Source organism: Rhodococcus sp. A14, from assembly GCF_011603105.1.
Taxonomy (GTDB): Bacteria; Actinomycetota; Actinomycetes; order Mycobacteriales; family Mycobacteriaceae; genus Rhodococcus_F; species Rhodococcus_F opacus.
This window is the reverse complement of record NZ_JAAOQS010000083.1, coordinates 1-41,094: the sequence shown is the minus strand read 5'-3', so window position 1 is coordinate 41,094 and position 41,094 is coordinate 1. Positions and strand designations below refer to the sequence as shown.

44 protein-coding genes and 2 pseudogenes are annotated in these 41,094 nt (G+C 67.5%); 17 read left to right on the top strand and 29 right to left on the bottom strand.

The features are described from left to right. Positions 1-13: 13 nt before the first annotated feature. The 15 genes from G9373_RS32400 to G9373_RS32325 all read right to left on the bottom strand — a co-directional run bounded on the left by G9373_RS32400 (position 14) and on the right by G9373_RS32325 (position 13,528). Entirely contained in the window at positions 14-949 is a 936-nt protein-coding gene (locus G9373_RS32400) for a multicopper oxidase domain-containing protein (protein ID WP_240960869.1), read from the bottom strand. Continuing rightward, positions 949-1,236 carry a hypothetical protein gene (locus G9373_RS32395; RefSeq protein WP_167118867.1) on the bottom strand — a complete coding sequence of 96 codons (288 nt, stop codon included), beginning with the start codon at positions 1,234-1,236 and terminating at the stop codon, positions 949-951. Before G9373_RS32395 ends, G9373_RS32400 begins: the two co-directional genes overlap by 1 nt. Positions 1,237-1,537: 301 nt before the next feature. Next, entirely contained in the window at positions 1,538-2,890 is a 1,353-nt protein-coding gene (locus G9373_RS32390) for an MBL fold metallo-hydrolase (protein WP_120659583.1), read from the bottom strand. Between the two features lie 86 nt (positions 2,891-2,976). After that, positions 2,977-3,750, bottom strand: a complete 774-nt coding sequence (locus tag G9373_RS32385; protein ID WP_120659582.1) for a sulfite exporter TauE/SafE family protein — start codon at positions 3,748-3,750, stop codon at positions 2,977-2,979. Positions 3,751-3,790: 40 nt separating this feature from the next. Further along, positions 3,791-4,204, bottom strand: coding sequence for a DUF302 domain-containing protein (locus tag G9373_RS32380; protein ID WP_005571935.1), 414 nt, complete (start codon positions 4,202-4,204; stop codon positions 3,791-3,793). 281 nt (positions 4,205-4,485) lie between these two features. Next, positions 4,486-4,755: a metal-sensitive transcriptional regulator gene (locus tag G9373_RS32375; protein ID WP_005571934.1), complete on the bottom strand. Its 270-nt coding sequence runs from the start codon at positions 4,753-4,755 to the stop codon at positions 4,486-4,488. A 107-nt stretch (positions 4,756-4,862) separates the two neighbouring features. Next, entirely contained in the window at positions 4,863-7,019 is a 2,157-nt protein-coding gene (locus G9373_RS32370; protein WP_120659580.1) for an MMPL family transporter, read from the bottom strand. A 57-nt stretch (positions 7,020-7,076) separates the two neighbouring features. Further along, positions 7,077-7,406 carry a rhodanese-like domain-containing protein gene (locus G9373_RS32365; protein ID WP_054247917.1) on the bottom strand — a complete coding sequence of 110 codons (330 nt, stop codon included), beginning with the start codon at positions 7,404-7,406 and terminating at the stop codon, positions 7,077-7,079. An 840-nt stretch (positions 7,407-8,246) separates the two neighbouring features. Beyond that, positions 8,247-8,624, bottom strand: coding sequence for a carboxymuconolactone decarboxylase family protein (locus G9373_RS32355; protein WP_120659578.1), 378 nt, complete (start codon positions 8,622-8,624; stop codon positions 8,247-8,249). Positions 8,625-9,036: 412 nt separating this feature from the next. Beyond that, positions 9,037-9,414, bottom strand: coding sequence for a thioredoxin (trxA, locus tag G9373_RS32350; protein ID WP_005571929.1), 378 nt, complete (start codon positions 9,412-9,414; stop codon positions 9,037-9,039). Between the two features lie 38 nt (positions 9,415-9,452). Further along, positions 9,453-10,832, bottom strand: coding sequence for an MBL fold metallo-hydrolase (locus tag G9373_RS32345; protein ID WP_167118864.1), 1,380 nt, complete (start codon positions 10,830-10,832; stop codon positions 9,453-9,455). Positions 10,833-11,232: 400 nt separating this feature from the next. Next, positions 11,233-11,568 (bottom strand): metalloregulator ArsR/SmtB family transcription factor, encoded by a 336-nt coding sequence (locus G9373_RS32340; protein ID WP_005257448.1) that lies wholly within the window; start codon positions 11,566-11,568, stop codon positions 11,233-11,235. A 59-nt stretch (positions 11,569-11,627) separates the two neighbouring features. Further along, positions 11,628-11,984 carry a DUF202 domain-containing protein gene (locus G9373_RS32335; RefSeq protein WP_005571925.1) on the bottom strand — a complete coding sequence of 119 codons (357 nt, stop codon included), beginning with the start codon at positions 11,982-11,984 and terminating at the stop codon, positions 11,628-11,630. A gap of 12 nt (positions 11,985-11,996) precedes the next feature. Beyond that, complete coding sequence (locus G9373_RS32330; protein ID WP_005257444.1) at positions 11,997-12,419, bottom strand: DUF202 domain-containing protein; 423 nt, start codon at positions 12,417-12,419, stop codon at positions 11,997-11,999. Continuing rightward, positions 12,383-13,528, bottom strand: a complete 1,146-nt coding sequence (locus G9373_RS32325) for an MBL fold metallo-hydrolase (RefSeq protein WP_120659576.1) — start codon at positions 13,526-13,528, stop codon at positions 12,383-12,385. The genes G9373_RS32330 and G9373_RS32325 overlap by 37 nt, the downstream gene beginning before the upstream one ends. 176 nt (positions 13,529-13,704) lie before the next feature. On the opposite strand from G9373_RS32325, the gene G9373_RS32320 reads away from it, so the two are divergent. From G9373_RS32320 to G9373_RS32280, 9 genes and pseudogenes are all read left to right on the top strand, one after another. Then, the gene (locus G9373_RS32320; RefSeq protein ID WP_005257442.1) at positions 13,705-14,214 is read left to right on the top strand and encodes a DsrE/DsrF/DrsH-like family protein; all 510 of its coding nucleotides are present in this window, start codon (positions 13,705-13,707) and stop codon (positions 14,212-14,214) included. Between the two features lie 24 nt (positions 14,215-14,238). After that, positions 14,239-14,472 carry a sulfurtransferase TusA family protein gene (locus G9373_RS32315; protein WP_005571921.1) on the top strand — a complete coding sequence of 78 codons (234 nt, stop codon included), beginning with the start codon at positions 14,239-14,241 and terminating at the stop codon, positions 14,470-14,472. Between the two features lie 5 nt (positions 14,473-14,477). Next, a complete protein-coding gene (locus tag G9373_RS32310) occupies positions 14,478-15,998 on the top strand; it encodes a 4Fe-4S dicluster domain-containing protein (protein WP_043792821.1) in 1,521 nt (506 codons plus the stop codon). Between the two features lie 28 nt (positions 15,999-16,026). Beyond that, the gene (locus G9373_RS32305; protein WP_167118861.1) at positions 16,027-18,894 is read left to right on the top strand and encodes a molybdopterin-dependent oxidoreductase; all 2,868 of its coding nucleotides are present in this window, start codon (positions 16,027-16,029) and stop codon (positions 18,892-18,894) included. Next, positions 18,891-20,045: an Mrp/NBP35 family ATP-binding protein gene (locus tag G9373_RS32300; RefSeq protein ID WP_005571918.1), complete on the top strand. Its 1,155-nt coding sequence runs from the start codon at positions 18,891-18,893 to the stop codon at positions 20,043-20,045. The genes G9373_RS32305 and G9373_RS32300 overlap by 4 nt, the downstream gene beginning before the upstream one ends. A gap of 254 nt (positions 20,046-20,299) precedes the next feature. Next, entirely contained in the window at positions 20,300-20,647 is a 348-nt protein-coding gene (locus tag G9373_RS32295) for a hypothetical protein (RefSeq protein WP_005571916.1), read from the top strand. A 190-nt stretch (positions 20,648-20,837) separates the two neighbouring features. Next, positions 20,838-21,166, top strand: a pseudogene (locus G9373_RS32290) (CrcB family protein). A gap of 13 nt (positions 21,167-21,179) precedes the next feature. After that, positions 21,180-21,716, top strand: coding sequence for a universal stress protein (locus G9373_RS32285; protein ID WP_005257435.1), 537 nt, complete (start codon positions 21,180-21,182; stop codon positions 21,714-21,716). Next, complete coding sequence (locus G9373_RS32280) at positions 21,713-22,024, top strand: hypothetical protein (protein WP_005257434.1); 312 nt, start codon at positions 21,713-21,715, stop codon at positions 22,022-22,024. Before G9373_RS32285 ends, G9373_RS32280 begins: the two co-directional genes overlap by 4 nt. On the opposite strand, the gene G9373_RS32275 is transcribed toward G9373_RS32280, so the two are convergent. The 3 genes from G9373_RS32275 to G9373_RS32265 form a co-directional block, all read right to left on the bottom strand. Further along, a complete protein-coding gene (locus G9373_RS32275) occupies positions 21,913-22,335 on the bottom strand; it encodes an FHA domain-containing protein (RefSeq protein WP_240960870.1) in 423 nt (140 codons plus the stop codon). The genes G9373_RS32280 and G9373_RS32275 overlap by 112 nt on opposite strands. A 401-nt stretch (positions 22,336-22,736) precedes the next feature. Continuing rightward, positions 22,737-24,053, bottom strand: a complete 1,317-nt coding sequence (locus G9373_RS32270) for an MFS transporter (protein ID WP_167118858.1) — start codon at positions 24,051-24,053, stop codon at positions 22,737-22,739. Beyond that, complete coding sequence (locus G9373_RS32265) at positions 24,050-25,411, bottom strand: MBL fold metallo-hydrolase (RefSeq protein ID WP_065491391.1); 1,362 nt, start codon at positions 25,409-25,411, stop codon at positions 24,050-24,052. Before G9373_RS32265 ends, G9373_RS32270 begins: the two co-directional genes overlap by 4 nt. 89 nt (positions 25,412-25,500) lie before the next feature. Between G9373_RS32265 and G9373_RS32260 the strand changes: the two genes are divergently transcribed. From G9373_RS32260 to G9373_RS32240, 5 genes are all read left to right on the top strand, one after another. After that, the gene (locus G9373_RS32260; protein ID WP_167118855.1) at positions 25,501-26,163 is read left to right on the top strand and encodes a metalloregulator ArsR/SmtB family transcription factor; all 663 of its coding nucleotides are present in this window, start codon (positions 25,501-25,503) and stop codon (positions 26,161-26,163) included. A gap of 624 nt (positions 26,164-26,787) precedes the next feature. After that, positions 26,788-27,834, top strand: a complete 1,047-nt coding sequence (locus G9373_RS32255; RefSeq protein ID WP_037203949.1) for an ABC transporter permease — start codon at positions 26,788-26,790, stop codon at positions 27,832-27,834. A 61-nt stretch (positions 27,835-27,895) separates the two neighbouring features. Next, complete coding sequence (locus G9373_RS32250; protein WP_005561000.1) at positions 27,896-28,666, top strand: ABC transporter ATP-binding protein; 771 nt, start codon at positions 27,896-27,898, stop codon at positions 28,664-28,666. A 4-nt stretch (positions 28,667-28,670) separates the two neighbouring features. Continuing rightward, on the top strand, positions 28,671-29,534 hold the full coding sequence (locus tag G9373_RS32245; RefSeq protein ID WP_005257413.1) for an ABC transporter ATP-binding protein: 864 nt from the start codon (positions 28,671-28,673) through the stop codon (positions 29,532-29,534). After that, positions 29,534-30,136: a TetR family transcriptional regulator gene (locus G9373_RS32240; protein WP_167118852.1), complete on the top strand. Its 603-nt coding sequence runs from the start codon at positions 29,534-29,536 to the stop codon at positions 30,134-30,136. Before G9373_RS32245 ends, G9373_RS32240 begins: the two co-directional genes overlap by 1 nt. Before the next feature lie 398 nt (positions 30,137-30,534). Here the strand turns inward: G9373_RS32240 and G9373_RS32235 are convergent, their stop codons facing one another. From G9373_RS32235 to G9373_RS32210, 6 genes are all read right to left on the bottom strand, one after another. Beyond that, positions 30,535-30,819, bottom strand: a complete 285-nt coding sequence (locus G9373_RS32235) for a YciI family protein (protein WP_005561003.1) — start codon at positions 30,817-30,819, stop codon at positions 30,535-30,537. Positions 30,820-30,938: 119 nt separating this feature from the next. Then, a complete protein-coding gene (locus G9373_RS32230; protein WP_005257408.1) occupies positions 30,939-31,205 on the bottom strand; it encodes a WhiB family transcriptional regulator in 267 nt (88 codons plus the stop codon). Positions 31,206-31,276: 71 nt separating this feature from the next. Beyond that, complete coding sequence (locus G9373_RS32225) at positions 31,277-32,122, bottom strand: CoA ester lyase (protein ID WP_065489735.1); 846 nt, start codon at positions 32,120-32,122, stop codon at positions 31,277-31,279. A 2-nt stretch (positions 32,123-32,124) separates the two neighbouring features. Continuing rightward, entirely contained in the window at positions 32,125-33,075 is a 951-nt protein-coding gene (locus G9373_RS32220) for a phosphoglycerate dehydrogenase (protein WP_167118849.1), read from the bottom strand. Between the two features lie 104 nt (positions 33,076-33,179). Further along, entirely contained in the window at positions 33,180-34,499 is a 1,320-nt protein-coding gene (locus G9373_RS32215) for a cation:dicarboxylase symporter family transporter (protein WP_240960866.1), read from the bottom strand. Between the two features lie 70 nt (positions 34,500-34,569). Next, positions 34,570-35,736, bottom strand: coding sequence for a mandelate racemase/muconate lactonizing enzyme family protein (locus G9373_RS32210; protein ID WP_167118846.1), 1,167 nt, complete (start codon positions 35,734-35,736; stop codon positions 34,570-34,572). A 138-nt stretch (positions 35,737-35,874) separates the two neighbouring features. Here G9373_RS32210 and G9373_RS32205 point away from each other — a divergent pair, with 138 nt between their 5' ends. The 3 genes from G9373_RS32205 to G9373_RS46915 all read left to right on the top strand — a co-directional run bounded on the left by G9373_RS32205 (position 35,875) and on the right by G9373_RS46915 (position 38,045). Continuing rightward, positions 35,875-36,576 carry a GntR family transcriptional regulator gene (locus tag G9373_RS32205; protein WP_167118843.1) on the top strand — a complete coding sequence of 234 codons (702 nt, stop codon included), beginning with the start codon at positions 35,875-35,877 and terminating at the stop codon, positions 36,574-36,576. 109 nt (positions 36,577-36,685) lie between these two features. Continuing rightward, positions 36,686-37,783 (top strand): tartrate dehydrogenase, encoded by a 1,098-nt coding sequence (locus tag G9373_RS32200; protein ID WP_167118840.1) that lies wholly within the window; start codon positions 36,686-36,688, stop codon positions 37,781-37,783. 109 nt (positions 37,784-37,892) lie between these two features. Next, a complete protein-coding gene (locus G9373_RS46915) occupies positions 37,893-38,045 on the top strand; it encodes a hypothetical protein (protein ID WP_240960872.1) in 153 nt (50 codons plus the stop codon). Between the two features lie 154 nt (positions 38,046-38,199). Here the strand turns inward: G9373_RS46915 and G9373_RS48335 are convergent, their stop codons facing one another. From G9373_RS48335 to G9373_RS32185, 5 genes and pseudogenes are all read right to left on the bottom strand, one after another. Next, positions 38,200-38,322, bottom strand: a complete 123-nt coding sequence (locus G9373_RS48335; protein ID WP_005257386.1) for a hypothetical protein — start codon at positions 38,320-38,322, stop codon at positions 38,200-38,202. A 98-nt stretch (positions 38,323-38,420) separates the two neighbouring features. After that, positions 38,421-38,480 (bottom strand): annotated as a pseudogene (locus G9373_RS48330) (hypothetical protein); the annotation flags it as partial. Positions 38,481-38,592: 112 nt separating this feature from the next. Next, a complete protein-coding gene (locus tag G9373_RS48325) occupies positions 38,593-38,847 on the bottom strand; it encodes a hypothetical protein (RefSeq protein WP_332113146.1) in 255 nt (84 codons plus the stop codon). A 29-nt stretch (positions 38,848-38,876) separates the two neighbouring features. Beyond that, positions 38,877-39,665 carry an SDR family oxidoreductase gene (locus tag G9373_RS32190; protein WP_206032847.1) on the bottom strand — a complete coding sequence of 263 codons (789 nt, stop codon included), beginning with the start codon at positions 39,663-39,665 and terminating at the stop codon, positions 38,877-38,879. A gap of 74 nt (positions 39,666-39,739) precedes the next feature. Then, a partial coding sequence (locus tag G9373_RS32185; protein WP_240960865.1) for an MFS transporter occupies positions 39,740-41,094 on the bottom strand: 1,355 nt, incomplete at its 5' end.

The window sequence follows — 41,094 nt, the reverse complement described above, 5'->3', positions numbered from 1 at the left end:
AGATCTCCACCGTCTAATTCGTCGGCAGCGTCAAAAGTGTATAAGAGACAGGCCCCGATCCCGCCATGGTGGACACCAACAGGTCGGCGCGGTTTCCACCGGCCAGCACGAACTCCTGGACCGGGCGCGGCTCGGTGAAGCGGCCCGAGTCCAGGCCGAGCAGTCGCAGCTGTTGCCCGTCCAACCGAAGGCGTAGGTACCGGCTGACGCAGGCGTTGACGATGCGCCACCGTTCGAGCGTGCCCGGGGCGGCGGTCATCGTCGGACGGAGCTGGCCGTTGACCAACACAAGATTGCCCTCCCGGCCGACCATCCGGTCCATTATCGAGGCGGGCGCGATCCGTCCGGCATTGTCGAGGGTCAGATCGGAGATCACCAGCACCCGCTCCCGGGTGACGGGCACCGGATCGATGTCGTCGATGATGATGGCTCCATACAGGCCACCGAAGATCTGGTCGGCGACCAGGTGGTGGTGGTGCGGGTGGTACCAGTACACCCCGGACGGATGAGTGTCGGGCAGCCGGTATTCGTAGTCGAAGTCCTGGCCCGGCTCGATCCGCAGGAACGGGTTGTCGCCGTTGCCCGCAGGGGAGACGTGCAGCCCGTGCAGGTGCAGGTTGGTCGGCTCGGACAAGCGGTTGCGCAGCGTCACCCGGATCCGGTCGCCGGGCCGCACGCGCAAGGTGGGGCCGGGCAGGCCGCCGTTGAACCCGAGGACCCGCGCCCGGCCCCCGGCGACCGGAAGGTCCCCCTCGGCCGCCGTCAGCGCGAGCGCGAGTTCCCCGCCGCTGCTCGCGAGCACGCTCGGTTCGGACAGTTCCGCACCGACCGCCGCGTCGAATCGGGCGCCTCGGCTGCCCTGCCAAGCCAATCCGAGCCCGCCCGCGAGCACGCCGGCCAGGCCCAGGCCGCCGAGTTGCAGTGCGCGGCGGCGGCTGATCGGTTCCATCAATCGCCGCCGTCGAGCATGCGCCGCCGGTCACCGAACTCCTCGGCGTCGATGTCGCCCCGGGCGAAACGTTCGTCGAGGATCTCGCGGGCCCGGGCCCGGGCCTGCCCGGCCGGCGGCGCGGGGTGTCGGCCGGTGCGGCCAGTGAGGTGGCTGTCCGGTCGAGATGTTGCGCGATACGTCAGCAGTCCTCCCGCCACCATGAGCAGCAGAAGCCCGACCACCAGCAGTGCACCGAACACCCACACCCAGCCGGCTATGCCCCCACCGCAGTCGCCGTAACGCATCTGCCGCCTCACCTCCGTCCGGGGGAGACCCGATGCTGTCGCCCCGCCACTTCCCATAATACGCCGGGGGGTATAAGTGTGTGCCTTCTCGGACCACCGTCACCAGCGCGGCAGCGTCGCCGCACCCGGCAGGCCCCCGCGTGCACACGGGACGGTGGTCACCGGTGTATGCCTGGCCGTCGTGCACGAGGTCGCGGTCGCCAGAGTTGCTTCCAGCGTTGGCCGAACCGATTCCACGGGTAGGTATGGCAGTGGACGCCGGTCTTCCAGAATCGGTCAGCGCCCCGTGATATTCGAATGCCTATGTCGTGCTGGTGATGTCGGTGTCCTTTGCGTTGTCGTAGTCGTCGTTGATCAGCACGGTGGTGCGGTCGGGTCGGTCGATCATCGAGGCGGCGACGGAGGCGCGGTAGCCGGAGGCGCAGTGCACCCAGATTTCCCCGTCGGGGAGGGTCCCCTGGCGGTCGGAGAGTTCGTGGAGCGGGATGTTGATCGCTCCGTCGATGTGGCTGCTGTCGTATTCGTTGCGTTGGCGGACGTCGAGGACTGCGATGTCCTTCTCGCGCAGTGCCTCTGTGAGGGCGGCGAAGTCGGCGACCCGGTAGGAGCGCAGTGCGGTGCCGGCGACGAGGGTGTGGATTTCACCGATCGCGGAGCCGTCGAGGTCGTCGATGCCGATGCGGACCAGTTCGCGGCGGGCGTCGGCGACCTGGTCTTCGTTTTCGCCGATCAGGGTCAGGGGTGCACCCCACTGGTAGAGCCAGCCGAGGTAGGTGACGAACGAGTCCGACAGCTCGAAGCCGAGGGTGCCGCCGAGGTGGCCGGCGGCGAAGGCGGTGCGCTCCCGCAGGTCCACGACCCATTCGCCGGCCTCGATGCGGCGGCGGAGCTCGTCCGGGTCGACGGGTGCGGGCAGAGACAGGTCGACCGGGGCCGGTCCTCGGGTGTTGATCACGCCCATGTGGGCGTAGTAGGCGGGATACTCGGACAGACCGGCGATCAGTTCGTCGACGTAGCTTTGCTCGTCTTGGGTCAGGGCGGGGTTGGTGGTGAGTTGTTCGCCGACGGTGGAGGAGTCCCCGCTCGCGGGGGTGGCGGCGCAGAAGCTGCCGAATCCGTGGGTGGGGTAGATCTTGGTGTCGGCGGGGAGCTCGTCCGCCAAGCGGCGCACCGAGTGGTACTGGGCGTGGGTCAGTTCCCGGGTGTGGGCCTTGCCGAGGAGGTCGGTGCGGCCGGTGGTGCCGAAGAGCATCGATCCACCGGTGAAGACTGCGTGGGGGGTGCCGGCGGTGTCACGGAGGACGTAGCTGACGTGGTGGTGGGTGTGGCCGGGGGTGTGCATGACCTGCAATTGGATCGGTCCGGCGTCGATGACGTCGCCGTCACCGACGGCGCGCCGCTGGTAGCCGACGTCGTCGCCGGTGGGGACGGCGTATTCGGCGCCGACGGTGCGGGCCAGCTCGAGGCCACCGGTGACGTAGTCGTTGTGGATGTGGGTCTCGAGGACGTGGGTGATCCGCACGCCGCGGTCGTGGGCGAGAGTTAAGACCCGGTCGATGTCGCGTTGCGGGTCGACGACGACGCCGACGGCGCCGTCGCTGACCAGGTAACTGCGGTCGCCCAGGCTCGAGGTCTCGATGATCGATACGTCCATGACTCGTACCTTCCTCACATATTCTCTGGTGTTCGCTTGCCCGGGAGGGCTTAGGTGAAACGGTGTGGTGCCGGCCGCCCGCGGCATCAGCGCAGCAAGATCGTGTCGATCAGCACGTAGGCGGCGACGGCGAAGACGAGGTAGGCGAACCACCGCTGCAGCCGGTCGGTGTCGACCTTGGTGCCGAAATGACCGGCGATCAGGGACCCGGCGATCGCGGTGCCGGCGAACGCGACGGTGATCGCCCAGTCGATGCTCGCGCCGCTCAGGTGCGAGACCAGACCGGCCGCCGAGTTCGCGACGATGATGACCAGCGAGGTGCCGACCGCGACCGACATGTCCAGACCGAGCATCAGCACCAGGGCGGGGATGATCAAGAATCCGCCGCCGACACCGAACAGGCCGGTCAGAAATCCCACCGCGATCCCGGCGGGGATGGATCGGGGGGCGCAGCGGCGCCAGTCGATCCCCGAGTCCCCGACCTCGCAGGCGGTGCCGGTGTCGCCTCGGTCCATCAGCATCCGGATCCCGGCGACGACCATCACGGCAGCGAAACCGATCAGGACCACCGATTGCGGTAGCAGGCGCCCGATCGCGCTGCCGGCGAAGGTGGCGGGAATGCCGCAGGCGGCGAATACCCCGGCCATGCGCCAATTCACTTGGTGCTCGCGAATTTTCGGGACGGCTCCGGCGAGGGAGGCGACACCGATCACGAGCAGGGAGATCGGAATGGCCTGTTCGAGGTCGAGACCGAGGCCGAAGACCAGCGCGGGGACGGCCAGGATCGACCCGCCGCCGCCGAGGAGTCCGAGCAGGACGCCGATGATCGCTCCGAGGGCGAGCGCGACGGTCAGAGTCACCGATCCTCCTTTCCGTCAACGGGAATGGGCGGGTGCGGTGTCAGTCCTTCGATGCGCCCGCGCCCAAGGAGTCGATGGCGGCCTGCAATGCGGCGGTGGCGTCGTCGGCGACGGCTCCGAGCCCGGGTTGGTCGGCGACTTGGACCATCACCTGTGGGTTCATCGCGTCGATCAGCACCGTGCCCGGATCGGCGGGGTCGGCGCGCACGACGACGTTGCACGGCAGGAGCAGCCCGATCTGCCGGTCCACGGTGACCGCACGGTGCGCGAGCGGCGGATTGCAGGCACCGAGGATCAGGTAGTCCTCCATGTCTTCACCGAGTTTCGCCTTCAGGGTGGCCTTCATGTCGATCTCGGTGAGGACCCCGAAACCCTGCTCGGCCAGGGCTTTGCGGGTGCGGTCCACCGCGTCGGCGAACGAGGTGTGCAGGGTGGTCGACAGTGCGAGTGTCATGAGCGTGTCTGCCTTTCTCTCGGCGACCTGGGATCAGGTCGGGCATACTGCGGTGCGCCGGGACACACACCGAGGCGGTGGAGCAGCGGGTTCGCGGGCTGCGAACCCGGTGACCAGCAGCCACCGCGACGGAAAGACCAGTGCCAGTGCGATTCCCGCGAGCACCACCGTTCCGGCGAGGAGCGGCACGATCCTTTCGATGGTTCAGCCGCACCGACGGGTCGCGTCGGTCATGGTCACCTTTCGTCGACGGCGAACGGAGGTGGTGGCCGGACCGAGCCTCAGGCGAGGGCGAGGAACAGCTTCTCGAGTTCGGCCTCGGTCATCGGTTCCCTGCCGTCCTCGGGCTCGCCGGTGAGGCATTCCCGTAGCCCGGTGGCCACGATCTTGAACCCGGCGCGATCCAGGGCGCGGGAGACCGCGGCGAGCTGGGTGACGACGTCCTTGCAGTCGCGTCCCTGCTCGATCATCGAGATCACCCCGGCGAGCTGCCCGTGGGCCCGGCGGAGCCGGTTGAGTACCAATGCAATGCTGTCTTCGTCGCCGACCATCATGGTTCCTTTCCTGAGACCTAATCACAGTATACCCCCCGGGGTACCAAGGTGGGGTGGGTGCATTGTGTAATGCCCCACCCCACCCGCGGCCACGGTCCCGACGCTCAGTGGGAGAAGCTGATCTTCGGCAAGACCTTGCGCAGCCAGGCCGGTGACCACCAGGCAGCGTGCCCGGTCAGGCGCAGCAGCACCGGCAGCAGGATCAGCCGGATCAGCACCGCGTCGAGGAGCACGGCGACCCCGAGGATGATGCCCATCTCCTTCGGGGGCAACGGGTCGGCGAGGGCGAAGGTGAAGAACACGGCGACCATCACCGCGGCGGCGGCGAAGATCACCCGACCGGAATGCGCCAGACCGTCGACGTGCGCGACCTTCGGATCCGCGGAACGTTCGTAGTGTCCCTTCGCGGTGGCCAGCAGGAACACGGTGTAATCCATGGCAATCGCGAAGATCATCGCGAAGAAGAACACCGGCCCCCACCCGTCCAGGAACCCCTGGGGGGTGAAGCCGAGCAGGCTCGCACCGTGACCGTCCTGGAAGACCAGCTTCGCGACCCCGAACGCGGCCGCAGTGGAGAGCAGGCTGACCACCGTGCCGAGGATCGCGATCAACGGGGCCTGCAACGCCACCAGCAGCAGCACGAACCCCAGGATCAAGATGATGCCCACGATCAGCGGGAAATAATCGTTCAGCGCCTGCTGCAGGTCCAGATTCTCCGCGGGCGCCCCGCCGACCAACGCGCCTGGGGGCAGATCCGCGCGCAGGGTGTCGAGGATGGTGCCCATTCGTGCGTCGGAGGGATCGACGGTGGGCATGGCCTGCAGCATCACGTAGCCACTACCGTCCGGTGCGGGCTGCGGCGGGGTCACCATGGCGATTCCGTCGGTTGCGGCGGCTGTCGTCCCGGTTTCCGTACCCTCCGCGGTGGGGGCGATGATCTGCAACATCCCCGGTGCCCCCTCGCCCATCTGGCCCTGAACGAGTTCGTAGCCCTGCCGGACCGGGGCATCGGTGGGCACCACTTCGATCGAGGGCATCGCGACCTTCAGCCCGAGCACGGGGACCGACAGCGCGATGAGCACGAGCAGCGAACCGATCGCGAACGGCCACGGGTGGCGATGTAGCAGCTCGCCCCAGGCGGCGAACCGCGGCGAGCGGTGCTGCTGCCTCTTCGCCCAGGGCAGCGAGCCGGCGTTGACCTTGCCGCCGAGCGTGCCCAGCACGGCGGGCAGCAACGTCAGGGTGGCCAGCAGGACGAAGAACACCGCCAGCATGATCCCGACGGCCATCGTGCGCACCGCCGGTGCCGGCACCAACAGCACAGCGGACAGGCTCACGAGCACGGTCAGCCCGGACAGGGCTACCGCCTTGCCCGCGGTGTCCATCGTCTCGGCCACCGCCGATCGTGGGTCACCACCGTTCTTCACCGCGTCCCGGAAGCGGGAGACGACGAACAGGGCGTAGTCGATGCCGAGGGCGAGGGCGAACATCATCGCGAAGTTCATCGCCCACACCGAGATCGGGGTGATCTCGTTGAGCAACACCAGCCCGCCTGCCGAGGCGACGAGCCCGGCCAGGGTCAACAGCAGTGGCAGCCCGGCGGCGGTGAGGGATCCGAACGCGAGCACCATGATCGCCAATGTCACCGGCCAGGAGAACAATTCGGCCTGAATCATCGCGTCGTGGTTGGCCTTGTTGAAGTCGCTCCACAGCGCGGACGCCCCGGTCGGGTACACCTCGATCCCGTCGCCGGACAGTGCCGTCAGCTCCGCCTTGTGCACGTCGACGGCCTTGACCATGTCGTCGGTGCTCGCGTTCGCGCCCGCAATGAGAATGCCGGTGTGCCCGTCCGGGCTGATCGACATTCCCGGCTGCGGCGTGATCACCGCCCCGAACCGGGCATCGCCTGCGAAGACGGCGCCGACCTCGCGGAGGGTCTGTTGAACCCGCGGGCTGTCGACGGTCTGGGAGTCCGAGTGCACGACCACCTGCACCGCCGCCGAGGAGTTACCGCCGAAGTGCTGCTCGGCGAGTTGACGCACCTGCACCGACTCCGAGCCGTTGGCCTGCCACCCGGCACCGGCCAGCGAGCCGAACACCGACGGCGCCGCCGCACCGAGCGCGACCAGCATGATCAACCACACCCCGAACACCATTTTGGTATGGGTGGCCATCGCCACGCCCATTCGGCCCAGCACCCCACTCTCGGCGGTGGTCGTGGTCGTGGGCTGGTCGCCGTCGACGGTGGTACTGCGGGTCATCTGCGGTCTCCTTGACGATCTGAGAGGAACAATCTGGTCGATACAGGGGCGGGGCGATCAGCGGTGGGCACATGAGCCGCCATCACCGGTGTCGAGGAGCCGGCCCGCCGCGGCCCACCCGGAGGTGCCCCCGGCCACCGACACCGCGGGCCGTCCGACAGTCATGAGGATTCGTGCCCCCTGCACGCTCCGGTTCCCGGACGCACAGATCACGTACTCCACCGCGCCGGCCGGGATCTCCGTTACCCGGTCGCCAAGCTGTCCCAACGGCAGCAACTGCGCGCCGGGCACGTGCGCATTCCGGTATTCCCACGGCTCTCGAACGTCGACGACGGGCGCTCCCGCCGCCCACGCGTCGGCGAATTCACCGATCTCGATTTCACGCATGACACACCCTTCATACCCTAGGGGGTATTGAACATGGTCGACTATGTTACCCATGGGGGTATTTATGCAATCCTTCGGGTGGCGGGCGCCGGCGACGTTGGTGCGCATCGCTGGCGCATACCGGGTTCCCTGATCGCCGGCGCGAGTGCGGGCTCCTCGGTTACCCGCGGCAGCAGCCCGATCTGCCGGTTGGGCTTGACCGCTCGATCCGCGGGCGGGGAGTTACAGGTGCCGAGGGTGGCATTGCGTGCCGTCCTCTCGCCGAGCTTCGCCGGCGCGCCGTCCTGCATGTCGATCTCGGTGCGGCCGAATCCCTGCTCCGCCGACGAAGCCTGGTTCTCGTCGACGGCACCCTCGAGTGCACGGTTGCCGGCAGTCGAGGTGGCGAGGGGCTGTCGGCAGGGCGGGTGGGTCGTGCGGTCAGCGGCCGAAGAGTGTGCTGAAGAATCCGGATTTCGCCGGGGGAGCGGCATTGTTCTCGCAGGTGCATTTCTGGGATTCGGGCACGGCCTTCATGACACCGTCGACGTGTGCACCGCAGCCTCCCCACGTTGTCTTTCCGCAGCCGGGGCACGTAACTGGATAACACATGGTGGGTTCCTCCTCGGAATGCCGGTGATCGTAACGAAACAAACTATACCCCTAGGGGTATCTATGGGCGGGAGATGTGCGGATGACCACACCTGTCCTGTGCCGGTTTCTTCCCGCCTCGGCATCGACAGTCATTGAGCAGCAACGGATCCGGGTCGCGGCGGTTCCGGTCGGATTCGCGGTGGCGCACAGTGCCTCAGGATGCCCAGCCGCCTGGTGGGCGCTCGGCAGGAATCGCTGTGATTCCAGCTATCGTCCGGGCGGATTGTCCTCGTGGCCAGGTTCCTGATCGGCGTGGAACTCGTTGAACGCGGCGAATGCTCGGGGTCCGTACACGGTGGCGGGCCCACCGTTCATCAGAATCGCGACGCCGATTGCCTCCGCTGCTTCCTGTGGTGTGCTGCCGTGCTCGGCGGCGCCGCGCGCGTGTGCGGCGATGCAGCCATCGCATTGCTTGCTCACGGCGATCGCGAGGGCGATCAGTTCTTTGGTCTTGGCGTCCAAAGCCCCGGGTGCCAGGGCGGCTTCGTGCAGTTGCCCGTAACCGGCGTAGACCTGCGGGATCGTGTGGCGCAGTGCCCGGGCGGGCCCCCGAAGTTCCTGTTGGACGGCCTTGCCGTAGTCCATGCTCTACCTCCGATTATTGGTGCTTGCGTTCGGTATCGATCTCATCGGCTCGAGGTCCGGCACGGGACGGGATCGAAAGTACCACCGGGACGGTGCAATCGGCGTGGACGAAACTGCCGTCGTCATCGAAGTGCCTCTTCTCCGGCGGGGCACCAGGTTCCTGCTCTTGTCAGGGTGGCAGGGGACCACGGACCGCGCCAGGGCCGTTGGTCCCCGGGAGCGACCGGGGGCATCGCCCGGCAGGAGGCTCCTCCCAGCGACGGCCACCGATCGGGGAACCAGATCGCCGCGTCGGCTCGCGCACCGTCATCGGGTCTGCTCGCCGGAGAGTTCGGCGGTGACGTGTGGGACGGGTATGGGCGGCACCTCACTGATCGGGTCGGTGCTGTTGAGGGGCCCGGGAATGAGACCGCTATGCCTGCCCCGCTGCGGCAGGTTGTTGTGCGAGCGTGGCGTGAACTGCGGCCATGTCGAGCGCCTTGATCTGGGAGATCAACTCCTCGAGGGCCGCGGGCGGCAAAGCTCCAGGTTGCGAATACACGAGCACCCCGTCGCGGAATGCCATGATCGTCGGGATCGAGCGGATTCCCGCGGCCGCGGCGATGTGCTGCTCGGCTTCGGTGTCGACCTTGGCGTGCACGATATCGGGGTGTTTGCGGGACGACTGTTCGAAGGTGGGCGCGAAGGCCCGGCACGGGCCGCACCACGACGCCCAGAAGTCGACGAGCACGATGGCGTTGTCGGTGATCGTGGATGCGAAGTCCGTGTGGGTGAGGTTTTTGGTGGTCATGAGGGATCCTTTCCGTGGGGGTGTTTGTCGAGGGAGCGTCAGGCCGACACCTGCTGTGCGGCCCATGCGTTGTAGCCGCCGACGAGATCGCTGACCCGCTCGATACCGCGGGCGCGGAGCAGCGATGCGGCGACGCTCGAACGCCATCCACCGGCACAGTGCACCACGATCGGCTTGCCAGTCGGCAGCTCTTCGGCTCGGGACAGCAACTGCGCCAACGGAACCGGGATCGCACCGGGGATGACGCCGGAGTCGCGTTCGCCGGGGTTGCGGATGTCGACCAGGGTGATCGCATCGTCGGCGCGCAGCCGGTCGAGTTCGGTGACGGTGGTGCGCGGCGCCGTCTGGACGAGGTCGGCGAGTGCGGTGGGGAGGACGCCGTCGGTGTGGGTGCCCAGGTAGCCGATCACGTTGTCCGAGCCGATCCGGGCCAGGCGCATCGCCGCGTCCTGTTCCTCGCCCGGGTAGGTGATCAGCACGATCGCCTCGCCGACCTCGGCGACCATGCCGCCGGTTTCGGCGAACCGGCCGTCGAAGCCGACGTTGACCGCACCGCGCAAGTGTCCGGCGGCGAAGTCGTCGACGGTGCGGGCATCGAGCACCCGGGTGCCGGCGGCGAGTTCGGCGCGCACCCGGTCCGCGGACAGTTCCGGGATCCGACGGTGCTGGTCGAGCGCCGGGTGGGTGGACTTGTTCAGGGCCGCGTCCACCGAGAAGTACGCCGGTACCGCGGGCTGGCCGTCGGTGATCAACGCGACGAATGCGTCCTCGCTCATCGGCTGAGCCGACGCGTTGGTGCGCCGTTGTTCCCCGATGGTCGAGGTGAGCTCCGCGGACAGGTTCTTGCCACAGGAGGAGCCGGCGCCGTGCGCGGGCATCACTGTCACGCCGTCGGGCAGGGCCAGTAGCGTGTCGTGCACCGTGTGGTACATCGCGCGGGCCAGGTCCGTGGTGGAGCCGTCGCCGAGGTTGACCAGGTCGGGCCGACCGACATCGCCGATGAACAGCGAATCCCCGGTCAGGACCGCGGTCGGGGTGGCGTCCGCGGGTTCCCGGACCAGGACGCTGATCGATTCCCAGGTGTGGCCGGGGGTGGAGAGGATTTCGAGGTCGACTCGCCCGAGGGAAATGTGCTCGCCGTGCGCGAGGCGACGGATCGGGTAGTCGGTCTCGGCGGCCTCGCCGAAGCCGATCCAGGCGCCGGTGGCCTCGACCAATTCGAGGTGCCCGGAGACGAAGTCGGCGTGGAAGTGGGTGTTGATCACCCCGTCGATGGTCAGCCCGTACGTGCGGGCGTCGTCGAGGTACTCGGTGATGTCGCGGCGCGGGTCGACCACGACGGCTCGCCCGGTGGATTCGTCTCCGATCAGGTACGAGGCGTGGGACAGGCACTCGATGTAGTACTGCTCGAGAATCATCGTGGTCTCCTCCGAAGTTGGCAGGATCTTTCTCCTTGTCAACAAGACTGCCACATACCCCATGGGGTATGCAAGTACCCCGGGGGGTATATGGCAGGCTCTTGGCGAAATGCCCCCGCCGGTATCAATCGGCCAGTGGCCACGACAAGGAAGTCGATGCCTGCGTCCGGCATGGGCGTCCGGCGCGCCGGTGGTGGTCGTGCGCGAAGGCTACGGGTCCGTGCGGGCCCATGTACCGGGTGTGCGGCTGATGCCGCTGGGGGAGGTGACTTCCTGGTCTCACCGAGGGCCGGCGGGGGAGATGGTGTGCGTGTATCCGGGGGCGCAGCCTGGTCGCGCACCGATCTCACCGGCGCGGCGCGGCGTGCGGTTGGGCCGCTTGTCCCGACGTCCCGCGGGGTCAGCCGCGGATGGCGCCGTCCAATGCTGCGTGGTCGGCCAGATCCTCGGCCAGGAACTCTCGGAGCAGGTCCACTGCTTGCACAATCTTTTGGCTGCGTAGCGAGTAGAAGACGTTGTTCTTGACGCGGCGCGTCGTCACGATGCCGCGCTCACGCAGGATGGTCAGATGCTGGCTGGCGTTGGACTGGCTGATGCCGGTTGCCTCGCAGAGTTCTCCGACGCTCAGTTCACGGTCGCGAAGTTCGTTGATGATGAGAAGGCGCTTGGGGTCGGCAATGGCTTTGCAGACCCTGGCGTGGAGTTCTTGTAGTTGTGCCGCGATGTCTTGGTCCATCACCCCTCCAAACCGGGCCTCGGAAGCTGATTATAGGTGCGGCCCGCGTGCCTGTTCGGTCAGGCGTCGGTGAGGAGCAGCAGCGCAAGGGCGGACACCGCGAGGACGACGGCACCGGCTGCGATGAGGCGTACGAGGCCGGGGGCCGGCGGCGGCTCACCGGCTCCCACCTTGTTCACGATCCGCACATACCGCTGTTCCGACAGCACGAGTAGCAGCAGCGCGGCCGACAGGCCGGCGAGTCCTGGAACAGCCGCCGGGAGATTGCCTGCGGCGAGGTGTAGCAGCAACGCCGACACGCCGCCGACGCCGAGGGCGGTCCGCTGCCATGCCATGGCTGTCCGCTCGGCCTGCAGGCCGACGTCGACGGCCGGTTCCTTCCTGCGACGATGCGGCAGCAGCCGACCGGTCAGCATCGGCTGCGACCCTCAGGTCTCGACCAGGTCGACTACGGTCAGCACCAGCGCCGCCAGGGCTCCCAGTGCGAGCATCGCGGCCACCAGCCTCGGCATCGGCGAGTAGGGCAGCTGTTCGCCGAGCCGCATGGCGCGTTCGTTGCGTTCCCAGTGGGTGTAGGACACGGCGCTGAGCGCGCCGCCGAGGCTGATCAGCACGAAGCCCAGTCCGTGGCGGATCGCCGTGGGGCCGGGGACGAACTGGACGACGGCGACCCCGGCTGCCATCAGGGCCAGTGCGGTGCGGACCCAGGCCAGGAAGGTGCGTTCGTTGGCGAGGGTGAACCGGTAGTCGGGATGCTCGCCGACCTCGTGCAGTGGGGTTTTCCCGGGGCGTGCCGGCCGGCGGGGAGAGCTGGTCACGATGTCGCCGTCAGTGAGGTGGATGCCGCGCACTGATTGCGTCCGACGTCGAGGACCTCGATCTCGTCGTCCCCTGGGGTGATCTGTCCGGCGTTCACGCGGCGGATCGTGTCGTAGGCCTGCGGCGCTGCGGGTAGGGAACTGACGATCTGCTCGACGAACCGTTCGATGGCCCGCTCGTTGAGCAAGGTGGCGGTGAAGACCTCTTCGAGGGTGGTGGTGACGAGCCCGTCGGCGTTGATCTCTTCGCTGGTGGACCAGTGCGCCGGGGCAATGATCGTGCGTGGATCGAGAGGTCGAAGCCGCTCGTGCACGCTGCGGAAGAGATCGCGGGCGAGTTCCTCGGCCTGACCGGTCAGGTCGGGCCGTCCGAGCCCGCGAACGAAGACGGTGTCCCCCACGAGCAGTACCGTCTCGCTGACCAACAGCGCGGTGGTGCCGGGGGTATGTCCCGGCAGGTGCATCGTCATGGCGCGGACCATGGCGGAGCCGAGGTCGAGCTGGTCGCCGTCTTTGAGGGGCCGGTTGGGAAACGGAACGATGCCACCGGCGTCCTCCGGCGGCAGGTGGTACTCGGCGCCGAGCCGGGCGGCCACGGCGGGGCCACCGCTGATGTGGTCGGCATGGACGTGGGTGTCCACGACGTGTGTGACGGCCATGTCGTTAACCTGTGCGAGTTCCAGGTAGGGCTCGGGTGACCGGGTGGGGTCGACGATGACGGCGTTGCCGCCGGGAACTCCGACGAGGTAGGACAGGCACGCCTTCGCGGGTCGCTGGAACTGCCACACCCGCACGTCCCCGGGCAATCCGGTGATCTCGACGGGGACGAGAAGCCGGTTCCAGGCGTCGGTTCCGCCCGCCAGGGAGCGGGTGCGCACTCCGAGGGCCTCGAACTCTTCGGCGACCAGTTCGGAGCCGTTTCCCTGCCCGCAGACGATCACCGCACCCTCGCGGGTGGCGGCGGCCTGCTCCGCGAGTTCTTCCATCACCCGGTACACCGGGACGTGGCGGGTGGGGACGGGCCGCGGGCCTTCCACCTTGCCGGCCCGGAAGTCGTCGGTGCTGCGGACGTCGAGGATCTCGGTGACGGTGCCGGCCTGGATCTCGCGAAACAGTTCCGTCGAGGTGATGGTGTCAGCCACGTGTCCTCCCAAGGTGCACGGATGTCGGGTGGTCTTCCACGTATTCGATACGACGCGAAGAGGCATCTTGCAGTATGCGCATATACGAATGTAGTGTTTTGGATCACAGTTAGCAATGTCTGCGCGAAGGCCCTCACGAGGTCTCCTGGGCAGCCAGCCGAGAAAGGGGCCGGCGCATGTCCGACAGCCCGCAGCACGATGACGATGTCATCCCGGAGAGCATGACGATCGTGGCCTGGAGTGGTGACCTGGACAAGATGTGGCCGACGCTGATCCTGGGGTCGACCGGTGCCGCGTACGGCATGTCCACCACGATTTTCTTCACGTTCTGGGGGCTCTTCCCGCTGGTGCGTGACGACGTCAGGATCACCGGCACCAACGCGATGACCAAGGCACTGGCAGGGATGAACCGGCCGGGGATGAGCCACATGAAGCTGTCCAAACTTCACATGGCCGGCGCCGGTCCATGGATGTTGAAGAAGCTGGCGCGGGGCCAGAATGTGGCCCTTCCGACGGACCTGGTGCAGATGTGCACCGAGCTGGGCGTGAACCTGTGGCCGTGCGAGATGAGCATGGAGTTGCTCGGCCTGCGCCGCGACCAGCTCATCGACGGTGTCGGCGAGCCCGTCGGTGCCGCCACCGCGCTGTCCGCGATGAGCAAGTCCCAGATCAACCTCTTCATCTGACCCGCCGCATTCAGGGAGCCCGCCGTGAATTATCAGATCGACGTCACCATCGACGCCAAGGGCCAGAAGTGCCCGATGCCGGTGCTCCTCGCCTCGCGTGCGGCCCGGAAACTCGAGTCCGGGCAGATCTTGCTCGTCGAGGCCACCGACGGTGGGTCGAGGACCGACATCCCGTCGTGGGCGAAGGACACCGGGAACGAACTGCTGGAGCGCACCAGCGAGGACGGCGTCTACCGCTACATCATCCGGAAGAAGTGAGGTCGGTGCGCTACGGCTTCGCCATCGACCAACGCACCTGCATCGGCTGTCACGCGTGCACGGTGGCGTGTAAGACCGAGCACGAGGTGCCGGTCGGGCAGTTCCGCACCTGGGTGAAGTACGTCGACACCGGCGAGTTCCCGGACACCACCCGCTCCTTCGGGGTGATGCGCTGCAACCACTGCACCGACGCCCCGTGCGTGAAGATCTGCCCCACTCAGGCACTGTTCAAGCGCGACGACGGCATCGTCGACTTCGACAACGAGCGCTGCATCGGCTGCAAGAGCTGCATGCAGGCCTGCCCCTACGACGCCCTCTACATCGACGACAACACCCACACCGCAGCCAAATGCAACCTGTGCGCGCATCGGATCGACAACGACATGGAGCCCGCCTGCGTGGTGGTCTGCCCCACTCACTCGATCTGGGTCGGCGACCTCGACGACCCGACGAGCGGCATCGCCCGCTTGATCGGTACCCACGAGACCACGGTGCGCTCCCCGGAGCAGAACACCGGGCCCAACGTCTTCTACCTCGGCGCCGACCACGCTGTCCTCGACCCGCTGGCCGCACCGGTCGCCGACACCTACCTGTGGGCGAAACCGGACGCGCAGCGCCTCGCGACCGCCGCCGATCTGCCCGGCGACCCCACCACCCGGGCGCGCACCACGCTGAACACCGCGCACCCCCGGCCGTGGGGGTGGCGGGTGACGACCTACCTGTGGACCAAGGCCGTGGCCGCCGGCGCGCTGGCCATCGCCGGGCTGGCCCACATCCTCGGCGTCGACCTGGGCTGGCTCGGCGCTTACGGCGCCCCCGCCGTCGCCCTGCTCGGCGCCGCCGCCACCGGGGCCCTGCTGATCTGGGACCTCAAGCGGCCCGAGCGGTTCCTCTACATCTTCCTCGAGTCCAACTGGACCTCATGGCTCGTCTGGGGCGCCTACGCCCTGGCCGCCTTCGCCGGCGGTGCGGTCCTGTGGATCCTCGCCGCCCTCCTCGAGATCGGCTGGGCCCAGACCGTGCTGGCCTGGCTCGCCATCCCATTCGGCGCGCTCGTCGCCGGCTACACCGGCTTCCTCTTCGGGCAGGCCGAGGGCCGCGACCTGTGGCAGTCGCCGCTGCTGTTCTGGCACCTGCTCGTGCAGGCTGGAATGGTCGGCTCCGGGGCCCTCCTCGTCATGGCACCGTTCGAGGACCTCTCCAGTGGTGCAATCGCTTTCCTCACGCGCGCGTTCGTGCTCTCGACGGGCCTGCACCTGATGATGCTGGGCATCGAGTACTCCAGCAGGCACGCCAGCCGCCAGGCGTCCGTGGCCGCGCACATCATCACGCACGGCCGCTACGCGCGACTGTTCTGGCTGGGAGCCATCGCCCCCGCGGTGCTGGCGGCCGCGCTGGCCGCGCCCGCGTGGACCGGGTCCGGCAGTGCCGTGCTCCTCGTCCTCGCGGGCCTGCTGGCCCAGGTCGCTCTCCTCGACTACGAGACGGCCTTCGTCCGGGCGGGCCAGGACCCGCCGCTCTCGTGAACGAACGACCACGCCGAAGGGACCAGCCATGACTGCCGAGACGGACCGCACACCGGCCTCGCCGGCGATGCCGGGCGAACGCACGCACGAACGGCTGCGGAACTTCCCGCCGGTCGAGAACTGGGACCACCACGTCGAATACGACGCCAAGGCGCACCCGCGCAAGGTGCCACACGAGTACATGCTGGTGCCCACCACGTGCTTCAACTGCGAGTCGGCCTGCGGACTGCTCGCCTACGTGGACAAGTCCGACATGTCCATCAAGAGGGTGGAGGGCAACCCCGCCCACCCGGGCTCGCGAGGGCGCAACTGCGCCAAGGGTCCCGCGACGATCAACCAGGTCAACGACCCCGAGCGGATCCTGCACCCGCTCAAGCGCGTCGGCACGCGCGGCAGCGGCCGGTGGGATCGGGTCAGCTGGGACGACGCGCTCGACGACATCGCGGCCCGGATCCGGGCCGCCATCGTCGAGGACCGCAGGGACGAGGTCATGTACCACGTCGGGCGGCCCGGCGAGGACGGCTTCGCCGAACGGTTCCTGCTGGCGTGGGGCGTAGACGGGCACAACAGCCACACCAACATCTGTTCCGCCGGCGCGCGGCTCGGCTACTCGCTCTGGGGCGGCTACGACCGGCCCTCGCCGGACTATGCGAACGCGAAGGTGATCCTGCTGATTTCGAGTCATCTCGAGGCCGGGCACTACTTCAACCCGCACGCGCAACGGATCATGGAGGGCAAGATCGAGGGCGGAGCCACGGTCGTCGTGCTCGATCCGCGGCTGTCGAACACGGCCTCCCACGCCGACCTCTGGATTGCCCCGTGGCCAGGAAGCGAGGCCGCGATCCTGCTGGCCGTCGCGGCGTACCTGCTCCGAACCGGCCAGATCGACCGGGCATTCATCCGCCGCTGGGTGAACTGGTCGACGTACATGACACGCCGCCACCCCGAGCACCCTGCCGACGACTTCGACCAGTTCATCCGCGCGTTGACCGAGGACTACGCCGGATACACCTTCGCCTACGCGGCGCAGGAGGCGCAGGTGCCCGAGGAGCAGATTGCCGAGCTAGCCCGGATCGTCGCCACCGCCGGTACAGCACTGTCGGCACACGTCTGGCGCGCCGCGGCGTCCGGCAACCTCGGCGGGTGGCAGGTGTCGCGGGCCCTGTTCTTCCTCAACGTGCTCACCGGCAGCGTCGGCACCAAGGGCGGCACCAGCCCCAACGGCTGGGACAAGATCATCGCCCACGGCCCCAACGTCCCCGAGGGACACCAGTCGTGGAACGAGATGATCTGGCCGGCGGAGTTCCCACTGTCGACCAACGAGATGTCGATCCTGCTGCCTCACCTGCTCGAGGACGGCCGCGGGAAGCTGTCGATGTACTTCTCCCGCGTCTACAACCCGGTGTGGACCAACCCCGACGGCTTCAGCTGGCTGAAGGCCCTGACCGACGAACAGCTCGTCGGCTGCCACGTCGCACTCACCCCGACGTGGTCGGAGACGGCGACGTTCGCGGACTACGTCCTGCCGATGGGGCACAGCACCGAACGGCACGACACCCAGTCCTACGAGCAGTACGCCGGCAAGTGGCTCGGATTCCGCCAGCCGGTCACCCGGGTGGCCATGGAGAAGATGGGCCGGCTCGTGTCCGACTCCCGTGAATCCAACCCGGGGGAGGTGTGGGAGGAGAACGAATTCTGGTTCGAGCTGTCCTGGCGCATCGACCCCGACGGCAGCCTCGGCATCCGGAAGTACTTCGAGTCGCCGTACCGGCCGGGCGAGAAGGTCACCGTCGACGAGTACTACCGCTGGGTCTTCGAAAACAGCGTGCCCGGCCTGCCACAAGCTGCCGCCAACCAGGGGCTGACCCCCTTGCAATACATGCGAAAGTACGGCGTGTTCGAGGTCGCCAAGGATGCCTATCGACTCGACGAGCGGCCACTGTCGGACGCCGAAACCGAAGGGGCGACCCCGGACGGCAACGGTGTGCTCCGCAAACCCGTCACCCTCGATTCGACCCCGCCGCTGGTCGGGGAGGCGGGTGCGGTGGGAGTCGTCCACGCGGACGGCAGCAGGACCGCCGGCTGGCTCACGCCGTCGCGCAAACTCGAGCTGTTCAGCGACACCATGGTCGACTTCGGGTGGGAGGAGTACGCCACACCCGGCTACATCGAGTCCCACGTCAGCTACCGCTCGATCGACCAGGCCAACAACGAGATTGTGCTGATGCCGACCTTCCGGCTCCCGACCCTGGTCCACACGCGATCAGGTAATGCCAAGTACCTCAACGAGATCAGCAACACCCATCCCCTGTGGATGAACAGCGTGGACGCCGGGCGCTTCGGGGTCGGCACGGGCGATCTGGTCCGGGTCAACACCGAGATCGGCTACTTCGTGGCCCGCGTCTGGTCCACCGAGGCGATCCGCCCCGGCGTCATGGGGCTCTCCCACCACATGGGCCGGTGGCGCACGTCCGAGAACGCGGGATCCCGGTGGGTGATGGGCCTGGTCGACCTCGGCAACGACGGCAACGGGGTGTGGAGGCTGCGCTACAAGGAAGGGGTGAAGCCGTTCCACAGTGACGACCCGGACAGCGACCGGATCTACTGGGACGACCCCGGCGTGCACCAGAACCTCGCATTCGCCGTGCATCCCGACCCGGTCTCGGGCATGCACTGCTGGCACCAGAAGGTGCGCGTCGAGAGAGCCCACGTGGACGACCGGTACGGCGATGTGGTGGTGGACACCCAGCGGTCCCGTGAGGTGTACCGCGCCTGGATGGACAACACCCGTCCCGGACCGAGCCGGTCCGGGCTGCGCCGTCCAGAGTTCATGATGCGCCCGGTCAAACCCCGCCGACGCGCCTTTCGATCGCCCGATGCGGAGGAGCGACCATGAGCCTGTTGTCGCGGAGGCGTGCCGACGCGAAGGTCGATCCGGCCGACGTGCGCACCGCGTTGGCACGCGTCGAGGATCCCGAGCTGCACCTGCCCCTCGAGGAGGCCGGGATGCTTGGCGAGGTGGAAGTTGACCGCTCCGGCGTCGCGCGGGTGACTGTCCGACTCACGACGCCCTCATGCCCACTGAAGGAGACCCTCACCACCGACGTCACCGCGGCAGTCCGCGCCATCGCCGGCGTCTCCGGCGTCGAGGTCGCCTTCGCGGCGATGGGCGAGGGCGAGCGTATGCGGCTCGCCGCACGCCTTCGCGGCGCCGGGCCACGGGGCGCCAACTCGTTCGGACTGGGTTCGGCAACCCAGGTGTATGCCGTGGCCTCCGGCAAGGGTGGCGTGGGTAAGTCCACGATCACGGCCAACCTTGCGGTGGCCCTGGTCCGGCAGGGGAAACGGGTCGGCATTCTCGACGCCGACGTCTGGGGATACTCCATCCCGCACCTGTTCGGGGTGCGCCGAGCGCCGGTCGCGCTGAAGGGACTGATGCTGCCCGTCGAGGCCTTCGGGGTCGCGTTGATGTCGGTGGGGTTCTTCGTCCGGGACGACGAGCCGGTCGTCTGGCGTGGCCCGATGCTGCACAAGGCGATCGAGCAGTTCTTGGACGATGTGTACTGGGGTGAACTCGATGTTCTGCTCATCGACCTCCCACCCGGCACCGGCGACGTGACGCTCTCGCTGCTCGAGCTCGTGCCCGACGCAGCGCTCATCGTCGTCACCACACCGCAGCCGGCGGCCCAGACCGTCGCCCAGCGGGTCGGCCGGATGGCCCGCGACTCACGGATGCCGGTCGCCGGCGTCGTGGAGAACATGTCCGCGATGATCTGCTCGTCGTGCCACGAGAGCACCCCGCTGTTCGGCGCCGGAGGTGGTCAGCGTCTCGCCGAGGCCATCGCCGCACCGCTCCTGGGGCAGGTGCCACTCGACATCGAACTGCGCGAGGCGGGCGATGCCGGGGTCCCGGCGATGATCGCGGCCCCGCAAGCCGCCTCCGTCACACAGATCCGGCAGATCGCGACATCCCTGCCGATCCTGCGGCGAAGTCTCGTCGGCCGGTCCCTCCCGTTGACCGTCCCGCACGGCGGACACCCCGACTGACGACCCAGTGCACGATCTCGCCCCCCGAAAACCGGTGGACGATAGTTGTGCGCCACGGCGGAGAGGTCCCGCAGCCAGAAGACCGCCCAGGCACGACGCCCGGTATCGGACCTCACGGGCATCAGCACGAACAGCGGATCGCGTGAGCGACACGCGCTGTATGCCAACGCAATGGTTGGCATCGACCGAGCACACGCGCTCCGGTCCGGCGACTGGTGCGCCCGCCGAAAACGCAGCGAGAGAGGTGGTTTGAGATGCTCCACCACCAGCTCGAGAACCCCGGTACCGGGCGATTTCTGTGCACCAGCCCTGGGCGGGTGGCGATCGCGGGGGACTGGCACGCCAACACGGCATACGGTGTCGTGGCCATCGCACATGCGGCGAAACGCAACGCCGACGTCCTGATCCACCTCGGGGATTTCGGCTTCGCGTTCACCGATGCCTATCTCGATGCGCTCGACCGTGCGCTCGACGATCGACTTGGACGGGTCACCGTCGTCGCCGAACCTGCGCACCCCCGAGCCGAAGAGCTGACAGAGCGGGCCGGGACTGGCCAATCCCGCATCACACGAGGGACGCAGGGAGGCTTCTGGTCGTACTGATCCAGACGCCTCATTCCAGCAGGCTGTGTCTTGCCCGACATCGGTCAGGCGAGGATCGAGACTGGCCAGCAGCGCGCGGTTGACCGCGTCTGGTGGCCACCACCGCGGGAATTGCGATCGGCACGCACCTTCAGTCACGGCGCAGGAGGCGACGCGATGATGGTGTGGTGGATCGAGTGCGTCGGCAGCGATAGGGGCGATCGCCCGATTCGGTGTGGATGGGGCGATCACACACCGGCGGACGTCGGAGTTTCCGTGGGCGACGGCGATCGTCAACGTGACCGGCGCTGCTCCTCGGGTTCGTAGCCGGATTGGTTCCCTTTTCACGATGTCTTGCTGGAAATTCAGCTGATCGTGGGTGTCGGGTTCTGCGGCGGGTACACGACCTTCAGTACCGCCAGTTTCGAGACCGTGCGGCTGATCCCACGCCAGCGGTACGCCACCCGGCGTCGCGCGGTCGGCACCCTGCTGGTGACCGTCGCCGGCAGTGCCGGTCTCGCCCTGGCTGATGGGGTGTGAGGAGAAGACGACCATGACCAATAACGACAACCACCCGACGCGGGAGACGCTGCGGGACTGGCGCACCCCGCTGCGTGTCGACGGTCCCGCGACCTCCACTCCGGTGGTGTGCCATCTGGTGGTCGGCTTCGACCGGCACCCGGCCAGCCACGCCGCCCTGACCCACGCGATGGACCTCGCGGGCCGACTCAATGCTTTTCTGCACGTCGCGCACATCGTCGACATCGACGACATGCCCGTCGAACCCGACCGGGACGACTGGGAACAGCGCTTCGCCGACGCCGTCGAACAAGAACGCCGGGAGGCCTGCACCATGCTGGCCGCGCTGCCCGGCAACTGGGCCTACTACTCGCGGGAAGGGAATCCTGCGCAACTGTTGACCACGATCGCCGAAGCGAACGATGCCCTGATGATCATCATCGGCACCTCCCGGGGCGGCGCAATGTCCCTGTTCGAGCGGTTTCTCGGCGAATCGGTGTCCTCGAAACTCGTCCACCACGCCCGCCGACCCGTCCTGTTGGTCCCCGCCCCCCGCAAGGAGCAGGGGTGACACCGCACGACCCCGCCGCCGGGAACCTCCGCACCGCCGGGGGAACGCCCGATCTCGCAAGCGCTGCCGTCGATGGGTGCGTGGGGTTCGTGGTCGCGTTCGGTACGGTCAGCCTGCTCGCGGATGGCCCTCGACCAGATCGGCGCGTGATCGGTCCGCTGACCGTTGCAGCGGTCCTCATGATCAGCGGCGGGCACTACGGCCCGGCGCTCGGGGTGCCCGCGATCTTCGGCGTCGCCGTTACGGTCGGCCGACACATCGACGACGCGGCGGGTAGTCGAAAGAGCATGCGAAAGACTCCGATCTGAACCTCGTCGCCGTCCACCAGTCCGGCGCAATCGACGGGCTGCCGATTCAGATAAGTTCCGTTGAGAGAGCCGGCATCACACAGGGTGAACGTTGCATCGTCCCGGCGGATTTCGGCATGCCGACGCGAGACCGTTCCGTGGCCGAGCACGATCTCCGACCTGGGATGGCTGCCAAGCACGGTGACGTCGCGGTCGACGGCAAGGGATGCACCCTTCGCCGGCCCAGGGCCCCGGGTCACGACCAACTGCGGGGCGCCGCCACCCCGATCGTCCGGAAGACACGTACGCGGCAAGTCGTCGGTCAGCTTCATCATCGTCACCTCGGTCAACATCTCCCAAAATACCCCCATGGGTATATATAGATCAACCGGGACAGGTGCTAGGACATTCCCGTGGCGCCCACCTCATCCTCGACGGACGAGACGGCGGTGAATCGGGTGCCCCCGGATGATGAACGCGGCACTTCCCGAACCCGCCGGACTTCCTACAATCGATTCGAGGATCTGGTCCGCGATCTTGACCCACACGTAGGCGGCGTACGTCCTCGCCACACGGACGGGCGGTCATGATGCTCACCTGGTGCATTCGATCCCTGCGGTGCAGACGAGCCGTGCGCTCGCGACCCTGCTGCTCATGCCGACTGCACTCGGGAGCCGGCCAGGCGCCGGTCCTTGTATGGGCTGCCGCCGCAGCGCATTCCCCCGGGATGCGATCAACCCCTCGGCGCACGCTGCGGGCTCGTGTTGACGGGTCGGGGGTGGGTTTCGTACATGCGGACCGCGACGGCCAGGGCCGAAGCGGCACTGACGGCGGCGGCACCCCACACCGCGGCGTGCAGTCCCATCAGGTCGGCGACGATGCCGCCGAGGATCGCGCCGACGGCATAGCCGCTGTCGCGCCAGACCCGGTAGATCCCGACGGCGCGGCCGCGCCAGGCCGGGTGTGCGACGTCGCCGATCACGGCGAGCAGGGTGGGGTAGACCATGGCGGTGCCGGCCCCGAGCAGCACCGTGCCGGCCGCCCACCCGGTGAAGCCGTGGGAGGCGGCGATCAGCGCCAGGGCTGCGGCTTGCAGGGTCATGCCGGCGGTGATCAGGTGCTTGCGGCCGATCCGGTCCGAAAGGGCGCCGGTGACCAATTGTCCGGCGCCCCATACGCCGGGATAGAGGGCGAAGAGCACACCGATCTGCCCGGCGCCCAGGTCGGCGGTGGCGAACAGCAGGGGGAACAGGCCCCAGGAGAGCCCGAAGTTGAGGTTGTTGACCAGCCCGGCCTGGCTCGCCGAGGACAGGGCGGGTTCGGTGAAACTGGTTGCCGCAGCGATTTGCCGGTTGGTCAGATCCGCGTGCAGGTGATCGTGCATTCCGTCCGCACGCGGGGTGTGCTGGGTGGCTTCCAGGCGCGCGTGGTCGCGGGTTTCGTGGATGAATACCCCGGACAGCAGCAGGGCCAGCGCGGTGTAGGCGAGTCCGAGCAGGAACGGGGCCGGTCGTAGCCCGTACTGGTCGGCGAGGTAGCCGGCCATCAGCGAGCTGACGGCCACGGCGCCGTAGCCGGCGGCCTCGTTCAGTCCCATCGCCAGGCCGCGGCGGGCGGGGCCGACCAGGTCGATCTTCATCACCACGGTGGTCGACCAGGTCAGGCCCTGGTTGATGCCGAGGAGCACGTTGGCGGCCACGACCCACCACCAGTTGGGGGCGGCGATGAGCATCAGCGGGACGGGGATGGCGAACAGCCAGCCCACCAGCAGCACCGGCTTGCGGCCGAAGCGATCGGACCAGGTTCCGGCGAAGTAGTTGGCGGCGGCCTTGGTGATTCCGAACGCGGCTACGTAGGTGAAGATGAAGGTGTAGCCGGTCAGCCCGAATTCGCCTGAGGCGAGCAGCGGCAGCACGGTCTGCTGCTGGCCGACCATGCCACCGACGAGGGCGTTGACCGCGACGAGCAGGCTGAACTGGGCGAGGTTGGGGCCCAGGCCGAGTCGGATCGGCCGGGGCGAGGTGGTGCTCCTGCGACGGTCTCTGCTCATGCGCCGGTCTCGAGGGTGCGCCCGGTCGCGTGGGCCCAGTCGTCGGGACCGCCCTCGAGCACCGTCAGCTGTCGGTGGCCGGCGCGTTCGAGCAGGCTGGCGGCGCCCATCGCGCGTTCGCCGTGCCCGCACATCACCACGGTGGGCTCGCGGGGCAGGTCGTCGACCCGGCCCGGGAGGGCGCCGAGTTCGATGTGGATGGCGCCGGGCAAGTGCCCGGCCAGGTATTCGGGGCGTTGACGGATGTCGAGGACCCGGACATTGCCGACCCCGTCGGGGCCGGTCAGCGCCGTGGCGGCCACCGCGAGTTCGGCGGCGGTCCAGGCGGCGAGGCCGCCGTCGAGTTCACCGATCAGATTGTCGTACCCGATTTTCATTGCTTGCCAGACGATCTCGTCCACGTCCTGGTCTTGGTCGCGGACGATGATCAGGGGCCGGTCGGCCGGGGCGAGCCAGCCCAGCCAGCTGGCGAAGACCGGCCGCAGCGGGATCGACACCGCACCGGGGATGTGTTCGGCGGCGAACCGGGCCAGCGCGCGCACATCGATCAGGGCGGCGCCCCCGGCCAACTGGGCGCGGACGGTGTCGACGGTCAGCGCCGGCAGCACCGGATCCTGGTCGAGGAGTGGAGGACCGAGTCGGTTGACCTCCCCGAGCCGGCGGAAGTACGGCGGATAGCTGCCCAGCGATCCCAGCAGTTGGTCGACGAACGCGTCCTCGTCGCGGGCGGCGAGCAACGGGTTGGTGGCGCGTTCGCGGGCGATGGTGCTGGTGCGTTCGGCGCCGGGCGGGGCCGAGCAGAACGAGCCCGCCCCGTGCGTGGGCCACACCGCCACCTCGCCGGGTAGCGCGGCGAGACGGCGCAGGGAGGCGTACTGGGCGCGGGTGAGGGCCTCGGTGCGCTCCGGAGAGATCAGGTCGGTACGGGCGGCAGAGCCGACCAGCAGCGAGCCGCCGGTGAACACCCCGACCTCCTTCTCGCCGTCGAGGAGCAGGTAACAGAGGTGTTCGTGGGTGTGCCCGGGCGTCATCAGGGCCCGCAGCCGCAGCCCGCCCAGGTCCACCTCGTCGCCGTCGCGCAGCCCGGTATGGGGATACTCCCGGTCCCCGGCGGCGGAGGCCAGCACCCGCGTCCCGCCGGTGGCGCCGAGCTGGTGGGCGCCGGAAAGGAAGTCGGCGTGCAGGTGGGTGTCGGCGGCGAACGCGACGGTCAACCCGCGGCGCGCGGCCGCGGCGTGCACGGCCCGCAGGTCTCGGCTGACGTCGACCACCAACGCCCGCCCGTCGCCCAGGTCCACCAGATACGCGGAGTTGCCGAGCCCCTCGTCGACGAGCGGCACCAGATCGATCCCGGCCATGGCCTTCTCCCTGCCTCGGCTCCGTGGGCGTCCCGGGCGGAACACCCGATCCATGTTCTACACTATTCCAAAGATGATTGGAGAATGCCATGGGTGATCGGATCGCGAAGACCGAACTGTTCGACCAGTTCGCCCGCGTCGGCAAGGCGCTCAGCAGCGGCAAGCGGCTCGAACTGCTGGATCTGCTCGCCCAGGGCGAACGCACCGTCGACGCCCTTGCCCGCGCCTGCGAGCTGGGACTGACCACCGCGTCCGCGCATCTGCAGACCCTCAAGCAGGCCAACCTGGTCGCCACCCGCCGCGAGGGCACCAAGGTGTTCTACCGGCTCGCCGGCGAGGACGTGGCGCAGCTGTTCGCACTGGTCCGCACGGTCGCCAACGAACACCTGCCCGATGTCGAGGCCGCCCGCACCGCGTATCTCGGCCCGGCCGACACCGAACACGTCAGCAAGGACCAGCTGCTCGAGCGGGCCCGGTCGGGGAAGGTGACGGTGCTCGACGTGCGCCCCCGCGAGGAATACCAGGCCGGGCACATCCCCGGGGCGGTGTCGATTCCGTTGGACGAGTTGGCCGATCACCTGGCCGACCTGCCGCCGGATCAGGAGATCGTCGCCTACTGCCGCGGCGCCTACTGCGTTCTCGCCCACGACGCGGTCCGGCTGCTGACCGACCACGGCCGCCGCGCAGCGCGGCTGACCGACGGCATGCTCGAGTGGCGGCTGGCGGCCCTGCCCGTCGACTCCCTGACCTGACCACAAACCCGGCTGTCCCGTGTGGGCCCACGCCGGATCCGTCTTTCACGACGACGACGTTGCCGGTGGCGACTGTTGCGGTGGATTTGATGGACTCGCTCGACACCCGGGAGCGAAGCGCCGAAGCGCGGGTGCCAGGGGAGTTGCTCGATGACATCCGGTGAGACGCGGCCGGAGTGGGCGGTGGAGGCACCGGTCGGTGGATAGGGCCGCCGTGACCGCAGGCCGCCGAGATCGCTCGGGAGATTCCCGCAGAGCAGTGGACGCTGATCGGTGGCTGATGGTTCAGCTTCACGCAGTCCGGGGGGTTTGCCGCAGACCAGAGCGACGGGTCGAAGTCGACATGGTTCTGCACGATGCGGAGCGCACGGCACAGATCGGAGCACCGGACAGGTGGCGCAGTCGAATGCGGGCGAGGGCGGGGTCGGAGCTGTCGACGGCGACGGTCGCTCCGGTGATGCGGCGCGGGCCCTCTGACCGTGATCTTCACCAGTACGGAGCCGCGACGCCTGGCTTCGCCGCGCCCATTGACAGTGCTCATCAAGGCGGCATAGCGTTGAATTCATTATTCGATGAATTCATGGATAAGCCTGTATCTCAGGTTCGGGAGTGCTCATGCGGGCAATGATCATCAAGGAATTTCGTGAGCTACGGCGAGACCGACGCACCCTCGCCATGCTCGTCGCGCTGCCGCTGTTGTTGCTAGTCGTCTTCGGATTCGCCGCGAACTTCACCATCACGACACTCGAAACGGCAATCGTCGGACCGAACGCAAACACGGTGGCGGACCGCCTCGCGGCCGACCCGCAGGTGGCGCAGGTTCTGCACGTCGACACCGTCGATTCTGCGGGTACCGACGCGACGGCGCGCACGGCACTGCGCGACGACGTTTCCGACCTAGCGATCGTCACGGGGGCAGGGAAGCCGACCGTGTATATCGACGGGTCCAATCTCTTCGCCGCACAAGCGGCCAAGATTGTCGTCGCGCGAATGGGTCCCACCGTCGATTCCGAGGTCCTGTACAACCCCGACCTGAAAACATCATGGGTGATGGTGCCAGCAATCATCGGACTTATCCTCACCTTCATCGGCACCATCATTACCAGCATCGGTCTGGTCAAAGAGCGTGAGGCGGGCACACTGGAACAGCTTGCCGTGATGCCCTTTTCGCCAGCCGCGGTGATCTCCGGGAAGATTGCACCCTATTTTCTGCTGGCCGCAGTGGACATGGTGGCGGTGACTCTGCTCGGCATCTGGATCTTCTCGGTACCGTTCAACGGCAACGCACTGATCTTCGCGCTCGGGGCGGCGATCTTCTTGTTCGCGGTACTCGGTCTGGGGGTGTTCATCTCCACGATCTCCAAGACCACCGGCCAAGCGATCCAGGCAGCGATGATGGTGCTGCTGCCTCAGGTCCTGCTGTCCGGCATGATCTTTCCTCTCAGCGCCATGGCCCCAGGCGTCCGCTGGATCGGGTACCTGCTTCCACTGACGTACTTCACGAAGATCTCGCAGGGGGTGATGCTGCGTGGGGCCGGTATGAGCACCTTGTGGATCCCGATTGCTGTGTTGACCGCGATGGCACTGTTGATCTTCGGGGCGGCGGTGTTCCGGCTGAAGCGGTCGATTGCACCGAGGGGTAAGGCGGTGGTACGCAGTGGCCTCACGTGACCGTGCTTGGGGTGCGGCTGCGCTGACAGTGCGACTCGGCGGTCGGGTCGTGCTCGACAGGGTGACTGTCGATATTCCGCGCGGGGAGATCACCGCGGTGGTTGGGGGCGACGGGGCGGGCAAGACCAGCCTGCTCGGGGCACTGGCCGGCCGGATCCCGATTGCCAGCGGTACCGTCACGATGCCTGCAAAGGACGAGATCGGGTTTCAGCCGAGCACCGCCGGGGTGTGGCGGGACCTGACGGTGGACGAGAACATCGAATTCGTGGGCAGCGCCTACAGAATGAGTCCGGACCTGCTGGGCGACCGAAAAGCTCGGCTACTCGGCCCGGCAGGTCTGGGCGGCGTCGGCGACCGGCTCGGCGGCCAGCTCTCTGGCGGCATGCGCCACAAACTGGGCTTCTGCATGGCGATGCTGCATCGTCCTCTGGTGCTGCTACTCGACGAGCCGAGCACCGGCGTGGATCCGGTCAGTCGGGTGGAGTTGTGGCGGATGGTGGCGGAAGCAGCGGCAGCGGGCACCGCGGTGCTGATGTCGACGACGTACCTGGACGAGGCCGAGCGTGCACACCGAGTGCTGGTTCTCGACGGCGGCGAGATCCTCGGGTTGGGAACACCGGACGAGATGATCGCCTCGATTCCGGGCACGATCAGTACGGAACGGAATCGGCCGCTGGGTGAAGCTGCGAACCGAACCTGGAGGCGAGGAAGCATGTTTCGTGTGTGGAGCCCGTCAGGTCGGGGACGCTGCGACGAGCACACCGATCTAGAGGACGCAGTGATCGCGCTGATGTTGGCACGCAACGAGCAGCGGAACTCCGAGCATGTCTGAGCGAGTGGCGATCGACGTGCGTGGTGTGTGGCGGAACTTCGGCGCGTTCACAGCAGTCCGAGACATGTCACTGCATGTTCGCTCGGGGGAGATCGTCGGCTTGATCGGCGCGAACGGGGCCGGCAAGACCACGCTGATCCGGATGATCCTCGGGCTCGAGGCGGTCGATCGGGGAGCGATCGATGTGTTCGGTGCACCGCCCTCGCGGCACACCCTCCGCCGACTCGGCTACATGCCGCAGAGTCTCGGGCTCTACCAGGAACTATCGGTCCGGCAAAACGTCGAGTTCGTGGCCGAGGCATTCGGACTGTCCGAGCAACCTTTACCGGAGGCGCTCGAGGCGGTTGCCGCGCGTCCGGTCCGGGAGATCGGGCTCGGGTTGCAACGTCGGCTCGCGTTCCACTGCGCACTGTCGCACCGACCGGAACTGGTGATCCTGGACGAGCCGACCTCGGGCGTAGACCCGCTGGCCCGTACCCGGCTGTGGGACACCATCCACGACCAGGCGGACACAGGCTGCGGGGTACTGGTGACCACGCACTACTTGCAGGAGGCCCAGCAGTGCACCCGACTGGTGCTCATGTCCCACGGACGCCCGGTGGCGCGCGGAACCCTCGCCGACATCATCGGAGGGCAACGGGCGGTCGCCGTGCAGACGGCGGAGTGGGCACGGACGTTCGAAGCGCTGATGAGGGCGCAGCTGCCGGTGACACTCGACGGACGGGTCGTACGGGTAGCGGGTGTCAGCACCGCCGATGTGCGCAGGGCGCTCGACTCAGCCGGGCTAAGAGCGGCGGTGACAGAGGTGCCCGCCACCTTGGAGGAGACGATGGTACTGATCGACCGCCGGGCAGCAATCGAGTCCTGATGGCGGCAGGTGCACGAAGCGGACGACGCCCAGGAACATCCGATACCAGAGATCAAATCCTCAGCGCTGCAAGAGAAGAGTTCGCGAGAGCCGGATACGATGCGGCGACTGTACGCGCGGTTGCCGCATCCGCCGGAGTGGACACGGCGTTGGTTCACTACTATTTCGGCACCAAGGAGAAGCTCTTCCTCGCGGTGATGGACGCCCCGTTCGACCCGCGACAATACGTCGACTCAGTCCTCCAAGGACCTCGCGACCGGATCGCCGAGCGGCTGCTGCGGACCGCACTCGATCTCTGGGATTCCCCCGCGGGAACAGCGGCAGTGGTTGTACTGCGAAGTTCGATGGCACATGACCGCAGCGCCGCACTCTTGCGGGAGTTCCTACTCAAACGAGCGCTGCAACCGATCGCGGAGTCGATGGAGCCCGACCCCGAATTAGCGCGTTGGCGCGCGAATCTCGTCGCCACCCAACTGATGGGTCTCGCTTCGATGCGCTATCTGCTCGCCATCGAACCACTGGCCTCGGCCTCACACGAACGGATCATCGACATGATCGCTCCCAATCTGCAGCGGTACCTCACCGGAGATCTATGTCGCTAGACGGCGCCTTCTCTGCACGCTCGAGGATCTGGCGGATGCGGTCGACATTCGCCGCCGGGCTGACCGCCAGGATTCGGCGAACCAAGCGATCGAGATGATTGACGTTGCGGGACTTCCGATTGCAGGCAGCGCAGATCGGGCGGCCCTCCCAGTCGCTACTGCGCGTGCACTTGCGGCGTCCGGGTCCTCGTCGGGGACATCGGAGTTGCGCCAGAAGTCGAAGATGCCGGCGAGAGGCAGAATGTCGGTCTCGGCCGGGTGGATTCTCTGCACCAGTCGTGCTCGCTCTGTGCAGAGGATTCATGGCCTGCGGGTGCTGCCGGTCGGGCGTCACCGTCGCGACTCCAGCCGGTCGGAGGGCGGTGCCCACCGTCGGGTGGTATCGCTGCGCCAGCCGGTTAGTGGATGAGCGTTCCGAGGACCGGCGTCCATTCGATGATCCTGTGGGTGGGAACCAGTCCGTGGGTCACGAAGGGGTCTTGGGCGAAGAGCTGTTCGACGGTCTCGGCGGTGTCGGCGGCGACGACGATGAATGCGCCGGAGTCGTCGGCGTAGGGGCCGGAGACGATCACGGTCTTCTGTTCGACGAGGTCGGCGAGCCAGGCTCGATGTGCGGTGCGGTGTTCATCGCGGCCTGCAGCGGTGACGGCGGAGTAGGTGTACTCGACGACGAAGAGGGGCATGTTCTCACTTTCTCGGTGGGTGGGTGCCGTGAGGGGTCGCGTGGCGATTGTGGATCCGTGTACTGCAGTTCAGGATTGGGGCGGTCGTTTGCCCGGTGGTGGGTGGCTGTGGGAGATGGTCAACCGTCGGGGTCCTCGGTGGTGCCGCCCCAGATTCCGAAGGGTTCGCCGACGCTCAGGGCGTGGGTGCGGCATTGGGCGAGCACCGGGCAGGTGCGGCAGATCCGTTTGGCTGCCCGCTCGCGGCCCCGTCGATCGTGATGGGTTTCGCCTTCCTGGGGGAAGAACAGGTCGGTTTCGACCTGTCTGCAGGTGGCGCGAAGTTGCCAGTCCCATAAATCGGTCCGCGGTGCATACAGGTGGGTCGAAAGGGTAGTCGACGACATGTGGCGCTACCTCGCATCGTGAGGATCAGCAGTGGCTGCACAGACGCTGTGCACTGCAGGGTGGGCAGCGTTCATGGCGAAAGAACTCCGAATGCCGTAGCCAGCCGGGCGATCTTCTGGGCGCGGCCCAGACGGGGCAGGTCGCTGCCGTCGCGGATGATGCGGCCACGGGCTTCGAAGTCGGCGAGGAAGTCCCGGGCCCAGGTGGCGTCGTCGGTGGTGGGGCTGATGGCGGCGTTGATGACGGGCAGGTGGTCGGTTTTCAGGCACAGCTTGCCGGTCAGTCCGAGGGTGGTAGCCAGCGTGGATTTCTCGTGGAGGACTGCGTGGTCGTCGCTGACGGTGGGTCCGTCGATCGGGCCGGGGAGGTTACCGAGTCTGCTGGCGATGACCAGGCGTGAGCGCGGATAGGCCATGGCGAGGTCGTCGGCTCCGGTGCCGGTGTCGCGCCGGTAGTCGCCGCTGCCGAAGGCCAGGCGGAAGGCGCCTCGGGCACGTGCGATCTGTGGGGCTTCCTCGATGCCCAGGGCGGACTCGATCAGTGCGAGCACCGGGGTCGCGCCGCCGAGGCGGTCGAAGGTTTCGGTCACTTGCTCGGCGGACTCGGTCTTGGCGAGCATCACCCCGGCCAGGCCGGGAAGGCCCTTCAAGGTGTCGACGTCGTCGGACCAGAAGGGGGTCGAGCGGTCGTTGATCCGGACCCACGCCGATCGTTCTTCCAGCCATCGGGTGACGTCGACACGGGCGTCGGGTTTCGCGGTGGGGTCGACGGCGTCTTCGATGTCGAGCACGATCTGGTCGGCCCGGGACTGGTCGGCGTCGTCGAAGGTGTCTGTCCGAGTTGCGTTGACCAGCAGCCAGGTACGGGAGATTTCGGCGTCTACCGCGCGGGGAGGTGTCGAGAGTTTCTCGGTCATGGTCATACCGTTTCCTTATCGACCGGATGAGCGGGTTCGCGGCCGGCGAGGACGTCGATCACGGCCTGGGCGGCGGCGAGACCGGCGCGGTTGCGGGCCTCGACGGTCTGACCGGCCAGGTGTGAGGTGATGAGCACGTTGTCGAGGCCGCGGAGTCGGCTGTCGGCGGGGAGAGGTTCTCGGGCGACGACGTCGAGTGCGGCGCCGGCGATGTCTCCGGCCTCGAGGGCGTCGGCGAGGGCGTCCTCGTCGACCAGGCTGCCGCGGGCGGTGTTGATCAGGACCGCGGTGTTCTTCATCGCCTGCAGGCGCTTGCGGTCGATCAGGTGCTCGGTCGTGGCGGCGGCGCGGGTGTGCAGGGACAGGTAGTCCGCGGTGGCGGTGACGGTGTCGAGGTCGACGAATTCGATGCCCGGGTCGCCGGTGGGGTGTGCGGTGTGCACGGCCACCGACATTCCGAACGCCAGACCGAGTTGGGCCACGGCCCGGCCGCTGGGTCCGTAGCCGATGATGCCGAGGGTGGATCCGCGCAGTTCGCGGCCGGCGTCGCGGGGCCAGCGGCCGTCCCGGACTCCGCAGAGGACGGCGGAAAGTTTACGGGCGGTCGTCAGGATCAGGGCGATCGTCATTTCGGCGACGGCGTCGTGGTTGACGCCGGGGGTGTTGCACACTCGGACGCCGTGGCGGGCGGCTGCCGCGAGATCGACGGAATCGTAGCCGACGCCGCTGCGGGCGATGACTTTCAGTGACGTGGCGGTCTCGAGCATGTCCGCGGTGATCGGTTCGCTCGCGATGACGGCTCCGTCGATTCCGTCGAACAACGCCAACGCTTCCGCGCGGTTGCGGGCACCGCGGGCGGGTGCGTAGGTCACCTCGTGTCCGTGCCGGCGCAGCAGGGTGTCGATGTCGTCACCGGGACCGAGGTAGTCGGTGGTCACCAGAACGCGTGACATACAGGTCATTTCCTCTCGAGTTCGTGTGTGTTGCGGCCGAATGCGGCAGGGTGAGGTGGCCGCGTCGCCGCGGCCACCCCGCCCTGTCATGTCGGCACTGTTGGTTACTTTCCGGCTTCTTCGTGCTTGCCGGGCCGGGCACCGAGCACTGCTCGTGCCTTCTCGGCGTCGAAGTCGTTCTCCCACTTGCCGATCACGATGGTGGCCATCGCGTTGCCGAGAACGTTGATGAAGACCCGGCCCTCGTTGAGGATGCGGTCGACACCGACGATCAGGGCGAGTGCGGCGAGGGGGACGTGGCCGACGGCGGTGATCGTGCTGGCGAGGACGATGAACGCTCCGCCCGCGATGCCGGCGGTTCCCTTGCTGGTCAGCATCATGACGCCGACCATGATCAGCTGCTGCTGCCAGGACAGGTCGATTCCGACTGCCTGGGCGAGGAACAGTGAGGCCATCGTCAGGTAGACCGCGGATCCGTCGAGGTTGAACGAGAACCCGGACGGGATCACGATGCCGACGACCGGCTTGCCGACACCGAGGTCCTCGAGCTTGCGGACCAGTTGCGGCAGCACCGCCTCGCTCGAGCAGGTGCTCAGCGCGACCAGGAGTTCGGCCTTGAGGTACCGCATCAGCGAGAACAGGCCCACACCGCAGGCGCGGCTGATGACCCCCAGGACCACGATGACGTACACGATGCAGGTGCCGGTGAACAGCAGGATCAGGTAGCCGAGCTGCTGCAGGCTCTCGGCGCCGTACTTGGCGACGACCGAGGCCAAGGCGCCGAAGGTGCCGATCGGGGCCAGACGCATGACCCAGCCGACGATCTTGAACACCACGGAGGTCAGCGCGGAGATGCCGTCGTTGATCGGTGCGGCCTTCTCGCCGGAGACGTTGAGGGCGCAGCCGAACACGATCGAGACCAGCAGTGCGGCAAGGATTTCGTTGCCGGTGACGGCACCGAACAGGTTGGTCGGGATGATGCGGTCGATGAAGTCGACCGTGCCGTGGGCCTGGCCGGCGCCGGGGATGCTCTCGGTGTCGAGCTCGGCGAGATTGATGTTCATGCCCGCGCCCGGTTTGAAGACGTTCGCCACGACCAGCCCGATGAGCATCGACAGCAGCGACAGGACCATGAAGTAGCCGAGCGCCTTGGCACCGATCCGGCCGGCCTTCCGGAGGCTGTCCATCGACGCAATGCTCTGTGTGACCACGCAGAACACGACCGGGACGACGATCATCTTGACGATGCCGATGAACCAGTCGTTCAACGGGCTGAGTGCGGCGCCGACGTCCGGGAGCAGGACGCCGACCGTGATTCCGAGGACCGCCCCGAGCAGCACTTGGAACCACAACTCGCGCATCAGTCGGCTGAGCCGCGAGCGTTCAGGTTCGGTGTGGCTCGGGGACATGGTGGTAGTAGTCATCGCGAGTGCTCCTTCGCACATCGGACCAGGTGGCGGTCCCCGCGTCAGCCGGAACCATGGAGGTTGGGGGTCAGTGGTGCAGTGCGCGGAGCACCTTGTAGAAGGCGGCCTTGCCCTCGAACCCGATGCCGGGGATCTCGGTGAGCCCGACCCGGCTGTTCTCGACGACGGCACCGTCGGCAAAGCCGCCGGTCGGCTGGAATTCGCCCGGGTAGGACTCGTTGCCGCCCAGCTTCAGTGCGGCGGCGATGTGCAGGGAGAATTGGTGTCCGCCGTGCGGGATGCACTGGCGCGAGGACCATCCGTGGTCCTTGAGCATCTCCTGCACCCGCAGGTATTCGGTGAGGCCGTAGCTCAGGGCGGGGTCGACCTGGATGATGTCACGGTCCGGGCGCATGCCGGCGTAGCGGATCAGGTTCCGGGCATCCTGCAGCGAGAAGAGGTTCTCACCGGTGGCGATGCGGCCGGAGTAGTTCTCGGACAGCACGGCGTTGAGGCGGTAGTCGAGCGGGTCGCCGACCTCTTCGTACCAGAACAGGTTGTAGGGCTCGATGGCCTTGCCGTATTCGAGGGCGGTCGCCAGGTCGAAGCGGCCGTTGACGTCTACCGCGAGGCGGGATCCGTCGCCGTCGAGGACCTCGAGGACGGCGTCGATACGCTGGAGATCCTCCTTGAGGTCGGCGCCGCCGATCTTCATCTTGACCACGTTGTAGCCCATGTCGAGGAAGCCGCGCATCTCGTCCTGCAGGTCTTTCAGGGTCTTGCCGGGCGCGTAGTAGCCGCCGGCGGCGTAGACGAAGACCGAGTCGTCGGGCCGGCCGTCACCGTACTTGTCGGAGAGGTAGCGGTAGAGCGGCTTGTCGGCGATCTTCGCCGCGAGGTCGAACAGGGCCATGTCCATGACACCGACCGCGACCGAACGCTCGCCGTGACCGCCCGGCTTCTCGTTCTTCATCATGATGTCCCAGGCCCGGGTCGGGTCCAGGTCGCCGGCCTCGTCGAGCAGCGCTTCGGGGTCGGCGTCGAGCAGCCGGGGAATTGCTCGGCGGCGCAGGATCTCTCCGGCGCTGTAGCGGCCGTTGGAGTTGAAGCCGTAGCCGACGATCGGCTCGCCATCTCGCATGACGTCGCTGACGATCGCCACGATCGAGCAGTCCATCTTGCTGAAGTCGATCCAGGCGTTCCGGATGGACGAGCTGATCGGGACGATGCCCTCGTGTACGGAAATGATCTTCATGAGTTCCCTCTCGTATCGGTCTTATAAGTTGTAAGTCTTATAAGATGCAAGAGCGATGTTAGACTGATCGTGGCGCCGGACACAAGGGCCAATTTGTGGCCGGGAGCACAGACCGAGGATTTGGGTGAGGGAGGGCACATGCAGCCGACGAACGTCATGAACGTCTATTCGAGCAAGGGCGACGTTGCGTACGGCGAGCTACGTCGGCTGATCTTGAGCGGCGAGCTCGCCCCGGGATCACGCCTGGCGCAGTACGAACTCGCCGACAGCCTCAAGATGAGCATCACCCCGCTGCGGGAGGCGATCCGCCGTCTGAGCAGCGAAGGGCTCGTGGAGATGGACTCGCACCGGGACGTGCGAGTGGCACAGATGAGCGCACAGGAGGCCCGCCAGCTCTTCGAGGTCCGCCTCTCCCTCGACCCCACCGCCGCCGAACTGGCCGCCGCACGGCGCACCGATCAGGACATCCTGTTCATGCGCTCCGCCCTGAACCGACTGGTGCCGGTCACCCGTAAATGGGGCGAAGAGGGCCTACAAGCCCACCGCGAATTCCACCGTGCCCTCTACGTCGCCTCCCACAACGACGTGCTGATCCGGTTACTCGACGACGTCTGGGACAAGTCCGACCGGTACCGCCGCGTCGGCCTCGAACTCCCTCCCGGAGACGAACCCCGCATCCGCGACCTCGACGAACACCGCCAGCTGTTCGACCTGGTCGTCGCGGGCGATGCGGCCGGCACCGGCGAGCTGATGCGTCGGCACATCACCGAAAGCCTCACCGCCAGCGCCATCCGCGCCCTCGAGGAACGCGAGGGCGCGACCTCACGCGAGCCGGCCTGACCGGGCGGCCTCACCGGCCCCGATAACCAAACACCCGCATCACCTGAGCGGCAGCGCCGATAGTGCTGCACGCCAGAGTTTCTGGACCCCGAAGGGAAGTCACCACACCATGGGCGCAACACATCGGATCGCAGTCATCCCCGGCGACGGAATTGGGACGGAGGTCGTCCCGGCGGGACTACGGGTCCTCGAAGCCGCGGCGTCGGCATTCGACTTCCGACTTGACTACGAGCAGTACGACTACGCCAGCGCCGACTACTACACCAAGACCGGCACGATGCTGCCCGACGGCTGGTTCGACCAGCTCAACCAGTTCGACGCCATCTTCTTCGGCGCCGTCGGCTGGCCCGAGGTGGTCCCCGACCACATCAGCCTGTGGGGAAGCCTGCTGCAGTTCCGCCGCCACTTCGACCAATACGTGAGCCTGCGGCCGGTCAAACTCCTGCCCGGCATCACCAGTCCGTTGGCGGGCCGCGAACCCGGTGACGTCGACTTCTTCGTGGTGCGGGAGAACACCGAGGGCGAATACTCGAGCATCGGCGGCAAGATCTTCGAGGGCACCGACCGCGAAACCGTCATCCAGGAAACGGTCATGACGCGAACCGGTGTGGACCGAATCCTGAAGTACGCCTTCGATCTCGCCCAGTCCCGGCCCAAGAAACACCTCACCTCCGCGACGAAGAGCAACGGCATCTCCATCACGATGCCGTACTGGGATCAGCGCGTCGAAGCGATGGCCCAGAACTTCGCCGATGTCGCGGTGGACAAGTACCACATCGACATCCTCACCGCGAACTTCGTTCTGCACCCGGACTGGTTCGACGTCGTCGTCGCCAGCAACCTCTTCGGTGACATCCTCTCCGACCTCGGCCCGGCCTGCACCGGCACCATCGGCGTGGCCCCCAGCGGAAACATCAACCCCGAGCGCACGTTCCCGAGCCTGTTCGAACCGGTCCACGGATCGGCCCCCGACATTGCGGGCAAGGGCATCGCCAACCCGATCGGGCAGATCTGGAGCGCGAGCATGATGCTCGACCACCTCGGCGAGACCGAGGCTGCCGCCGCCATCATGACCGCAGTCGAGGACGTCCTCGCCGTCGGCGGCGACACTCTCACCCCCGACATCGGTGGCACCGCCACCACCCAAACCCTCGGCGACGCGATCCGCCGACAGCTCGAAACCAACACCTCGCGGGTCACCTCCTAGACCGGTCGGTCGAGCAGCTTGACGTGGAACTCCCCGGCTGCCGCGCACGCAGCACGCCTACTTCCCGAACGGCTGCCGAGTGCCCTCGCCCGTGGCGGTACATCGGTAAGTGAGTGTCGGTAATCGCGGCTACGCACGGGTCTCCAGCGCAGACCAGAACCCCGACCACCAGGTCGATGCGCTGCGCCGCGCCGATGTCGAAGCCGAGAACGTCCACGTCGACCATTTGGTGCTGGTGCGAAGACGGTGGCGAGGCGGCTGATCGTCCGCGCTCGGCCGAGTTTCGTCAGGTCACTGCCATTTTCGATGCGCGCACCGTCGACGCCGAGTTGGTCGATGATCTGGCGGGCCCAGTCGATGTCGGTGTCGGTGGGGCTCAGGGCGCGGTTGATGACGGGGGCTTGTCCCGGGTGCATTCACAGCTTGCCCGACATGCCCATCGTGCGCGTCACGGTCAGGGCATCGGCGAGCGCGTCGTCGGCGGAGGTGAGGGTGGGACCGTCGATGGGGCCGGGCAGACCCGCTGCCTGGCTCGCCACCACCGATCGTCCCGGGCATAGGACAGGGCAGGCGCGAGATCGGCTGCCCCGGTGTCGCGGCGGAAATCGCCGCTTCCGAAGGCGAGCCGGGAAGTGGGCTGTGCGGAGGCGATGTCGTAGGCGCGTTCGATGCCGAGGGCCGATTCGACGAGTGCCATAACGGGGGTCCGGGCGGGCAATCGGGCGGCGGTCTCGGTGACATGCTCTGCCGACTCGCATTTGGCGAGCATCACGCCCAAGAGCCCGGGTGTTGCCTCGAGTGCGTCGAGGTCATGGCTCCAGTCCTCGGTGCCGGCGGGTTGACGCGGACCCAGCCGGTGCCGCCGCGAGAGAACCAGAGGTGGAGGGCTTCTCGTGCCGTGGGTCTCGCGGAGGGGACGACACCGTCTCGAGGTCGTAGATGACGGCGTCGGCCGCTCCGGTGTGTGTTTCGGTGAAGTGCCTGCTGTGTGCTGCGGATACGAGCAGCCACGATCGGGCATCGGCGGCGGGGACGTCGGTACGGTTCTGCGGTGTCGATGCCATGGCGGCTCCTCCGAGTGGTGGTCGCGGTGTTATCGGGACAGCCATCCACCGTCGACGGACAGGGCGGTGCCGGTGACGTAGGCGGATGCGGCCGAGGCGAGGAAGACGGCTGCGCCTGCAAGATCTTCCGGTCGGCCCCAGGTGCCGGCGGGGATGCGGCGCAGCATGTTCTCCGCCCGGGCGGGGTCCTCGCGGTGCGCGGCGGTGAATTCGGTTTCCATGTAGCCGGGGGCGATTGCGTTGACGCGGATGCGTTGGGGTGCCCACTCGTTCGCGAGCGCTCGGGTCAGTCCGAGGATGCCGTGCTTGGAGGCGGCGTAGGACGGGACCTCCATTCCGCCTTGGAAGGAGTTGATCGAGGCGATGTTGATGATGCTCGCGGCGGCATTGTCGTCGAGGGCGGCCTGTGCGAAGGCCTGGCTGAGCAGGAACGGGGTGGTGAGATTGAGGTCGAGCACTGCCGACCAGTCCGAGGGCGTGGTTTCGGTCGCGGGGCCGCGGCGGATGATGCCGGCGTTGTTGACCAGGATCGTCGGAGGCCGTAACTCGGCTTTGGCCCAGGAGATCAGCTCGGCCGCGGTGTCGGGTGACAGGTTGCTGAGGTCGGCGGTGCGGGTGGCGCAGTGAACGCCCCGGGCGCGCACCTCCTTGGCGACCTGGTCGAGGTCGCCGATGTCGACGGCGAGGATGTCGGCTCCCGCCTCGGCGAGTGCGATGGCGAGTGCGCGGCCGAGGCCGCGGGAGGCACCGGTTACGAGGGCGGCGTTGCCGTCCAGCCGGAACAGGTCCATAACCGTGGTGTGGGCGGGTGTGTTCATGGGGGAGGCTCTTTCGAATGGTGGTGACCGGGCCGGTGTGCGGGGTGAGCGCCGCACACCGGCCCGGCGGCTCATCAGTTGCGGGTGGCCTCGTCGAGGACCCGGTCGTGTTCGAGGGAGGTGCGGGCGGTTTCCTTGGCGGCGATCACCGCGATGATGGTGATCACGGCGAGGACGGCGAGGTAGATGCTGACGGCGATGGTGTTCTTTTCCTCGACGGTGCCGAGCAGTGCGACCGCGATGACGGGGGCGAGGCCGCCGGCGAAGACGGAGGCGAGTTGGTAGCCGAGGGAGGCGCCGCTGTAGCGGACGCTGGTGCCGAACAGTTCGGAGAACATCGCCGCCTGCGGCGCGTACATCAGGGTGGTGAAGATGAGGCCGATGAAGATCGCCGCCGCGATGACGGTTTGGTTGCCGGTGTCGATGAGGGGGAAGAAGACGAATCCCCAGATGCCGGCACCGAGTGCGCCGGTGAAGTACAGCGGTCGCCGACCGACCCGGTCGGACAGGGCGCCGATGATCGGGGTGAGGAAGAACTGCGCGACGGAGGCGATCAGCACACCCGCGATGGCGGCGCTCTTGGGCATATCCAGGTAGGTGACCATGTAGGTCATCACCACGACCGTGAAGATGTAGTACGAGGTGTTCTCCACCAACCGCAGCCCCATCGCGATGAGCACCTCGCGGGGGTATTTGCGCAGGACCTCGATGATCGGTGCGTGCTCGGCCTTGTGGTTCTCGAGGGCCTTCTTGTTGGCGGCGAAGACCGGGGATTCTTCGATGCTCAGCCGGATCCAGAGACCGATCAGGACCAGTACGGCGCTGAGCAGGAAGGGAATTCGCCAGCCCCAGGAATCGAAGGCTTCGTCGCTCTGGAACAATGCCAGCACCCACAGCACCACCGCCGAGAGGAGGTTTCCGAGGGGTACGCCGGCCTGGGTCCACGACGTCCAGAATCCGCGGCGGTCGTTGTCACCGTGTTCGGCGGCCATCAGGACCGCTCCGCCCCATTCGCCGCCGACGGCGAAGCCCTGCAGCAGTCGGCAGCCGATCAACAGGAGCGGTGCGGCCATACCGATGCTCGCGAAGGTCGGCAACAGGCCGATGGCGAAGGTCGCGGCGCCCATCATGAGCAGGCTGACGACCAGCATCTTCTTGCGACCGAGTTTGTCACCGTAGTGGCCGAAGACGATCCCGCCGAGCGGGCGGGCGAAGAAGCCCACCGCGAACGTGGCGAACGCCAGCAGGGTGGCGGTGGCCGGTTCGCTGTCGGGGAAGAACAGGGGCCCGAAGACCAGCGCGGCGGCCGAGCCGTAGAGGAAGAAGTCATACCATTCGACGGCCGTGCCGATCATGCTGGCGAAGGCGACCTTGACGATCGAGGTGCGCCCGGCCGCGTGGGTAGCGGGTTCGGCCGCAATGTCGGGTG

Coding starts and splice junctions, on each gene's coding strand:
- G9373_RS32225 (WP_065489735.1), bottom strand. CDS start 32,122: ATGACCGAGAAACTCTCGACACCTCCCCGCGCGGTAGACGCCGAAATC.
- G9373_RS32335 (WP_005571925.1), bottom strand. CDS start 11,984: ATGCTGACCGGTCGGCTGCTGCCGCATCGTCGCAGGAAGGAACCGGCC.
- G9373_RS32215 (WP_240960866.1), bottom strand. CDS start 34,499: ATGACTACTACCACCATGTCCCCGAGCCACACCGAACCTGAACGCTCG.
- G9373_RS32365 (WP_054247917.1), bottom strand. CDS start 7,406: ATGCGTGAAATCGAGATCGGTGAATTCGCCGACGCGTGGGCGGCGGGA.
- G9373_RS32235 (WP_005561003.1), bottom strand. CDS start 30,819: ATGCCCCTCTTCGTCGTCGAGTACACCTACTCCGCCGTCACCGCTGCA.
- G9373_RS32255 (WP_037203949.1), top strand. CDS start 26,788: ATGATCATCAAGGAATTTCGTGAGCTACGGCGAGACCGACGCACCCTC.
- G9373_RS32270 (WP_167118858.1), bottom strand. CDS start 24,053: ATGAGCAGAGACCGTCGCAGGAGCACCACCTCGCCCCGGCCGATCCGA.
- G9373_RS32295 (WP_005571916.1), top strand. CDS start 20,300: ATGCTCCACCACCAGCTCGAGAACCCCGGTACCGGGCGATTTCTGTGC.
- G9373_RS32205 (WP_167118843.1), top strand. CDS start 35,875: ATGCAGCCGACGAACGTCATGAACGTCTATTCGAGCAAGGGCGACGTT.
- G9373_RS32355 (WP_120659578.1), bottom strand. CDS start 8,624: ATGGACTACGGCAAGGCCGTCCAACAGGAACTTCGGGGGCCCGCCCGG.
- G9373_RS32230 (WP_005257408.1), bottom strand. CDS start 31,205: ATGTCGTCGACTACCCTTTCGACCCACCTGTATGCACCGCGGACCGAT.
- G9373_RS32210 (WP_167118846.1), bottom strand. CDS start 35,736: ATGAAGATCATTTCCGTACACGAGGGCATCGTCCCGATCAGCTCGTCC.
- G9373_RS32380 (WP_005571935.1), bottom strand. CDS start 4,204: ATGACACTCGCACTGTCGACCACCCTGCACACCTCGTTCGCCGACGCG.
- G9373_RS32300 (WP_005571918.1), top strand. CDS start 18,891: ATGAGCCTGTTGTCGCGGAGGCGTGCCGACGCGAAGGTCGATCCGGCC.
- trxA (WP_005571929.1), bottom strand. CDS start 9,414: ATGACCACCAAAAACCTCACCCACACGGACTTCGCATCCACGATCACC.
- G9373_RS32260 (WP_167118855.1), top strand. CDS start 25,501: ATGGGTGATCGGATCGCGAAGACCGAACTGTTCGACCAGTTCGCCCGC.
- G9373_RS32340 (WP_005257448.1), bottom strand. CDS start 11,568: ATGGACCAAGACATCGCGGCACAACTACAAGAACTCCACGCCAGGGTC.
- G9373_RS32240 (WP_167118852.1), top strand. CDS start 29,534: ATGGCGGCAGGTGCACGAAGCGGACGACGCCCAGGAACATCCGATACC.
- G9373_RS32305 (WP_167118861.1), top strand. CDS start 16,027: ATGACTGCCGAGACGGACCGCACACCGGCCTCGCCGGCGATGCCGGGC.
- G9373_RS32200 (WP_167118840.1), top strand. CDS start 36,686: ATGGGCGCAACACATCGGATCGCAGTCATCCCCGGCGACGGAATTGGG.
- G9373_RS32375 (WP_005571934.1), bottom strand. CDS start 4,755: ATGGTCGGCGACGAAGACAGCATTGCATTGGTACTCAACCGGCTCCGC.
- G9373_RS32320 (WP_005257442.1), top strand. CDS start 13,705: ATGTCCGACAGCCCGCAGCACGATGACGATGTCATCCCGGAGAGCATG.
- G9373_RS32190 (WP_206032847.1), bottom strand. CDS start 39,665: ATGAACACACCCGCCCACACCACGGTTATGGACCTGTTCCGGCTGGAC.
- G9373_RS32265 (WP_065491391.1), bottom strand. CDS start 25,411: ATGGCCGGGATCGATCTGGTGCCGCTCGTCGACGAGGGGCTCGGCAAC.
- G9373_RS32400 (WP_240960869.1), bottom strand. CDS start 949: ATGGAACCGATCAGCCGCCGCCGCGCACTGCAACTCGGCGGCCTGGGC.
- G9373_RS48325 (WP_332113146.1), bottom strand. CDS start 38,847: ATGGCATCGACACCGCAGAACCGTACCGACGTCCCCGCCGCCGATGCC.
- G9373_RS32390 (WP_120659583.1), bottom strand. CDS start 2,890: ATGGACGTATCGATCATCGAGACCTCGAGCCTGGGCGACCGCAGTTAC.
- G9373_RS32220 (WP_167118849.1), bottom strand. CDS start 33,075: ATGTCACGCGTTCTGGTGACCACCGACTACCTCGGTCCCGGTGACGAC.
- G9373_RS32395 (WP_167118867.1), bottom strand. CDS start 1,236: ATGCGTTACGGCGACTGCGGTGGGGGCATAGCCGGCTGGGTGTGGGTG.
- G9373_RS32370 (WP_120659580.1), bottom strand. CDS start 7,019: ATGACCCGCAGTACCACCGTCGACGGCGACCAGCCCACGACCACGACC.
- G9373_RS32285 (WP_005257435.1), top strand. CDS start 21,180: ATGACCAATAACGACAACCACCCGACGCGGGAGACGCTGCGGGACTGG.
- G9373_RS32275 (WP_240960870.1), bottom strand. CDS start 22,335: ATGAAGCTGACCGACGACTTGCCGCGTACGTGTCTTCCGGACGATCGG.
- G9373_RS32345 (WP_167118864.1), bottom strand. CDS start 10,832: ATGATTCTCGAGCAGTACTACATCGAGTGCCTGTCCCACGCCTCGTAC.